Source organism: Variovorax paradoxus (genome assembly GCF_024734665.1).
Classification (GTDB): Bacteria; Pseudomonadota; Gammaproteobacteria; order Burkholderiales; family Burkholderiaceae_C; genus Variovorax.
The window spans coordinates 6985721-7041097 of the sequence record NZ_CP102931.1; the positions used below are offsets into that span (position 1 = coordinate 6985721).

General features: G+C 68.0%; 57 protein-coding genes (2 of these 57 only partly in view). 38 read left to right on the forward strand and 19 right to left on the reverse strand.

Annotated elements, in window-relative coordinates:
- The 3 genes in view from NWF24_RS32665 to NWF24_RS32675 are tightly spaced (at most 39 nt apart) and all read left to right on the forward strand, a layout consistent with a single transcriptional unit that may run on beyond the window.
- Positions 1–713, forward strand: the 3' portion of a protein-coding gene (locus NWF24_RS32665; protein ID WP_258352143.1) for a flavin-containing monooxygenase. It extends 592 nt beyond the left edge of the window; only the last 713 of its 1305 coding nucleotides appear in the window; the start codon falls outside the window, past its left edge; its stop codon occupies positions 711–713.
- Between the two features lie 39 nt (positions 714–752).
- Entirely contained in the window at positions 753–1169 is a 417-nt protein-coding gene (locus NWF24_RS32670; RefSeq protein ID WP_258352144.1) for a RidA family protein, read from the forward strand.
- Between the two features lie 13 nt (positions 1170–1182).
- On the forward strand, positions 1183–1860 hold the full coding sequence (locus NWF24_RS32675) for a DUF1028 domain-containing protein (protein WP_258352145.1): 678 nt from the start codon (positions 1183–1185) through the stop codon (positions 1858–1860).
- 125 nt (positions 1861–1985) lie between these two features.
- Here NWF24_RS32675 and NWF24_RS32680 read toward each other — a convergent pair whose 3' ends face one another.
- Positions 1986–2894, reverse strand: coding sequence for a LysR substrate-binding domain-containing protein (locus NWF24_RS32680; RefSeq protein ID WP_258352146.1), 909 nt, complete (start codon positions 2892–2894; stop codon positions 1986–1988).
- Between the two features lie 230 nt (positions 2895–3124).
- Here NWF24_RS32680 and NWF24_RS32685 point away from each other — a divergent pair, with 230 nt between their 5' ends.
- The 3 genes from NWF24_RS32685 to NWF24_RS32695 all read left to right on the forward strand — a co-directional run bounded on the left by NWF24_RS32685 (position 3125) and on the right by NWF24_RS32695 (position 7101).
- Positions 3125–4315 carry a M24 family metallopeptidase gene (locus tag NWF24_RS32685; RefSeq protein ID WP_258352147.1) on the forward strand — a complete coding sequence of 397 codons (1191 nt, stop codon included), beginning with the start codon at positions 3125–3127 and terminating at the stop codon, positions 4313–4315.
- 79 nt (positions 4316–4394) lie between these two features.
- Positions 4395–5351 (forward strand): Bug family tripartite tricarboxylate transporter substrate binding protein, encoded by a 957-nt coding sequence (locus NWF24_RS32690; protein WP_258352148.1) that lies wholly within the window; start codon positions 4395–4397, stop codon positions 5349–5351.
- A gap of 169 nt (positions 5352–5520) precedes the next feature.
- Positions 5521–7101, forward strand: a complete 1581-nt coding sequence (locus NWF24_RS32695) for a CYTH and CHAD domain-containing protein (RefSeq protein WP_258352149.1) — start codon at positions 5521–5523, stop codon at positions 7099–7101.
- A 27-nt stretch (positions 7102–7128) separates the two neighbouring features.
- On the opposite strand, the gene NWF24_RS32700 is transcribed toward NWF24_RS32695, so the two are convergent.
- Together NWF24_RS32700 and NWF24_RS32705 are read right to left on the reverse strand one after the other, a co-directional pair.
- Positions 7129–7605, reverse strand: coding sequence for an FKBP-type peptidyl-prolyl cis-trans isomerase (locus NWF24_RS32700; protein WP_093055094.1), 477 nt, complete (start codon positions 7603–7605; stop codon positions 7129–7131).
- Between the two features lie 39 nt (positions 7606–7644).
- A complete protein-coding gene (locus NWF24_RS32705) occupies positions 7645–8577 on the reverse strand; it encodes a LysR family transcriptional regulator (RefSeq protein WP_258352150.1) in 933 nt (310 codons plus the stop codon).
- Between the two features lie 87 nt (positions 8578–8664).
- Here NWF24_RS32705 and NWF24_RS32710 point away from each other — a divergent pair, with 87 nt between their 5' ends.
- The 26 genes from NWF24_RS32710 (at position 8665) to NWF24_RS32835 (ending at position 35005) form a co-directional block, all read left to right on the forward strand.
- Positions 8665–9051: a DoxX family protein gene (locus NWF24_RS32710; protein ID WP_258352151.1), complete on the forward strand. Its 387-nt coding sequence runs from the start codon at positions 8665–8667 to the stop codon at positions 9049–9051.
- 36 nt (positions 9052–9087) lie between these two features.
- Positions 9088–9672 (forward strand): NADPH-dependent FMN reductase, encoded by a 585-nt coding sequence (locus NWF24_RS32715; protein WP_258352152.1) that lies wholly within the window; start codon positions 9088–9090, stop codon positions 9670–9672.
- Positions 9669–10538, forward strand: a complete 870-nt coding sequence (locus tag NWF24_RS32720; RefSeq protein ID WP_258352153.1) for a pirin family protein — start codon at positions 9669–9671, stop codon at positions 10536–10538. The genes NWF24_RS32715 and NWF24_RS32720 overlap by 4 nt, the downstream gene beginning before the upstream one ends.
- Positions 10539–10804: 266 nt before the next feature.
- Positions 10805–11596, forward strand: coding sequence for a class II aldolase/adducin family protein (locus NWF24_RS32725; RefSeq protein WP_093055102.1), 792 nt, complete (start codon positions 10805–10807; stop codon positions 11594–11596).
- Positions 11597–11674: 78 nt separating this feature from the next.
- Positions 11675–13243, forward strand: coding sequence for an ABC transporter substrate-binding protein (locus NWF24_RS32730; protein ID WP_258352154.1), 1569 nt, complete (start codon positions 11675–11677; stop codon positions 13241–13243).
- Positions 13244–13262: 19 nt separating this feature from the next.
- Positions 13263–14237, forward strand: a complete 975-nt coding sequence (locus NWF24_RS32735) for an ABC transporter permease (protein WP_093076361.1) — start codon at positions 13263–13265, stop codon at positions 14235–14237.
- Positions 14234–15088, forward strand: coding sequence for an ABC transporter permease (locus tag NWF24_RS32740; protein ID WP_258352155.1), 855 nt, complete (start codon positions 14234–14236; stop codon positions 15086–15088). The genes NWF24_RS32735 and NWF24_RS32740 overlap by 4 nt, the downstream gene beginning before the upstream one ends.
- Before the next feature lie 3 nt (positions 15089–15091).
- Positions 15092–16744, forward strand: coding sequence for an ABC transporter ATP-binding protein (locus tag NWF24_RS32745; protein ID WP_093076357.1), 1653 nt, complete (start codon positions 15092–15094; stop codon positions 16742–16744).
- A complete protein-coding gene (locus NWF24_RS32750; protein ID WP_258352156.1) occupies positions 16744–17682 on the forward strand; it encodes a 2-hydroxyacid dehydrogenase in 939 nt (312 codons plus the stop codon). Before NWF24_RS32745 ends, NWF24_RS32750 begins: the two co-directional genes overlap by 1 nt.
- A 54-nt stretch (positions 17683–17736) precedes the next feature.
- Complete coding sequence (locus NWF24_RS32755; RefSeq protein ID WP_258352157.1) at positions 17737–19131, forward strand: aspartate aminotransferase family protein; 1395 nt, start codon at positions 17737–17739, stop codon at positions 19129–19131.
- Positions 19128–20042, forward strand: coding sequence for a DMT family transporter (locus NWF24_RS32760; protein ID WP_258352158.1), 915 nt, complete (start codon positions 19128–19130; stop codon positions 20040–20042). The genes NWF24_RS32755 and NWF24_RS32760 overlap by 4 nt, the downstream gene beginning before the upstream one ends.
- A gap of 13 nt (positions 20043–20055) precedes the next feature.
- A complete protein-coding gene (locus NWF24_RS32765; protein ID WP_258352159.1) occupies positions 20056–20796 on the forward strand; it encodes a GntR family transcriptional regulator in 741 nt (246 codons plus the stop codon).
- Positions 20793–21821 carry a histone deacetylase family protein gene (locus tag NWF24_RS32770; RefSeq protein WP_258352160.1) on the forward strand — a complete coding sequence of 343 codons (1029 nt, stop codon included), beginning with the start codon at positions 20793–20795 and terminating at the stop codon, positions 21819–21821. The genes NWF24_RS32765 and NWF24_RS32770 overlap by 4 nt, the downstream gene beginning before the upstream one ends.
- Entirely contained in the window at positions 21818–22897 is a 1080-nt protein-coding gene (locus NWF24_RS32775) for a phosphotransferase (protein WP_258352161.1), read from the forward strand. Before NWF24_RS32770 ends, NWF24_RS32775 begins: the two co-directional genes overlap by 4 nt.
- Positions 22890–24161: an aspartate aminotransferase family protein gene (locus NWF24_RS32780; RefSeq protein ID WP_258352162.1), complete on the forward strand. Its 1272-nt coding sequence runs from the start codon at positions 22890–22892 to the stop codon at positions 24159–24161. The genes NWF24_RS32775 and NWF24_RS32780 overlap by 8 nt, the downstream gene beginning before the upstream one ends.
- A gap of 71 nt (positions 24162–24232) precedes the next feature.
- A complete protein-coding gene (locus NWF24_RS32785) occupies positions 24233–25438 on the forward strand; it encodes a M20 aminoacylase family protein (RefSeq protein ID WP_258352163.1) in 1206 nt (401 codons plus the stop codon).
- A gap of 17 nt (positions 25439–25455) precedes the next feature.
- Entirely contained in the window at positions 25456–26454 is a 999-nt protein-coding gene (locus tag NWF24_RS32790; RefSeq protein WP_258352164.1) for a tripartite tricarboxylate transporter substrate-binding protein, read from the forward strand.
- 268 nt (positions 26455–26722) lie between these two features.
- Positions 26723–27448, forward strand: coding sequence for a glycine zipper 2TM domain-containing protein (locus tag NWF24_RS34240; RefSeq protein WP_309148851.1), 726 nt, complete (start codon positions 26723–26725; stop codon positions 27446–27448).
- Positions 27449–27595: 147 nt separating this feature from the next.
- On the forward strand, positions 27596–28510 hold the full coding sequence (locus tag NWF24_RS32800; protein WP_258352165.1) for a dihydrodipicolinate synthase family protein: 915 nt from the start codon (positions 27596–27598) through the stop codon (positions 28508–28510).
- Between the two features lie 49 nt (positions 28511–28559).
- Positions 28560–29693: a branched-chain amino acid ABC transporter substrate-binding protein gene (locus tag NWF24_RS32805; protein WP_258352166.1), complete on the forward strand. Its 1134-nt coding sequence runs from the start codon at positions 28560–28562 to the stop codon at positions 29691–29693.
- Positions 29694–29711: 18 nt separating this feature from the next.
- Positions 29712–30647, forward strand: a complete 936-nt coding sequence (locus tag NWF24_RS32810) for a 4-hydroxyproline epimerase (RefSeq protein ID WP_258352167.1) — start codon at positions 29712–29714, stop codon at positions 30645–30647.
- A gap of 11 nt (positions 30648–30658) precedes the next feature.
- The gene (locus tag NWF24_RS32815) at positions 30659–31762 is read left to right on the forward strand and encodes an NAD(P)/FAD-dependent oxidoreductase (protein ID WP_258352168.1); all 1104 of its coding nucleotides are present in this window, start codon (positions 30659–30661) and stop codon (positions 31760–31762) included.
- The gene (locus NWF24_RS32820; protein WP_258352169.1) at positions 31759–32007 is read left to right on the forward strand and encodes a (2Fe-2S)-binding protein; all 249 of its coding nucleotides are present in this window, start codon (positions 31759–31761) and stop codon (positions 32005–32007) included. The genes NWF24_RS32815 and NWF24_RS32820 overlap by 4 nt, the downstream gene beginning before the upstream one ends.
- Positions 32004–33287, forward strand: coding sequence for an NAD(P)/FAD-dependent oxidoreductase (locus tag NWF24_RS32825; RefSeq protein WP_258352170.1), 1284 nt, complete (start codon positions 32004–32006; stop codon positions 33285–33287). The genes NWF24_RS32820 and NWF24_RS32825 overlap by 4 nt, the downstream gene beginning before the upstream one ends.
- Before the next feature lie 29 nt (positions 33288–33316).
- Positions 33317–34003, forward strand: a complete 687-nt coding sequence (locus tag NWF24_RS32830) for a GntR family transcriptional regulator (RefSeq protein WP_093055148.1) — start codon at positions 33317–33319, stop codon at positions 34001–34003.
- A gap of 72 nt (positions 34004–34075) precedes the next feature.
- A complete protein-coding gene (locus NWF24_RS32835; protein ID WP_258352171.1) occupies positions 34076–35005 on the forward strand; it encodes a fatty acid desaturase family protein in 930 nt (309 codons plus the stop codon).
- Here the strand turns inward: NWF24_RS32835 and NWF24_RS32840 are convergent.
- Entirely contained in the window at positions 35002–35889 is an 888-nt protein-coding gene (locus tag NWF24_RS32840) for a DMT family transporter (RefSeq protein WP_258352172.1), read from the reverse strand. The two genes, NWF24_RS32835 and NWF24_RS32840, sit on opposite strands and share 4 nt — an antisense overlap.
- A gap of 81 nt (positions 35890–35970) precedes the next feature.
- On the opposite strand from NWF24_RS32840, the gene NWF24_RS32845 reads away from it, so the two are divergent.
- Positions 35971–36858: a LysR family transcriptional regulator gene (locus NWF24_RS32845; protein WP_258352173.1), complete on the forward strand. Its 888-nt coding sequence runs from the start codon at positions 35971–35973 to the stop codon at positions 36856–36858.
- Here NWF24_RS32845 and NWF24_RS32850 read toward each other — a convergent pair.
- From NWF24_RS32850 to NWF24_RS32865, 4 genes are all read right to left on the reverse strand, one after another.
- Entirely contained in the window at positions 36795–38009 is a 1215-nt protein-coding gene (locus NWF24_RS32850) for an acyltransferase family protein (RefSeq protein ID WP_258352174.1), read from the reverse strand. The two genes, NWF24_RS32845 and NWF24_RS32850, sit on opposite strands and share 64 nt — an antisense overlap.
- A gap of 33 nt (positions 38010–38042) precedes the next feature.
- Positions 38043–39077 (reverse strand): MerR family transcriptional regulator, encoded by a 1035-nt coding sequence (locus NWF24_RS32855; protein WP_258352175.1) that lies wholly within the window; start codon positions 39075–39077, stop codon positions 38043–38045.
- 20 nt (positions 39078–39097) lie between these two features.
- Positions 39098–39418, reverse strand: a complete 321-nt coding sequence (locus NWF24_RS32860) for a hypothetical protein (RefSeq protein WP_093055160.1) — start codon at positions 39416–39418, stop codon at positions 39098–39100.
- An 86-nt stretch (positions 39419–39504) separates the two neighbouring features.
- On the reverse strand, positions 39505–39675 hold the full coding sequence (locus NWF24_RS32865; protein ID WP_176928792.1) for a hypothetical protein: 171 nt from the start codon (positions 39673–39675) through the stop codon (positions 39505–39507).
- A gap of 58 nt (positions 39676–39733) precedes the next feature.
- Between NWF24_RS32865 and NWF24_RS32870 the strand changes: the two genes are divergently transcribed.
- Positions 39734–41203 carry an MATE family efflux transporter gene (locus NWF24_RS32870; protein ID WP_258352176.1) on the forward strand — a complete coding sequence of 490 codons (1470 nt, stop codon included), beginning with the start codon at positions 39734–39736 and terminating at the stop codon, positions 41201–41203.
- Here the strand turns inward: NWF24_RS32870 and dbpA are convergent.
- The 4 genes from dbpA to NWF24_RS32890 form a co-directional block, all read right to left on the reverse strand.
- Positions 41169–42620 carry an ATP-dependent RNA helicase DbpA gene (dbpA, locus tag NWF24_RS32875; protein ID WP_093076324.1) on the reverse strand — a complete coding sequence of 484 codons (1452 nt, stop codon included), beginning with the start codon at positions 42618–42620 and terminating at the stop codon, positions 41169–41171. The genes NWF24_RS32870 and dbpA overlap by 35 nt on opposite strands.
- 87 nt (positions 42621–42707) lie before the next feature.
- Complete coding sequence (infA, locus tag NWF24_RS32880) at positions 42708–42980, reverse strand: translation initiation factor IF-1 (protein ID WP_015867950.1); 273 nt, start codon at positions 42978–42980, stop codon at positions 42708–42710.
- Between the two features lie 58 nt (positions 42981–43038).
- A complete protein-coding gene (locus NWF24_RS32885) occupies positions 43039–43299 on the reverse strand; it encodes a hypothetical protein (RefSeq protein WP_258352177.1) in 261 nt (86 codons plus the stop codon).
- A 390-nt stretch (positions 43300–43689) separates the two neighbouring features.
- Positions 43690–44949 (reverse strand): MFS transporter, encoded by a 1260-nt coding sequence (locus NWF24_RS32890; protein WP_258352178.1) that lies wholly within the window; start codon positions 44947–44949, stop codon positions 43690–43692.
- Positions 44950–45033: 84 nt separating this feature from the next.
- On the opposite strand from NWF24_RS32890, the gene pdxR reads away from it, so the two are divergent.
- Complete coding sequence (pdxR, locus tag NWF24_RS32895; RefSeq protein WP_258352179.1) at positions 45034–46491, forward strand: MocR-like pyridoxine biosynthesis transcription factor PdxR; 1458 nt, start codon at positions 45034–45036, stop codon at positions 46489–46491.
- Positions 46492–46498: 7 nt separating this feature from the next.
- Here the strand turns inward: pdxR and NWF24_RS32900 are convergent, their stop codons facing one another.
- On the reverse strand, positions 46499–47554 hold the full coding sequence (locus NWF24_RS32900) for a sugar phosphate isomerase/epimerase family protein (protein WP_093055176.1): 1056 nt from the start codon (positions 47552–47554) through the stop codon (positions 46499–46501).
- A gap of 140 nt (positions 47555–47694) precedes the next feature.
- On the opposite strand from NWF24_RS32900, the gene NWF24_RS32905 reads away from it, so the two are divergent.
- The gene (locus tag NWF24_RS32905; RefSeq protein WP_258352180.1) at positions 47695–48576 is read left to right on the forward strand and encodes a gamma-glutamyl-gamma-aminobutyrate hydrolase family protein; all 882 of its coding nucleotides are present in this window, start codon (positions 47695–47697) and stop codon (positions 48574–48576) included.
- A gap of 18 nt (positions 48577–48594) precedes the next feature.
- Here the strand turns inward: NWF24_RS32905 and NWF24_RS32910 are convergent, their stop codons facing one another.
- Together NWF24_RS32910 and NWF24_RS32915 are read right to left on the reverse strand one after the other, a co-directional pair.
- A complete protein-coding gene (locus tag NWF24_RS32910; protein ID WP_258352181.1) occupies positions 48595–48783 on the reverse strand; it encodes a hypothetical protein in 189 nt (62 codons plus the stop codon).
- A 45-nt stretch (positions 48784–48828) separates the two neighbouring features.
- Entirely contained in the window at positions 48829–49770 is a 942-nt protein-coding gene (locus NWF24_RS32915) for a LysR family transcriptional regulator (RefSeq protein ID WP_258352182.1), read from the reverse strand.
- A gap of 128 nt (positions 49771–49898) precedes the next feature.
- Here NWF24_RS32915 and NWF24_RS32920 point away from each other — a divergent pair, with 128 nt between their 5' ends.
- A complete protein-coding gene (locus NWF24_RS32920) occupies positions 49899–50756 on the forward strand; it encodes an oxidoreductase (protein ID WP_258352183.1) in 858 nt (285 codons plus the stop codon).
- 15 nt (positions 50757–50771) lie between these two features.
- Here NWF24_RS32920 and NWF24_RS32925 read toward each other — a convergent pair whose 3' ends face one another.
- Together NWF24_RS32925 and NWF24_RS32930 are read right to left on the reverse strand one after the other, a co-directional pair.
- A complete protein-coding gene (locus NWF24_RS32925; RefSeq protein WP_258352184.1) occupies positions 50772–51644 on the reverse strand; it encodes an N-formylglutamate amidohydrolase in 873 nt (290 codons plus the stop codon).
- Positions 51645–51657: 13 nt separating this feature from the next.
- Entirely contained in the window at positions 51658–52620 is a 963-nt protein-coding gene (locus tag NWF24_RS32930; RefSeq protein ID WP_258352185.1) for a tripartite tricarboxylate transporter substrate binding protein BugE, read from the reverse strand.
- Positions 52621–52744: 124 nt separating this feature from the next.
- Between NWF24_RS32930 and NWF24_RS32935 the strand changes: the two genes are divergently transcribed.
- Positions 52745–53665, forward strand: coding sequence for a LysR substrate-binding domain-containing protein (locus tag NWF24_RS32935; RefSeq protein WP_258352186.1), 921 nt, complete (start codon positions 52745–52747; stop codon positions 53663–53665).
- A 29-nt stretch (positions 53666–53694) separates the two neighbouring features.
- On the opposite strand, the gene NWF24_RS32940 is transcribed toward NWF24_RS32935, so the two are convergent.
- Entirely contained in the window at positions 53695–54681 is a 987-nt protein-coding gene (locus NWF24_RS32940; RefSeq protein WP_258352187.1) for a tripartite tricarboxylate transporter substrate binding protein, read from the reverse strand.
- A 3-nt stretch (positions 54682–54684) separates the two neighbouring features.
- Positions 54685–55377, reverse strand: the end of a protein-coding gene (locus NWF24_RS32945) for a DNA topoisomerase III (RefSeq protein ID WP_258352188.1). 2271 nt of this gene lie beyond the right edge of the window; only the last 693 of its 2964 coding nucleotides appear in the window; its start codon lies beyond the right edge, outside the window; the stop codon is at positions 54685–54687.

Here is a 55377-nt window from a genome sequence, read left to right on the forward strand (position 1 = left end):
GCCCTCACGAGCGGCCCCCCCGCACATACCGTGAGCGCGATTTCTGCTGGTGGCTGGGCGTGCTCGGCCTTTGGGATTCCGAATCCGTGCAGCCCGGTCGGGAGCACGTCACCATTGCCGTGAGTGGCGCCAGTGGCGGCCACACGATCGATTTCAGGCGCCTGGCGCAGTCCGGCATCACGCTGGTCGGGCAGACCGAGGCGTTCGCGGATGGCAAGGTCACGTTCAAGTCCGATCTGGCCGAGAACCTTCAGCGAGGCGACGACAGCTATCTGTCTCTCCTGGATGCCGCCGATGCCTATGTCGAGCGCAACGGACTCGTGTTGCCGCTGGAGCCGCAGGCGCGGGAGCGCGTGGCAGATGCGGCCTGCATCACCGAGCCCCTGCAAGCGCTGGATCTGCAAAAGGCCAATGTCACGTCGATCATCTGGGCAACGGGCTATGCGGCGGACTACAGCTGGCTGCAGGTCGACACTTTGCAGGCCAATGGCAAGCCACGCCACCAGCGCGGCGTGGGCGCGGAGCCGGGCGTTTATTTCGTTGGCCTGCCTTGGTTGTCGCGCCGCGGTTCCGCGTTCATCTGGGGGGTGTGGCACGACGCAAAGCATGTGGCAGATCACATCGCGATCCAGCGCCAATACCAACAGCATCACGCCAGCCGGCAACAGACTCCGAACGCCAGTGGGGCCGACTCCCGCGAAGCTGTGGTCTGACGCTCACTGCACACGCCAACTTTTCACCATCGATCCAGAATGACAACGCCAACGCACACCCGAATCCGCATGTTCAACACGCGGGAGACCTACCCCAATCAGAGCCTGGACAACGATCTGTGCCAGGCTGTACGCGCCGGCAACACCGTTTATGTGCGCGGCCAGGTCGGCACGGATTTCGATGGAAATCTTGTGGGCCTGGGCGATCCCCGTGCACAAGCGGAGCAGGCGATGAAGAACGTGAAGCAGCTCCTGGAAGAGGCCGGCAGCGACATGTCGCACATCGTCAAGACCACCACCTACCTCACCGACCCGCGCTATCGCGAAGCCGTGTATCAGGAAGTGGGCAAGTGGCTGAAGGGTGTGTTTCCCATCTCCACGGGTCTGGTTGTCGTGGCGCTCGGTCAGCCTCAGTGGCTGATGGAGATCGACGTCATTGCAGTCATTCCAGATTGAAAGGAGCACCCACATGACGCTATCCATCGTTGGCCGCTGCGCCGAAACGGGTCAGCTGGGAGTCGCCATCAGTTCTTCCAGCATCGCCGTAGGCGCGCGCTGCCCTTGGCTGCGAAGCAGTGTTGGCGCGGTGTCTTCACAGAACATTACGTTGCCGGCTTTGGGCCCGGAAACTCTGGGTCTGCTGGAGAAGGGACTGTCGCCAGACGACGCGCTGAATGAAGCGCTCGCGACTGACAGTCACAGCCAATACCGCCAGCTGATCGCTATCGACTCCCGAGGTCGCACGGCGCATTTCAGCGGAGGCAAGACGCTGGGGGTGTACAAGGCGATGTCCGGCGATCAGTGCGCCGCCGCCGGCAACATGCTGGCCAGCCCGTCGGTGATAGACGCCATGGTGGAGGCCTTCGCTGCTTCATCGGGACACTTGGCCGATCGCCTGATCGCAGCCATGCAGGCGGGTCTCGCGGAAGGCGGCGAAGCGGGCCCGCTGCATTCGTCGGCGCTGATGGTGATCGATGATTTCGTATGGCCGATCGTCAACCTGCGAGTCGATTGGGTGGATGAAGATCCCATCGGAGAGCTTGAAAGGCTCTGGCAAGCTTACAAACCGCAGATGCAGGACTACATCGACCGAGCCCTGGAGCCAGCCCGGGCTCCCGGATATGGCGTTCCCGGAGACGATAGGTAGGTTGCAGTCGCCGGGTCAGAGGTCGGTGGAATCCAGCATGTCGGCATTCGATCTGACGAACGGGGGTGCGGCGTAAAACCTGGACTGGTCAAGCAACGAATCCAAGGTGCGGTCGGAGCCCTCGCTCAGTGGGCACCGACGTGAGCGCGCTTGAGGCCCGACAGCCACTGCAGGAATGCCTGCAGCCCGGGGCTCACAGGCCGACCCAGCGGGTATGCGACGTGGTAGGCCAAATGGCCCGGCAACGTGTGCCGGCAGACGATGACCAGACGCCCGTCTGCCAGCTCGTTCTCGATCAATTGACGAGCAACAAGGGCCACGCCCAGGCCCGACACAGCGGCACTGGCGAGCAAGGAAAACATCTCGTAGCGCGGTCCGTTGACGGCGGACAGATCGCCATCCATGCCGGTTGCCTGGAACCACTCGCGCCATGCATCCACGCGCGTCGCGAGGTGCAGCAATGGCATGCGTGCGACCTGCTCGGGCCGCAGCGAACGCCGCGCACCGAGAAGGCTCGGCGCGCATACCGGTGCCAGATCGCCTTCGGGCAGCAGTTCAAACCCTTGCACGCCTGGCCACTGCATCGCCCCGAAATGGATCGCCGCATCGAACGGCTCTTCTTCGAACAGGAATCTTCGGTTCCGGATTGCCAGGTTGATGGTGATATCCGGGTGCAGGACGCGGAACTGCGGTAGCCGCGGGATCAGCCACGAACTCGCAAGCGTCGGCGTGACCGCCACTTCCAGCGTCTGGCCGCGCCCGCCCCTGGCCATCAGTTCGAGCGTGTCACGCTCGATGCGGTCCAGGCTTTCGTGAATGCGCGCCGCATAGCGCTTGCCATGCTCTGTCAGCAGGAGGCGCTGCTTGCTACGCACGAACAAAGGAACACCGACACGGTCTTCCAGTGCCGCCACCTGCCGGCTCACCGCGCTGTGCGTAATGGACAGTTCCTCGGCAGCGCGCGCAAAGCTCTGGTGCCGCGCCGAGGACTCGAACATCTCCAGAGTGACCAGGCTCGGAATGCGTCTGCGCATGGGATCCCTTCCAAAAACGAACGAAGTACGACCGCGTCCGCAACGAGGTACCTGAGCGAACACGGTGGATCGTCATCGGTGTAGCGATTTCCGGGCCAATTCGCAAGGCACGCTGCTGACCACGCATCGGTCACTTCGTTCCTCAGGAGAACGAAGTGCTTCCGCAATATCAATTGCACGTTGCCAGACGCGATCACACACTTTGCGCAGACGAATCTCCGGAGATCCTGATGAGTTTTCTTTCGACCGAAGTGCGATCGCACCGCCTTGCCAAACTGCAGCACGTGATGGACGCGGCCCGGCTCGACGCCCTCGCGCTCAGCGGCGTCGAGTGGTTCGAGTTCGCCACCAACCACAACATCACGGTGGGGGGATGGGAACGGCCCTACGTCGTGGTCCTTACGCGCGACGGCCGCTGCGTCGCGCTGATGCACGACCTGTCCTCCGTCCGCGCCAACCACGCGCTGCACAGCGGCCGCATGTGGTTGGACCAGGCGCACTACTACGCCGAGGTTCCGCACGTGACGCAGCGCCGCCCGTTGCTGCCGTTGTGGGCCGAGACGCTCGCCGCGCTGTTGCAGCAACTGGGACTGGCGGCCGCACGCATCGGCGTGGATGCAATCCCGGCACCCATGCAGCGGCTCGGGCAGATGCTGCCGGAACTCAAGCTGTTGCCGGCGGGCCGCTGGCTGCGGGATGCGCGCCTGGTCAAGCATGCCGAGGAACTCGCGCTGCTGCGCGCGGCTGCTTCCTTGTCGGACTGGGCGATGGCACGCTATCGGTCCGAGATCCGTCCAGGGCGCAACCTGCAGGAACTGGATCACACGGTCGCGGCACAGACCTGCGTCGAGGCCGGCCGCCGATTCCCCGGGGAAGACTTCCAGATCCTGCGCTTCATGTCGCTCAGCGGCCCGGCCTCGGCCGCTGCACACGGCGACGCGAGCCAGTCCGGCGCCACGGTGCTCGCAGACAAGGCAACGGTGACGATCTGCAATGTGCGGCTGAACGGCATGAGCATGGAGAACCAGCGCACCTTCGCCGTCGGATGCGTCGACGAGACCACGCGCCAACTGATGCGCGTTGCGCTCGAATCCAACGAGGCCGGCTTGCGCGCAGCGTGCACCGGCGCGCCGCTGGCAGGCATCGACGAGGCATCGCTCGATGTGATCAGCCGCGCCGGATACGGCCAGCACGTGCTGCACCGCACTGGCCACGGCATCGGCGTAGGCACGCACGAGTACCCCGAGGACATGGCCTTCAACACGCGCCCCCTGCTGGAGCACGAAGCCATCATCGTCGAGCCTGGCATCTACGTCCCGGGTCTTGGAGGCTTCCGATATGTCGATGGCGTGATCGTCGGCGCCGAGCCCGAGCGCGTGACCCATGCACCCAAGGATTTCGCCAGCATGTGCATTGCCTGAGCTCCTTGAGCTCCCTGAGGGCACCGCGCGACAGCCCTTTGCTCACCTTTTCCCCTCTCTTCCATGCCCCGAGGACACCATGCTCAAGTTCGCTCTACTTCTCTGCAGCTTTTTGACCGCTGGCACCGTACTGGCGCAGAGCTATCCATCTCGACCCATCACGATGGTCCTGCCCTACCCACCGGGCGGTACCACCGACGCGGTCGGACGGCTGACCGCGAAGCGACTCGAAGCCGCGCTTGGAACCCCGGTCGTGATCGAGAACAAGAGCGGGGCTTCCGGCACCATCGGCAGTGACTTCGTGCGTCGCGCTGCACCCGATGGCTACACGCTGTTGTTCAACGCCAGCATCTTCGTCATCGGCAAAAGTGTGCTGAAGGCCGTGCCATATGACCCCGTCACCGACTTCACGCCACTGGCGCGTGTGGGCCACACGCCGCTGGTGCTGCTGGTCAACCCCGGGGTGCCGGCGGGCAACCTCAAGGAACTCCTCGCCGCCGCCAAGGCCAGGCCTTCGGATTTCAACTTTGCCAATTCCGCCGCTGGATCAGCCGGGCACCTGGCCACCATCGAGTTCAACCACGAGAGCGGCCTCGCGCTGCCGATCGTGACCTATCGCGGCTCGGCGCAGGCGCTCACCGACCTGATCGGCGGTCATGTGCAACTGATGATCGATCCACCGGCCATTGCGCTGCCGCATGTCAAGGCCGGCAAGCTCAAGGCGCTGGCGGTCACGTCGGCGACGCGACTGAACAACGCACCAGACGTTCCAACCGCGGCGGAGGCTGGTATGCCGGGGCTGATCCGCTCGTCGTGGTACGGCGTCTGGGGCCCGCAGCGCTTGCCGGAAGCCGTGCTCAAGCGCCTGGACATCGCGTTCGCCGTGCTCGACCGGGATGAGGAGTTCAAGCGCCAGTTGGCGGTAATCGGTGTCGAGCCCCTCCATGAAGGACGCAAGGATTTCAACTCCTTTGTCGCCGTCGACGCGGCGCGCAACGACGCGCTGCTTAAAAGCATTGGCGTGCTGCCCGAATGAGAGCGCGCAAGCACGCGGCTGCAGGATGTTGAACGGTAGACCGATCAACCAATGCATTGCCGCCCAGGACAGCAGGTCGAGATAGCGCACCGAGGCCTGCGGGGTCGTGGTCGTGCCCCGGAGTGCTCGATGTTGCCCGCATTGCGGGGAACGAAAAAGACGGGGCATCATGGCCACCATGGAAATCGAGTTCAAGTTCTGCATTCCCGCCGGCCGTCTTAAGGCCGTCGAAGCCGCCCTGAAGCGCGGCACCGTCGTGCGCACCCGCCTGCAGGCCCGCTATTTCGACACCGCCGACCAGCGGCTCGCTGCCGACGGCATGGTGCTGCGGCTGCGCAAGGAAGGCCGGCGCTGGGTGCAGACCGTGAAGGCCACCGGCGACAACGCGCTGCACCGGCTGGAGCACAACGTCGACCTGGGTACGGCGGCTGCGGCGCCGCAGATCGATCCGCAGCGCCATCAGGGCACGCCCGTGGGCGACCGGCTTTCGAAGCTGCTGGCCGAGGGCGGCGGCGCGCCGCTGGTCGAGCGGCAATCGACCGACATCGTGCGGCTCACGCGCGACGTGCGCGTCACCGGGCCCGCCGGCGCGGTGGTGGAGATGGCGCTCGACATCGGCAAGGTCGTCGCGCACGCGGGCACCCCCGAGCAGCGCGAATCACCGGTGTGTGAGCTGGAGCTCGAACTCAAGCGCGGCGACGTGCAGGGCCTGGTGTCGCTCGCGCGGCGCTGGTCGCAGCAGCATGGGCTGTGGTTCAGCACCGTGTCGAAGGCGGAACGCGGCGCGCGCCTGCTGGCGGCGCAGCAGACCGTGGAAGCCGTGAAGGCCGAAGCGCCACGCTTCGCAACGCAGCACCCCGACGGGCGGGCCGTGCAGCAGGCCGTGGTGGCATCGTGCCTGGCGCAGATGCTGCCCAATACCAGCGAGATCGCTGCGGGGAGTACAGATGAAGAGCAGATCCACCAGCTGCGCATCGGCATCCGCCGGCTGCGCACGGCGTTGCGCGAGCTGCCGGAGCTGGGCCTGTTCGACGCGGCCGAATGGGAGCCGCCGCTCGTCGACGCCTTCCGCGCATTGGGCGCATTGCGCGACCGCGAACAGGTTGTGAAGCTGGCGCAGCCCCGGCTGCGCGAGGCCGGCGCGCCGGACTTCGATCCGCTGGCCGGCGACGACACGGCGGCCCACACGCCCTCGCCCGGTGACATCGTGCGCGCCCCGGCGTTCCAGAACGTGCTCGTTTCGCTGATCGGCTTTACCGCTGCGAAGCCTGTGGAAGCCGCACCGGCGACCGTCGCCACTGAAGACGGCCCGGCAGTTCCTTCAGCACCCGCGCCCATCAACGCCAATGCCGTGCGCCGCCTGCTGCGCAAACGCCTGCAGCGCCTGCACAAACAGGTGCTGCGCGACGGCGAGCGCTTCGAGTCTCTCGACACCGAAAGCCAGCATCGCGTGCGCAAGCGGCTCAAGCGCCTGCGCTACCTCGCCGAATTCGTGGCGCCGCTGTTCGAGAAGGAAGACGGCAGCGCCGCCGCGCGCTACCTGAAGGCACTGCGCCCCGCGCAGGACGCGCTGGGCGAGTTCAACGACGAGGCCGTCGCGCTCGCGCTGTACCGCGAGGCCGTCGAGCGCGATGCGCGTGCGTGGTTTGCGGTGGGATGGTTCACCGCGCGGCATGCAGCCGGCGCGAAGGCCTGCCACAAGGCGCTGGCGAAGATCGAGGATGCGCCGCGGTTCTGGAAGAAGAACTGACCGGCGGCCGGGGCGCCCCTCGGGGTGTCAGTGATGGTGCCCGTGCGCCCCATGCACATGCCGGTGCTCGATCTCCACCGGCAGCGCCGCACGCACGTCCGTCACCTGCAGGCTGAAGCGCAGTGCCTTGCCGGCCCACGGATGGTTGCCGTCGAGCAGCACGACCGGGCCCTTGATCTTCATCACGGTGAACACATGCTCGGTGCCGTCGTCGAGCCGGCCCTGCAACTGGCCGCCCACCTTCACGCCCGGCGGAAAGTCGGTCTTGGGAATGCTGCGCACCAGGGTCTCGTCGCGTTGGCCGAAGGCATCTTCGGGCGCGAGGTTCAGCACGGTCTGGTAGCCCTTTTCCTTGCCATCGAGCGCTTCCTCGATCTTGGGCAGCGTGTTCTCGTAGCCGCCATGCAGGTAGGCCATCGGCTCGGGGCTCGCCTCGATGAGCTTGCCCTGGGCGTCGGAGACCTTGTACTTGATGGTGACGACGGTGTCTTTTTCGATTTTCATGGGGTGGCATTTTCAGTGGAAACGAAAAGGCGCTGGTGACTAGGCCTTCCCGGAAGAGGAAAGCGACGGCTCCTGCAGCATGTCCATGTGGTCGAGCTTGCTCATCACCAGGTCGATGAACGCCGACACCGCCAGCGGCAGATGCTTGCGGCTGGGATACACCACGCTGAGCCCCCGGCCGGTGTACTCGTACTGCGGCAGCACCCGCACCAGCCGCCCTTCCTGTTCGTCGCGCGTCGCCATCGCCGGCGGCAACTGCGCAATGCCCAGCCCGGCCAGCGCCGCCTTGCGCAGTGCCTGCGCGGTGTTGCCGGTGAACCGGCCGGTGACCTGCACTTCTTCTTCCACGCCCCCGGGGCCCGTGAGGCGCCAGGTGGTGTGGCCGGCCGGGTGCGGTGGCGTCACGCAATCGTGGTCCGCCAGCTCCTGCAATGTTGCGGGTTCCCCGCGTTGCGCGATGTAGGCGGGGCTTGCGAGCAGGCCGCCGCTGCGGGTGGCCAGTCGCCGGCCGATGTAGCCTGAATCACGCAGCACGCCGCCGCGGAAGGCCACGTCGATCTGCTCCGCGATGAGGTCGGCGGCCGCGTCGCTGAGCACGAAGTCGAGCTTGACCAGCGGATGCGCGGCCAGGAAGTCGGACACCCATTCCATCGGGAAGAAATCGAAAAAATCCGCCGGCGCCGCCACCCGCACGAGGCCGCTGGGCTCCTGGCCTCCGGCCACCAGCGCCTGCCCGGCGGCCGCCAGCCCGTCGACCAGCCCCGCGCATCGGTCATGAAAATCCTGCCCGGCGCTGGTCAGCGTGAGCTTGCGTGTCGAGCGCTGCATCAGCCGCGTGCCCAGTTGCGCTTCGAGCTGCTGGATGCGCCGGCTCACGGTGTTGGGCGGCAGGCCCAGCCGCCGGGCCGCCTCGGCAAAGCTGCCGTGGCGCACCACCTGCACGAACATGGCGACGTCGTTGAGGTCGAACATGGCGGGTTGATTCCTTCGGTTTGTGGACGAGTGCAATCCGACTCTACCGTCTAGTCGATCAATGGGTGCGTGCCTAACCTTATGCCCATGACTTCTTCATCTACTTCCTCTCCCATGCAGCGCCGCATCGTCTGGGGCGTTCGCATCCTGCTCGCGCTGGCTTTCGGCGCCGCCGGCGCTTCCAAGCTGGCGGGCGTGCCGCAGATGGTCCAGGTGTTCGACGCGATCGGCTTCGGCCAGTGGTTCCGCTACGTGACGGGCCTGGTCGAGGTCGGCGGCGCGCTGCTGCTGCTCGTGCCCGCAACCGGCTTCTTCGGCGGCCTGCTGCTGGCCGCGACCATGGTCTGCGGCGTGGCCACGCACCTGGTGCTGATCGGTGGCAACCCCGCGCCGGCAATGGTGCTGGCGCTGCTGTCGGGCTTCGTCGCGTGGCGCCTGCGGCCCGAGTCCCTGCTTGCCGGCAAGGCCGCCTGACCCCTCTTTTCTTCATTCCTTCTTCCGGAGTACCCCATGACTCAGCAACAACCCCGCATCGGCATCATCCTCGGCTCTACCCGCGAAGGCCGCTTCGGTGAAAAGCCCGCGCAATGGATCCACGAGATCGCGAAGCAGCGCGCCGACCTCGCCTTCGAGCTGGTCGACCTGCGCGACCATCCGTTGCCCTTCTTCAACGAGGCGGGCGCGCCGGCCTGGGGACCGGTGAAGAACGAGGCCGCGCAGCGCTGGCAAGCCAAGCTGGCCACCTTCGACGGCCTGGTCGTCGTCACGCCCGAATACAACCACGGCCCGAGCGCGGTGTTGAAGAACGCGATCGACTGGGCCTACAAGGAATTCATCCGCAAGCCGATCGGCTTCGTGGGCTACGGAGGCGTGGGCGCGGCACGGGCCGTGGAGCAGCTGCGGCTGGTCGCGGTCGAGATGCAGATGGCGCCAGTGCGCAACGCCGTGCACATCGGCATGGTCGAGTTCCTCGGCATCTGGCAGCAGGGCAAGAGCTTCGACGACTTCCCGCACCTCGCGCAGTCAGCCACTGGCATGCTCGACGACATCGCATGGTGGGCCAAGGCGCTGAAGACGGCGAGGGAGGCTGTATGACCACCACCGCTGTAGAAACGCTGGCCCGCGCGATCATCTACCGCACGCGCGGTTCGCAGCATGGCGGAATCGTGCGGCTGATGAGCCCCGGCGACCTGGGCGAGTTTCTCAAGCCCTTCGTGTTCCTCGACCTCTTCGGCTTCGACATCACGGGCGGCCACAAGGGCTTCGGCCTGCACCCTCACTCGGGCATCGCCACGCTCACTTATCTGATCGAGGGCGACACGCTCTATGAGGACACGACCGGCGAACAAGGCACGCTGCTTGGCGGCGGCGTGGAGTGGATGCGCGCCGGCAACGGCGTGTGGCACACCGGCGGACCCGCGCCGGGCGTGAAGCGCGTGCGCGGCTTCCAGCTGTGGGTGGCTCTGCCCGCCTCGGAAGAGAACGCACCGGCGCAAAGCATGTACCTCGCGCCCTCGCAGGTGCCGCAGGAAGGCCCGGCGCGCGTGCTGCTCGGGCGCTACGGCGCGGCGCAGAGCGCCATTGCGGCGCCGGCTCCGATCAACTACCTGGCCGTGCAACTGGAAGACGGCGAGCGCTGGAGCTACGTGCCGCCCGCCGGCCACACGGTGGGCTGGGTTGCGGTCAACGAAGGCGCGCTCGAAACAGGCGACCAAACAGGCGATCAAACAGGCGGCCCCATCGGCGCCGGCGAACTCGCGGTGTTCGAGGAGTCGAGCGCGGTCATCGACTTCGTGGCCCGCGGCGACACGTCCTTCGTGCTGGGCTCGGCTGTGAAGCACCCGCACGAGCTGGTGATGGGCCACTACTCGGTGCACACCAGCCGGGCGACGCTCGACCAGGGCGAGGCCGAAATCCGGCGCATCGGCGCACGGCTGCGTCAGGAAGGCCGCCTGCCCTAGCACCCCATCGGTGCGCCCGGGCGCACGAACGACAGCCTTCAACCACGCCGGTGGCGCGCATTTTCGGGTGCGCGCCGCCGGCGTTTTTGCGTTCTGCCCTCTGAGCGGCACCGGTCTGGAGGGCCACCCAAGGGCTTACCCCATCACGCGGGCCCGCATATTGCTTAAGACTGTCGCTGGTTGACTGTCGACAGCTCGCAGTCAATCCGACGAACCCACCAACAAGGCAAGGCCCGCCCGGCCGGGCCTGTGAAAAGGAACGCGATATGCAACTGCACGCAGTGGACCGAAAGGCCCCGCCCGTCTCAGACGCCGAGCGCCAGGTCCGACAAGACCTGGCCGCGGCCTACCGGCTGGTGGCGCACTACGGCATGGACGACAGCATCTACACGCACATCTCCGCGCGTGTGCCGGGAACCGAAGACCAGTTCCTGATCAACCCCTTCGGCATGCTGTTTCGCGACATCACGGCCTCGTCGCTGGTCAAGATCGACCTGGAAGGCCGCATCCTCGACGACTCGCCCTACGACGTGAACCCGGCCGGCTTCACCATTCACAGCGCGGTGCACGCGGCGCGCCACGACGCGGCCTGCGTGCTGCACACCCACACCGTGGCGGGCGTGGCGGTGTCGTCGCTGGCCGGCGGGCTGCAGCCCTGCAACCAGTGGGCGCTGCAGTTCTATCAGCGCGTGGTCTATCACGACTTCGAGGGCATCGCGCTCGACCCCGAGGAGCGCGAGCGCCTCGTGGCCGACCTGGGCCCGACGGCGCGTGCGCTCATCCTGCGCAACCACGGCCTGGTGACGCTGGGCCGCACGGTGTCGGAAGCCTTCATCCTGATGCTGAACCTGGAGCGTGCCTGCCGCGTGCAGGTGGCCATCCAGTCGAGCGGCCTGCCGGTGTACCCGGTGCCGGCCGAGGTCTGCGAAAAGACCGCGCAGCAGTACGAGGCCGGCGGCGGCAGCTACCTGCCCGGCCAATCCGACCCGAACGCGCGCGAATGGCGCGCGATGCTGCAGCGCATCGAGCCCGCACCGGCCACGTCGTTCCGCGACTGAGCCGCCCCGCTTTCCTTTCCCCTCCCGTCCCCCTGACCCTGTCCACCACCTCGAAAGAGCCAGAAGGAGTTCGCCCTCATGAAACGTCGCAACCTCATCCAGATGGGTGCCGCTGCCACCGCCGGCCTGACGCTGGCCGGCGTTCCCCTGCATCTTCTGGCCGCGGGCAGGAAGGGCGGCGTGATCAACGCCGTCGTCCAGCCGGAGCCGCCGGGGCTGATGCTGGGCATCACGCAGAACGGCCCCACGCAGATGATCTCCGGCAACATCTACGAAGGCCTGCTGCGCTACGACGAGAAGATCACGCCGCTGCCCTCGCTGGCCACCGCGTGGACCGTCAACAAGGAAGGCACGCTCTACACCTTCAAGCTCAAGCCCGGCGTCACCTGGCATGACGGCAAGCCCTTCACCTCGGCCGACGTGGTGTTCTCGGCCGACGTGTTCCTGCGCAAGACGCATGCGCGCCTGCGGGCCAACCTGGCTGCGGTGGAAAGCATCCGCGCGGTCGATCCGCTCACGGTCGAGTTCAAGCTCAAGTACCCCTTCGGCCCCTTCATCGGCATCTTCGAGGTCGGCAGCATGCCGATGATCCCGAAGCACATCTACGAAGGCACCGACTTCGCGACCAACCCCGCCAATGCCACGCCCATCGGCACCGGGCCGTTCAAGTTCAAGGAATGGGTCAAGGGCTCGTACATCCAGCTCGTGGCCAACGACAAGTACCACGTCAAAGATGTGCCGTTGGTCGACAGCGTCTACTTCCACGTGATTCCCGACGCGGCCTCGCGCGCCGCGGCCTTCGAATCAGGCAAGGTCGACCTGGTGCCCGGCGGCGCGGTCGAGTACTTCGACGTGCAGCGCCTGTCCAAGCTGCCGGGCGTCGCGGTCACCACCAAGGGCTGGGAGTTCTTCGCGCCGCATTCGTGGCTGTGGCTGAACAACCGCAAGGCGCCGATGGACAACATCAAGTTCCGCCAGGCCGTGATGTTCGCCATCGACCGCGAGGCCATGGCCAAGATCGCATGGCAGGGCTTCGCCAAGCCCGCCACCGGCCCCTTCAACAGCAACATCAAGTTCTACAGCACCGACGTTGCCAAGTACCCGCGCAACGTGGAAACGGCCAAGAAGCTGCTCGCCGAATCGGGCTACAAGGGCGAGACGCTGCGGCTGCTGCCGCTGCCCTACGGCGAGACCTGGTCGCGGCAGGCCGAGATCCTCAAGCAGAACCTGGCCCAGGCCGGCATCAAGGTCGAGATGACCGCCACCGACGTGGCCGGCTGGAACCAGCGCCTGAACGACTGGGACTACGACCTCGCCTTCACCTACGTCTACCAGTACGGTGACCCGGCGCTGGGCGTGGCGCGCAACTACACCACCGCCAACATCGCCAAGGGCTCGCCCTTCAACAACGTCGAAGGCTATTCCAACCCGAAGATCGACGAGCTGTTCGATTCCGGCGCGCGCGAGACCGACCCCGAGAAGCGCAAGGCCATCTACCTGCAGGCGCAGAAGATCCTGCTCGACGAGGTGCCCGTGGCCTGGCTGTTGGAGCTCAACTTCCCGACGCTCTACCGCACCAAGCTCAGCAACATCGTGAGCTCGGGCATCGGCCTCAACGACAGCCTCGGCAACGCAAGCGTCGGCTGACGCACGGAGTGACGACCGAATGAAACGTACGCAGTTCATGTTGACCCGCGTGCTGCAGGGCCTGGTGGCGATCCTGCTGATTGCGACGGTCAACTTCATGCTGGTGCGCGCCGCGCCGGGCGATCCGGTGTCGGTGCTGGCCGGCGAGGCCGGCGCGTCCGACCCGCAGTTCGTGGCGCAGCTGCGCGCGCAGTTCGGGCTCGACCAGCCGCTGTCGACGCAGCTCGCCACCTACGTCGGCAAGGTGGTGCGGCTCGACCTTGGCTACTCGTACCGCCAGCAGCAGCCGGTGTTGAAGCTCATCATGGACCGGCTGCCCGCCACGCTGCTGCTCACCGGCACGGCCTTCGCGCTCTCGCTGCTCTTCGGCATCACGCTGGGTGCGCTCTCGGCGCGGCGCGCGGGCACATGGGTCGACAGCGCCATCACTGTGGTGGCGCTGCTGTTCTATGCCACGCCGCTGTACTGGCTCGCGCTGATGGCGGTGCTGGTGTTCACGGTGCAGCTCGAATGGCTGCCGGGCTTCGGCCTCATGACCGTGGGCTCGGGCCACACCGGCTTTGCGCTGGCGCTCGACGTGGCAAAGCACCTGGTGCTGCCGGCGCTCACGCTCGCGCTGTTCTACATGGCCGTCTACGCACGCATGACGCGCGCCGCGATGCTCGAGGTGGCGCAGATGGACTTCGTGAAGACCGCGCGCGCCAAGGGCGTGAAGCCCGGCCGCATCCTGCGCGCGCACGTGCTGCGCAACGCGCTGCTGCCGGTGGTCACGCTGGCGGGCATCCAGGCCGGCGGGATGATCGGCGGCGCCGTGCTCACCGAGACCGTGTTCGCCTGGCCCGGCATCGGCCGCCTGATGTTCGACGCGCTGCTGCAGCGCGACTACAGCCTGCTGCTCGGAGCCTTCCTGGTGACGGCGGCGATGGCCGTGCTCTTCAATCTCATCACCGACCTGGTCTACACCCTGGTCGACCCGCGGATCGAGCTGACATGACGACGACGATGCAAAGCGATTTCTGGCGGCGCTTTCGCCGCAACAAGGGCGCCGTGGCCGGCATGGTCGTGCTGCTGATCGTGGCAGCGGTCGCATTGCTCGGGCCCTGGCTCGCCACCAACGACCCGTGGGCCATGGTCGAGCAGCCTTTCGTGCGACCGTGGACCGAGCCCGGCTTCCTGCTGGGCACCGACACGCTCGGGCGCGACATCCTTGCGGGCCTGGTCTACGGCGCGCGCATCTCGCTGCTGATCGGCGTGGTGTCCACCATCGTGGCGCTGCTGATCGGCGTTACCTTCGGCGCAATCGCGGGCTACTTCGGCGGCTGGATCGATGCGGCGCTGATGCGCTTCACCGAGCTGTTCCAGGCGGTGCCCAGCTTCGCGCTGGCCATCGTGCTGGTGGCGATCTTCGAGCCTTCGATCAAGTCCATCGTCGTGGCCATTGCCATCGTTTCGTGGCCGCCGGTGGCGCGCCTGGTGCGCAGCGAGTTCCTCACACTGCGCCAGCGCGACTTCGTGCAGGCCGCGCTGCTGGCGGGGCAGTCGACTCCGCGCATCATCCTCACGCAGATATTGCCCAACGCCATGTCGCCCATCATCGTGATGGCCTCGCTGATGGTGGCCACCGCCATCCTGCTCGAGAGCAGCCTGAGCTTTCTGGGCCTGGGCGACCCGAACCAGATGAGCTGGGGCTACATGGTCGGCGCCGCGCGCACCGTGCTGCGCCAGGCCTGGTGGATGGCGCTGTTCCCGGGGCTTGCCATCGTGCTGACGGTGCTCGCGCTCAACCTCGTGGGCGAAGGCCTGAGCGACGGGCTCAACACGCGGCTGCACGGAAAGGGCAAGTAAAAAATGAACGCCACCGTGACGCCCATGAAACCCCTGCACCCCGTGCTCGACATCGTCGACCTGAGCATCTCGCTGCCCTCGGGCGCCGACCGCGCGCTGGCCGTCGAGGGCGCCACGCTCTCCGTGCTGCCGGGCCAGACGCTGTGCGTGGTCGGCGAGTCCGGCTCGGGCAAGTCGATGATCGCCAACGCCGTCATGGGCCTGTTGCCGCGCCCGCATGTGGCGCCTGTGGCCGGCCGCATCATGTTCGAAGGCCACGACCTGCTGCAGCTCACCGAGCCGCAGATGCGCGAGCTGCGCGGCCGCCGCATCGGCATGGTGTTCCAGGAGCCGATGACCGCGCTGAACCCGGTGATGCGCATCGGCGAGCAGATCGGCGAAGTGTTCGACGCGCACGGCAGCGTGCCCGCGGCCGAGAAGCGCCGCCGCATCCTCGCGGCGCTGGCCGACGTGGGCCTGCCCGACCCGGAGCTGCTGATCGACGCCTACCCCTTCCGCCTCTCGGGCGGCCAGCGCCAGCGCGTGATGATCGCCTGCGCGCTGGTGCTGGAGCCCGTGCTGCTGATCGCCGACGAGCCCACCACCGCGCTCGACGTGACCACCCAGGCGCAGATCCTCGCGCTGATCCGCGAGCTGCAGCAACGCCGCGGCACGGCGGTGCTCTTCATCACGCACGACTTCGGCGTGGTCAGCGAAATCGCCGACCACGTGGTGGTCATGCAGACCGGCCACGTGGTCGAAAGCGGCCCGGCCGCGCAGGTGCTCGGCGCGCCGCAGCATCCCTACACGCGCAAGCTCATCGCAGCCATTCCCGACGGCCAGGCGCAGACCGTGCCGCACGACGATCTCACGCGCGTGCTGCAGGTGCAGGACCTGTGCAAGACCTACCGTTCGAGCGGCGGCCTGTTCAAGCGCGGCCGCGCGGTGCAGGCGGCAAAGGACATCAGCTTCGAGCTGCACCGCGGCGAAACGCTGGGGCTCGTGGGCGAATCGGGCTCGGGCAAGTCGAGCGTGGGGCGCTGCCTGGTGGGGCTCGCGCCTTTCGACAGCGGCCGCATCATCTTCAAGGGCCGCAACCTTGCGCAGGGCCGCAACTTCCGCAGCGCGGCGGCCGGCAAGATCCAGATGGTGTTCCAGGACCCATATGCCTCGCTCAATCCACGCCACCGCGTGGGTGCAGCCATCGCGGGCGGGCCCATCGCACAGGGCGTGGGCAAGGCTGAGGCAATGGCGCGCGCCATGGAGCTGCTGCAACTCGTCGGCCTGGGCGCCGATGCGGCGCAGCGCTATCCGCACGAGTTCTCGGGCGGGCAGCGCCAGCGCATCGGCATTGCCCGCGCGCTCGCGATGCAGCCCGAGCTGCTTGTGGCCGACGAGCCCGTGTCGGCGCTCGACGTATCGGTGCAGGCGCAGGTGCTGGAGCTCTTCGCGCAGGTGCGCGCGCAGTTCCAGCTCGCGATGGTCTTCATCACGCACGACCTGCGCGTGGCCGGGCAGATGTGCGACCGCATCGCGGTGATGCAGCGCGGCGAGGTCGTGGAGTACGGCGAGACGCAGAAGGTGCTCAACGATCCGCAGCACGCCTACACGCGCAAGCTGATCGACGCGGTGCCGCGCCTCGCGCCGCAGGCCGACATGTCTGCGAAGGTGGCCTGATGCCTTGCGTTGCGCTCCTGAGCGATGTGCTCGACATGCACTACCTCGCGCCCGCTTTTCGCGAGCATTGCCCCGACATCGATTTGCGCCTTGGGTCCGATCTTGGTCCGCTCGACCAGATCGATGCGGCCGTCTGCTGGTTTCCGCCGCATGGCCTGCTGGCGAGCCTGCCGCAGCTGCGGCTGGTGCAGTCGTTGGCAGCGGGCGTCGACCACATCACGGCCGACCCCCGGTTGCCGCGTGCGCTGCCGCTGTGCCGCATCGTCGATCCGGAGATGGCCACGGGCATGAAGGCATACGTGTGTTGGGCCGTGGTCCAGCATCAGCGGCAGATGCCTGCCTACCTTGCGAGCGCGGCCCGGCGCGTGTGGGAAGAACAACCGATGAGCCCACCCGGGCGCCATCGTGTCGGCATCGCAGGGCTTGGCACCCTGGGGCTCGCTTGCGCAGAGGCATTGGCCGCCATCGGCTATGCGGTGCGCGGCTGGAGCCGCAGCGCCAAGGCCGAACTGCCAGCCGGTGTCACGGGCTTTCACGGCGATGCGCAGCTCGACGAATTCCTCTCGGGCTGCGACACGCTGGTGTGCCTGCTGCCGCTCACGCCGCAGACGCAGGGCTTTCTGGATGCGGACCTGTTCGCGCGGCTGCCGCGCGGCGCACACCTCGTCAACGTAGGGCGAGGCGCGCATCTGGTCGAAGCCGACCTGCTGCGCGCGCTGGACCTCGGCCAGCTTTCGGCTGCCACGCTCGACGCCTTCACGCAGGAGCCGCTGCCGGCCGACCACGCCTTCTGGGCTGACCCGCGCATCCTGGTCACGCCGCACATCGCAACGCGCACTGACACCTCTGTGATCGCGCGGCAGACACTTCACAACCTCGCGCTCGTGCAGCGCGGCGAGCGGCCCCACACGGCCGTCGACCTCGACCGGGGCTACTGAGCCGCGAGGTTTCTTCTCTATCGCAATTCAAGCAAGAAAAACGGAGCAGGCCCCATGAACGCATCGATTCCAAACGCCGCCCTGCAATCGGCGCACGCCGAGCGCGCGGCGAACGACATCGCGGCCCATCTGCACCCCTTCACCAACCTCGCGGCGCATCCGCAGGTCGACCCGCTCGTGATCGAGCGCGGCGACGGCATCTACGTGCAGGACGACCAGGGCCGCCGCTACCTGGAGGCCATGTCGGGCCTGTGGTGCGTCTCGCTGGGCTTCAGCAACGCGCGCCTGGCCACGGCCGGCAGCGAGGCGCTGCACACGCTGCCCTGCTATCACACCTTCAACCACCGCTCGAACGCAGCCGCCATCGCGCTGGCCGAGAAGTTGATTGCGATGGCACCGGTGCCCATGTCCAAGGTGTTCTTCGCCAACTCGGGTTCGGAGGCGAACGACACTGCCGTCAAGCTCGTTTGGTACTACCACAACGCCATCGGCAAGCCGGCCAAGAAGAAGATCATCGCGCGCCGCAATGCGTACCACGGCGTCACCGTGGCGGCGGCCAGCCTCAGCGGGCTTGTTCCCAACCACCGCGACTTCGACCTGCCGATCGACCGCATCCTGCATGTCGACTGCCCGCACCACTACCGCTATGCCGAGCCCGGCGAAACCGAAGAGGCCTTCGCCACGCGGCTGGCCGATGCGCTGGAGCAGCGCATCCTGGCCGAAGGGCCCGACACCGTGGGCGCCTTCATCGCGGAGCCGGTGATGGGCGCGGGTGGCGTGCTGGTGCCGCCGGCCACCTACTTCGAGAAGGTGCAGGCCGTGCTGCGCAAGTACGAGGTGCTGCTGATCGCCGACGAGGTGATCTGCGGCTTCTGCCGCACCGGCGAGATGTTCGGCTCCACCACCTTCGGCCTGCGGCCCGACATCCTCACTGCTGCCAAGGCCCTGTCGTCGGGCTATGTGCCGATCTCGGCCGTCATGGTGTCCGAGCAGGTGCATGCGGCCGTGGCCGCCAACAGCGGAAAGATCGGCACCTTCGGCCACGGCTTCACCTACTCGGGCCATCCGGTGACCGCCGCGGTGGCGCTCGAAACACTGCGCATCTACGAAGACGAAAAGGTGCTCGCGCATGTGCAGTCGCTGGCGCCGAAATTCCAGGCCGGCCTGCGCCGCTACACCGGCCATCCGCATGTGGGCGAGGTGCGCGGTGTGGGGCTGATCGGCGCGATCGAACTCGCTGCCGACCCTGCTACTCGCATGCCCTTCGATCCGGCGATGAAGGCCGGCGCACGGCTGGCCGAGCTCGCGTTGCAGGAGGGCCTGATCGTGCGCGCCATGGGCGATGCCGTGGCCTTCTGCCCGCCGCTGATCATCACGCCCGCGCAGATCGACGAGATGTTCGAACGCTTCGACCGCGCGATGGTCCGCTTCGGGGCTTCGCTGGCGTGAACACCGCGAGCACCGCAGTGCTGCTGCGACCGCCGGGCTCCAGGAGCACCGGCGTTGCGCTGTTCTTCTGCGCGCTGATGGCCTTTGCGAGCTACGACGCCTTCTGCAAGCACATGCTGCAGTTCTACCCGGCGCCGTTCATCAACCTGATGCGCTACCTGTCGGTGATCTGCATCGCCTTTGCCATGCTGCTGCGCCACGGAGACCTGCGCATCTGGCGCGCGCCGCAGAAGAAGCTGCTGCTGTTGCGCGGCACGATGCTCGCGACGGTGGCCACCTGCTTCATGACGGCGCTGATCTGGATGCCGCTGGCAGAAGCCACCGCGATCTACTTCACCGCGCCGCTGCTCATGGTGGCGCTGTCGCCCTGGCTGGTCGGCGAACAGGTGCAGCGCAGCCGTTGGGTGGCGGTGAGCGTGGGCTTCGCGGGCATGCTGCTGATCGTGCGGCCCGGCGGCAATCTGCCCTGGGTGGGCACGGTGCTGATGGCGGTGTCGGCCGTCTGCTATGCGATTTTCCAGCTGCTCACGCGCCGCCTCGCGGGGCTCGTTGAAAGCCCGGTGCAGTACGCGTACACGGCGCTCGTGTGCCTTGTGGTCACGGCCGTGCCGGCACCCTTCTTCCTGCCGGCCGAGCGGCCTGCCGCCGGCGCCGTGTTGCTGTTGCTCGCGGGCGGCGCGTGCAGCGGGCTCGCGCAATGGCTGCTGCTGGCTGCCTTCGAGCGCGTCGAGGCCGCGACGCTGGCGCCGCTCAACTACTTTCAGCTGCTGCTGGCGGTGGCCTTCAGCACCTTCTGGTTCCACAGGCCGCCCGATGCGCTGGCGATGGCGGGCATTGCGCTGATCATGGCGGCGGGCGTGTACCTGGCACGGCGGCCGATCAAGAATAAGAACCCGATCCCTCTCACATGACGAGACAAACACCATGGCTTTTTCTTCTTCCACTGCCGACAGCGCCGGCTTCGAGTCCGTCGAGGCGCAAGACCTCGTCGGGCTGGTCGAAGCGCAGCTGACTCGCGCGATCGTCGAGGGGCGCCTTGCGCCCGGCAGCCGCATCGTCGAGGCCGAGATCGCGCGCCGCATGGGCGTGAGCCGCGCCCCGGTGCGCGAGGCCGCGCGCCGGCTCGAACGCCAGGGCGTGCTGGTCGCGCGGCCGCGCCACGGCTTCGCGGTGCGCACCATCAGCGTCCAGGAGATCGACGACCTGTTCGAAGTGCGCATCAGCCTGGAAATGACATCCGTCGAACTGGCCTGCCGCAAGGCCGACGACGCGGGGCTGCAGCGCCTGCGCGCGCTGGTCGACGGCATGGTGCGCGAGGCGCCCACGCAGCCGCAGCACGTGCGCATCGCGACCGACCTGGCCTTTCACACGCTGATCTGCGAGCTCTCGGGCAACGCGCACCTGCACCGCATCTTCTCGAACACGCAGACCGAGATGCAGATGATCATCGCGCTGATCGACGCGGTCTACCACGACCCCGAGACCATGGCCAACACGCACTACCCGATCGTCGATGCGCTGATGAGCCGCGATGTCGATGCTTCGCGCCTGGCCATGCGCGAGCACCTCGACGACGCCTGGCAGCAGGTGCGCGCGCTGTTCGTGAAGCAGCACGGCACGGTTTCTCCATCTACCCCGACTCCAACGCAAGGACCCGCGCGATGAAGATCGTCTACAGCGACGCCCACAAGGACCACGACCCACAGCTCTTCATGGTGCGCGGGCGCCTCAAGCGCAGCAACGAACAGCCCGAGCGCGCCTTCCGCCTGCTGTCGGCGGTCGAACATGACGGCCACGAGGTCATCGGGGCTGAAGACTTCGGCGCAGGCCCGCGTGCCGCGATCCACACGCCCGAGTACCTGCGCTTCCTCGAGACGGCCTATGCGCGCTGGCGGCTGCTGGACGACCCCTCCGACGAGGTCATGCCCAACATCCACCCCTTTCCGGGAGAGCCCTGCACCTACCCGGAGAGCGTGGTCGGGCAGGCCGGCTACCACATGGGCGACAACGCCTGCTCCATCGGCCCGCACACCTGGGCCGCGGCCGTGGGCTCGGCCCACGTGGCCACGCATGCGGCGCAACTGGTGCTGCAGGGCGAGCGCGCAGCCTATGCGCTGTGCCGCCCGCCGGGCCATCACGCGTACGCAGACCGGGCCAACGGCTTCTGCTACCTGAACAACACGGCCATCGCCGCGCAGCAGCTGCGCGCGGCGCACGACCGCGTGGCAGTCCTCGACATCGACGTGCACCACGGCAACGGCACGCAGGGCATCTTTTACCGCCGCGCCGACGTGCTGACGATTTCGCTGCACGGCGATCCGCGCAACTTCACGCCCTTCTTCACCGGCTACGCGCACGAGCGCGGCGAGGGCGCGGGCCTGGGCTACAACATCAACAAGCCGCTCGCGTTGGGCACCGACATCGATGGCTACCTGCCCGCGCTGCGCGATGCCTGCGAGAGCATTCGCGCCTTCGCGCCCGGCGCGCTGGTGGTGGCGCTGGGCCTGGACACGCACGAGCGCGATCCCTACAAGGGAATGAAGATCACCACGCCGGGCTTCGCGCAGCTGCTCGCCGAGATCGCGCGCCTGGGCTTGCCGACCGTGCTGGTGCAGGAGGGCGGCTACCTCTCCGACGACCTGGGCCCCAACCTCGCCAGCGCGCTGCGCGGCTTCGCGGGCGCCGCATGACGGCAGCGGACGGGTTCGACGACGCGGAAGTCCTGAGCGAAGGCTCGCCCGAACTCGACGCCGAATGGGTGCGCGCGTTCGCGCTGCGCCACTACGGCATCGAGGGCGAGATGCGGCCGCTGACCGGCGAGCGCGACCGCAACTACCGCCTTGAATCGGCACTGACCGGTGAGCGCTTCATGCTGAAGATCTCGCACCCGAGCGAAACACCGCTGGTGGCGGACTTCCAGACCCAGGCGCTGCTGCACATCGCGGCTGCCGACGCGGGGCTGCCTGTGCAGCGCATCGTGCCCACGAGCGAGGGCCAGCCCTCGCTGCTGTGCGATCCGGGCGACGGCCTGCCGCGCGTGGCACGGCTCTTCAGCTACCTGCCGGGCCTGCCCTTGCCCGAAGCACCGCGCACCGCCGCGCAGCAATTGAACCTTGCGCGCACGCTGGCCCGGCTCGACCTCGCGCTGCGCGACTTCGACCATCCGGCCGGCGCGCTCGCGCTGCCCTGGGACATCCAGCGCGCCGACAGCGTGCGCGGCCTGCTCGCGCACATCGACGATCCGCAGCGGCGCGCGCTGGCCGGGCGCTCGCTCGACCGCTTCGAGCGCGATGCCAAGCCTGTGCTGGGGGGCCTGCGCACGCAGCCCATCCACAACGACTTCAACATCTACAACGTGCTGGTCGACCCCGCCGATACCGACCGCATTGCCGGCATCCTCGATTTCGGCGACATGGTGCGCGCGCCGCTGATCGACGATCTGGCAGTGGCCGCGGCCTACCAGCTCGATCCGGCGGGTGATGCGCTGGCCGGCATCGTGCCCTTCATTGCCGCGTACAACGACGTGCTGCCTCTGACGCGTGAAGAAGTCGACGTGCTGTTCACGCTCATCACCGCGCGGCTCGTGATGGTGGTGGCCATCAGCGGCTGGCGCGCCGCGCGCCATCCCGACAACGCGGCTTACCTGCTGCGCAACAACGCACTTTCGTGGGCCCGCCTGCAGGCCTGCGAACACATCGGCAACGACGCCGCGAGCGCCGCCTTCCGGCGCGCCTGCGGCATGAACGAGAGTCACGCAAATGCCTGAAGAATCGCTCCTGGAGCGCCGCGCGCGGCTGCTCGGCCCGGCCTACCGCCTGTTCTACGAAGCGCCGCTGCACCCGGTGCGCGGCCAGGGCGTGTGGCTCGACGACGCCGACGGCAAGCGCTATCTCGATGCGTACAACAACGTCGCGTCGGTGGGGCATTGCCATCCGCATGTGGTGGAGGCCATCGCGCGGCAGGCCGGCGTGCTCAACACCCACACGCGCTACCTGCACGAGGGCGTGCTCGACTATGCCGAGCGGCTGCTCGCCACCATGCCGCGCGAACTCGGCCATGCGATGTTCACCTGCACCGGCAGCGAGGCCAACGACCTTGCCATGCGCATCGCCAAGGCCCACACCAAGGCAGAAGGGCTGATCGTCACGCGCTTCGCGTACCACGGCGTGACCGAGTCAATTGCGCAGGCCTCGCCTTCGCTCGGGCGCTTCGTGCAGCTCGGCCGTGCGGTGCGCACCGTGCCGGCGCCGGACAGCTATCGCGTGCCGGCCGGGGAGCAAGGCGCGGCGTTTGCGGCCGGTGTGCGTGCAGCGATTGCCGACCTGCAGGCTCATGGCATTCGGCCTGCCGCGTTGATGGTCGACACGGTGTTCTCGAGCGACGGCATCTTCACCGACCCGGCGGGCTTTCTCTCTGAAGCAGTGGCCGCGATCCGCGAAGCCGGCGGCATCTTCATCGCCGACGAAGTGCAGCCGGGCCTGGGCCGCACCGGCGATGCCTTCTGGGGCTTCCTGCGCCACGAGGACCTGGTGCCCGACATCGTGACCATGGGCAAGCCGCTGGGCAACGGCCACCCGCTGGCCGGGTTGGCGGTGCGCCCCGAGGTGCTGGCCGCGTTCGGCCGCGAGTGCCGCTACTTCAACACCTTTGGCGGCAACCCGGTGTCGATGGCTGCCGGCATGGCCGTGCTCGACGTGATCGAGCGCGAGGGCCTGATGGCCAATGCGCAGCGTGTCGGCCGGCATCTGCGCGCGGGGCTCTCAAAGCTCGCCGAGCGTCACGAGTTGATCGGTGATGTGCGCGGCGCGGGGCTGTTCGTGGGCCTGGAGCTCGTGACGGACCGTCGCGCGCGCACGCCTGCAACCGCGGAGACCGTGCGCGTCGTCAACGGCCTGCGGCAGCGGCAGGTGCTGCTGAGCGCTACCGGTGAACATGCCAACACGCTGAAGATCCGCCCGCCGCTGGTGTTCTCCGAAGCCAATGCCGATTTGCTGATCGACACGCTGGACGAAGTGCTGGCCGGGCTTTGACCCGCTGCCATGGCGGCAAACGCCGCCTTGCGCCAGAATCGTCCGCCTCCCACGACAGCGCCCTTGCCGCCATGAACATCGCCGATTCCTTCCTCGCCAACGCCGCCCGTTTCGTCGAGATCCGACGCGACATCCACGCCCACCCCGAACTCGGTTTCGAGGAGCACCGCACCTCCGAGAAGGTCGCGAACCTGCTGACCGGATGGGGCATCGAGGTGCACCGAGGCATCGCCGGCACGGGACTCGTCGGCGTGCTGCGCAAGGGCACGGGCTCGCGCACCATCGGCCTGCGCGCCGACATGGACGCGCTGCCATTGCACGAAGCCAACGAGTTCGCCCACAAGTCGACCAACCCCGGCCGCATGCACGCCTGCGGCCACGACGGCCACACCACGATGCTGCTGGCCGCCGCGTGGCACCTGTCGCAGCAGGGCCCCGGCGACTTCGACGGCACGGTGCATTTCATCTTCCAGCCCGCCGAGGAGATGGGCAAGGCCGGCGCGAAGAAGATGATCGACGAGGGCCTGTTCGAGCGCTTTCCGTGCGACGCGGTCTTCGGGTTGCACAACTTTCCGGTGGGCGACGTGGGCCGCTTCGCGCTCAATGAGGGCGCGCTGATGGCGTCGAGCAACACGTACAAGATCACCTTACGTGGGCGCGGCACGCACGCGTCGATGCCGCACACGGGCATCGACCCGGTGGCGGCGGTGGTCACGCTCGCGCAGCAGCTGCAGACCATCGTGGCGCGCACCATTCCGAGCACCGAGCGTGCGCTGCTTGCGGTCACGCAGCTGCAGGGCTCCGATGCGCCCAACGTGATTCCCGATGTGGCGACAGTGGGCGGAACCATCCGCACCTTCTCCATCGAGGCCATCGACAAGATCGAGGCCCGCCTGCGCGAAGTGGCCGCGGGCGTGGCGGCGGCACATGGCTGCACGGCCGAGGTGTATTTCAACCGCTCGTCGCCGCCGACAGTGAACCACCCGGCCGAAGCGCGCTTTGCCGCCGGCGTGATGCGCGAAGTGGTGGGCGACGACATGGTCACCGACAACTTCCCGGCCGTGATGGGCGCCGAAGACTTCGCGCACATGCTGCTCGCGCGGCCGGGCTGCTATGCCTTCCTGGGCAATGGCGACGGCGACCATCGGCTGGACGGCCATGGGCCCGGCCCTTGCATCATCCACAACACCTCGTTCGACTTCAACGACGAGATCATCCCGATCGGTGCCAGCTACTTCGTGAAGCTGGTGCAGCGCTGGCTGCCGTCGGGCGTTTGAATTTTTCACTGTCGACGATGACGAAGAAAGTGGCCACCCAGATGACCTCCACCCCGCTCACCCGACGTTCATTGACCGCGCTTGCAGCCGCGGCGGTGCTCTGTGCCGTTGCACCGGTGCATGCGCAACAGCGCGTGATCCACATCGTCGTGCCCTTCGCCACCGGCGCGGTGCAGGACACGGTGGCGCGCGCCTTCAACAACGAACTGGGCGCGGCGCTGAATGCCAGTGCGATCGTCGAAAACCGCGCGGGCGCGGGCGGCACGGTGGGCGCGGCCCTGGTGGCACGCGCGCCGGCCGACGGCAACACGCTGATCCTGGCGGCCGCGAGCCACAACATCGCGGGCTTTCTCTACAACAAGCTGAGCTATGACCCGCTGAAGGATTTCGTCGGCGTGGCCAACGTCGGCAATGCGGGCTATGTGCTGGCGGTGGCGAGCGGCATGAATGTGTCGAGCACGGCCGACTTCATCAAGGAGGTCAAGGTCAACCCAGGCAAGTACAACTACGCCTCGGCGGGCAATGGCAGTGCCACGCACCTCGCGATGGCGTCGTTTCTCGCGAAGGCCGGGCTGCAGATGACGCACATCCCGACCAAGTCGACCGGCGAGGCTGTCAACGAGGTGCTCGCTGGCCGCGTGCAGGCGGTGATCTCGTCGAGCATCGGCGTGATCGGGTTCCAGGACGACGCGCGCATGAAGCTGCTGGCCTCCACCGGGCAGTCGCGCAGCCCCTTCCTGCCGAAGCTGCCGACGGTGGCCGAGAGCGGGCTGCCGGGCTACGCCTTCGATTCGTGGATCGGTCTGCTCGCGCCGGCCGCTACGCCCAAGGCAGAGGTCGAGCGCCTGAACGCCGCGGCCAACAAGGTGCTGGCCGACCCGGCGATCCAGGAGCGCTTCAAGCGGCTGGGTGTGGAGCCGCGCAGCCAGAGCGCGGAGGAATTCCAGAAGCTGCTGCGTTCGGATTGGGATGCGATGGGGGTTGTGGTTAAGGCTTCGGGGGCGAAGATCGATTGAGGGTGTTCAGGGTGGGTGCACAGAGCGCCGGGTACTCCCCTCCGCGAATGTCCCCCGGCCTTCGGCCTCCTCCTTTATTTCGCTGCGGGGAGCACCCGGCGCTCTGTGCACGAGGGCACGTCGCTGCTGTGCGGCCGATCAACCAGCGCCCCGAACAAGGCAAACGCGCTCCATGTAGGACGCCGGTCAATTGACAACGCGCCGCCCGCGTTCATGCTTCCTGATGGGTTCCGGGGCATTCCGCTTCGGACCGTAAAAGGGGCTTTTCATGGATCCGACGTCGCCATTCAACCCGCCTCCGGGCCAGCCGGCGGGCAAGTCGCCCAAGGCGCTGTGGGCCGTGATCGGCGCATTGAGCGTGGCCGTGGTGGCGCTTGGCGGGGTGTTGCTTCACCGGCAGGAGCCGGTCGCGAGTGCGAGTGCACCGCCGCCAGTCGTTGCCGCAGCATCACCCACTGCACCGGACGATTTCAAGCCTGAAGCCATGCCACCGGCGCCTGCCGTGCCACCTACGGCGACGGGCCCGGCGCCACAAGCGAGGGCGGCTGCACCGATGCCCGCCCCCATGCCAGCCCCGGCTATCGAGCCCGGACCGGCGCCAGGCGTGATGAACGCACCACAGGTCGCTGCCGCGCCTCCCGCCCCGCCACCTTGCGCGGTCTGCGGCCATGTCGAATCGGTTCGCCCGGTTCAGAAGCGCATCCAGAACACCTCGGGCGTGGGGGCCGTGGCTGGTGGCGTGGTGGGTGGCCTCGTGGGCAACCAGTTCGGCCATGGCAATGGGCGCGTCGCGACCACCGTGCTCGGCGCAGTGGGTGGCGGCTTCGCGGGGAACGAGATCGAGAAGCACGTGCGCACGGTCACGGTCTACGAGGTGGGCGTGCGCATGGACAACGGCACGCTGCGCACGGTCGAGACGAAGACCGCGCCGCCCATCGGCAAGCCGGTGACGCTCAAGCGGGGCCTGCTGCGCCCCGCGGACGGTCGCAAGTAGCGCGACCTACCCCGCCTTCGCTCCCGGATATCACAGAAAAACCGGGCGCGGAAGAGTGCACGCCCCAAAGATATCTTGACCATATATCCTTAATATATTTAAAGTGCGACGCTTCCACACCACCGCACATCCACAAGGAGCGATCAAGTGAGCAATCCCCGCTGGCAAGGCATCTTCCCCGCCGTCACCACCAAGTTCCACGCCGACGAGAGCATCGATGCAGAGGGCACGGCCCGTCATATCGACTTCCAGATCCGCAACGGCATCCACGGCCTCGTCACCTGCGGCTCGCTCGGCGAAGCCAGCACGCTGACGCTGGAAGAAAAGCTGCAGGTCGCGAAGATCGCGCTGGAAGCCGCCGACGGCCGCATCCCGGTGCTGGCCAACGTGTCCGAAACCAGCACGCGCGAAGCGCTGCGCTACGTGGACGGCGCCAACAAGCTCGGCGTGGCCGGCTTCATGGTGATGCCCTCGGTGATCTACGTGGCCGATGCGCGCGAGGCGATGCTCAATGTGCGCACCATCGCCAACGCCGCGCAGAAACCCATCATGGTCTACAACAACCCGGTGGCCTACCGCGTCGACCTGAAGCCGCAGCACATGGTCGAGCTGGCCGACTGCGAATGGATCGCGGCTATCAAGGAAAGCACCGACGACATCCGCCGCATCACCGACCTGCGCAACACCGTGGGCGACCGCTACCAGCTGTTCCTGGGCGTTGACGACCTCGCCTACGAAGGCCTGGCGCTCGGCTGCGACGGCCTGCTGGCCGGTGTCGGTTGTGCGTTCCCGCGCGAGACCGTGGCGCTGTACGACCTGATGAAGGCCGGCAAATTCGCCGAAGCGCTCAAGCTCTATCAGTGGATGACGCCCATGCTGCACCTCGACGTGTCGACCAAGCTGGTGCAGAACCTCAAGCTCATCGACATGCTGGTGGGTGTGGGCAGCGAGCACATGCGCCGTCCGCGTCTTCCGTTGATCGGCGAGGAGCGCGCCTTCATCGAAGCGATCGTCAAGAAGGCGCTCGCGACGCGGCCCACTCAGTACCAGTCGGTCATGTAGTCGCACACAACGAACGTCCTTTCTCATCGTCCCCAACCTAGGAAGAAGCATGAAGACAAAAGCAGGCATGGTTCCGTTTCTAAGCCTCGCGGCACTCGCCCTTGCAGGCCAGGCGTACGCGCAGGAGCAGGTGGTCAAGATCGGTCACAGCGGTCCGCTGTCGGGCCCCAATGCCTTCGCGGGCAAGGACAATGAAAACGGCGTGCGCCTCGCCGTCGAGGAGCTCAACGCGAAGAAGCTCGTGGTCGGCGGCAAGACGCTGAAGTTCGAGATGGTGTCGGAAGACGACCAGTGCGACGCCAAGACCGGCGTGAGCGTGGCGCAGAAGTTCGTGGACGACGGCGTCAAGTACGTCATGGGCCCGTACTGCTCGGGCGTGGCCATCCCGGCTTCGCGCATCTACAGCGAAGGCGGCACCATGGTCTCCACCGTGGGCACCAACCCGAAGGTCACGCAGGGCGGCTACAAGAACCTCTACCGCATCATCGCGAGCGACAACCAGATCGGCTCCAGCATGGCCGTGTACGCGGCCAAGGAGCTGAAGGTGAAGAAGGTCGGCGTGATCGACGACCGCACCGCCTTCGGCCAGGGGCTCGCCGAAGAGTTCACCAAGGAAGCGAAGAAGCAGGGCCTGACCGTGGTCGGCCAGGAGTTCACCACCGACAAGGCCGTGGACTTCACCGCCATCCTGACCAACATGAAGGCCAAGGCGCCAGAGGCCATCTTCTTCGGCGGCTATGCACCGCAGGCCGCGCCCATGGCGCGCCAGATGAAGCAGCTGGCCGTGCCCGGCAAGCTGCTTGGCGGCGACACCGTGTGCAGTCCGGCCACTGGCAAGCTCGGCGGCGACGCGGTCAACGACCTGGTGTTCTGCGCGCAGGGCGGCTCCATCCTCGAGAAGGCGCAGAGCGGCCCGGCGTTCAAGGAAAAATTCAAGAAGCGCTTCAACGCCGACCCAGATGCCTACGCGGCTTCGTACTACGACCAGGTGCTGTTCATCGGCGAGTCGATGAAGAAGGCCAACTCCATCGATCCAGACAAGGTGGGCGCGGAGCTCTACAAGGCAACGTACAAGGGCGTAGCCGCAACCTATGCCTACGACGACAAGGGCAACATGAAGCAGGCGCCCATCACTGTGTTCACCTTCAAGAACGCGGCCCCGGTGCCCATTGCCAGCTACTGAACGAACGGACGACGCCACATGCAACGCATCCAGGTCATCGACTCGCACACGGGCGGCGAGCCCACGCGCCTTGTGATCGGCGGCTTTCCTGATCTGGGCGGCGGCAGCATGGCCGAGCGCCGCGCGCTGCTGGCCGACCAGCACGACAAATGGCGCGCGGCCGCCGTGCTGGAGCCGCGCGGCAGCGATGTGGTGGTGGGCGCGCTGCTGTGCGAACCGGTGTCGCCGGATGCGGCTGCCGGCGTGGTCTTCTTCAACAACGCCGGCTACCTCGGCATGTGCGGCCACGGCACCATCGGGCTGGTTGCGAGCCTTGCGCACATGGGGCGCATCGGCGTGGGCGAGCACCGCATCGAAACGCCCGTGGGCACGGTCACGACCACGCTGCATGAAGACGGCTCGGTGAGCGTGCGCAACGTGCCCGCGTACCGGCATCTGCACCAGGTGGCGGTCGAGCTGCCGGGCCACGGCACCGTGCGCGGGGATGTGGCCTGGGGCGGCAATTGGTTCTTCCTGGTGAGCGAACACGGCCAGCGCGTGGCGAGCGACAACCTCGCGGCGCTGACCGACTACACCACTGCGTTGCGCAAGGCACTCTCGGCCCAGGGCATCACCGGCGCGGACGGCGCGGAGATCGACCACATCGAGCTCTTCGCTGCAGATGACGAAGGCGCCGACAGCCGCAACTTCGTGCTGTGCCCCGGCAACGCCTACGACCGCTCGCCATGCGGCACCGGCACCAGCGCCAAGATCGCCTGCCTCGCGGCCGACGGCAAGCTCGCGCCCGGCGAGGTGTGGAAGCAGGCCAGCGTGATCGGCAGCGTCTTCGAGGCCAGCTATGCGATGGACGGCGACAAGGTCATTCCCACGCTGCGTGGCCGCGCGTACATCAGCGCGGAAGCCACGCTGCTGATCGACGACGAAGACCCGTTCGGCTGGGGCATCCGGCTCTGACGCCGCGCGGCATGGACGCGGATGTCATCGTCATCGGCGCCGGCATCGTCGGCGCGGCTTGCGCGCAAGCGCTTGCACAGGCGGGCCGCCGCGTGCTGGTGCTCGATGCGCGCATCGGCGGCGCTACCGGCGCGGGCATGGGCCACCTCGTGGTGATGGACGACAACGCGGCCGAACTCGAATTGAGCCGCCATTCGGTCGCGCAATGGCGCGAGCTTGCGCCGCGCATGAGCGAAGACTGCGCGTACAGCGCCTGCGGCACGCTGTGGATTGCCGCCAACGACGAAGAGATGGCCGAGGCCGAACGCAAGCAGCAGCGGCTGCGCGCGCACGGCATCGACAGCCGGCTGCTCGATGCGCGCGAACTGGCGAACGCCGAGCCCGCCTTGCGCAAGGGTTTGGCGGGCGCGCTCGAAGTACCGGGCGACGGCATCCTCTATGCGCCGAATGCGGCGCGCTGGCTGCTTGCGCAGGCCACTGACTCGGTGCGCGTGGAGCACGCGAAGGTCGAGGCCATCGAAGACGACGGCGCGCTGAGTCTCGCGGACGGCAGCCACCGCACCGCGCCGCAGATCGTGCTCGCCAACGGCATCCAGGCGACGACGCTGTGCCCCGAACTTCCGATACGCCCGAAGAAGGGCCACCTGCTCATTACCGACCGCTATCCGGGCACGGTGCATCACCAGCTGGTCGAGCTCGGCTATGTGACCAGCGCGCACCACAGCGACGGCGACTCGGTCGCCTTCAACGTGCAGCCGCGCCCCACGGGGCAGCTGCTGGTCGGCTCGTCGCGCCAGTTCGACACCACCGATCCGGCGGTCGAAGCGCCGATGCTGGCGCGCATGCTCCAGCGCACGCTCGATTACCTGCCGGGGCTCGCGAATCTCAATGCGGTGCGTTCGTGGACCGGTATGCGTGCGGCATCGCCCGATGGGTTGCCGCTGCTGGGTAAGCACCCTTGGCGCGAGAAGCTCTGGCTTGCCGTCGGGCATGAAGGCCTGGGCGTAACCACGGCGCCGGGCAGCGCGCACTTGCTCGCGGCATTGATGACCGACGCCACTCCCGACTTCGACGCGACGCCGTATGCACCGCGCGGATTGCGGGAGACAGCATGAGCGCCCACACCCTGTTGAACATCGACGGCCACCTGGTCCGCGTAAAGGCGGGCAGCTCAGTCGCCGCCGCGCTGCGTGTGGCTGGTGGCATGGGCGTGGCGCGTACGTCAGTCACCGGCCAGAAACGCGCGCCGTTCTGCGGCATGGGCGTGTGCCAGGAGTGCCGTGTGCTGATCGATGGTCGCCGCAGGCTCGCATGCCAGACGGTCTGCGCCGAAGGCATGCGCGTGGAGACGACGGGATGAGCATGGAACATTGCGATGTGCTGATCGTCGGCGCGGGCCCGGCCGGCATGGCCGCTGCGGTGGCTGCCGCGCCGAGCGGCGCATCGATCGTCGTCATCGACGACAACCCTGCCCCCGGCGGACAGATATGGCGCGACGGCCCCGGCGCGACGCTGCCGCCAGCAGCACGCAAATGGCGCGACGCACTCGAGCGCCACGCCAACATCCGCGTGCGCAGCGGCACCCGCGTCGTCTCCGCGCCTTCGCCCAACGAGCTGCTGCTCGAAGACGCGGAGCGCACCACGCGCATGCAATGGCGCAAGCTCATCCTCTGCACCGGCGCGCGCGAGCTGTTGCTGCCCTTCCCCGGCTGGACGCTGCCCGGAGTGACCGGCGCGGGCGGCCTGCAGGCGCTCATCAAGGCCGGCATGCCGGTCGAGGGCGAGCGCATCGTCATCGCGGGGAGCGGCCCCCTGCTGCTCGCCGCCGCCGCAACGGCACGTGCCGCGGGCGCGAAGGTGCTGCGCATCGCCGAACAGGCTTCGTTCGCCTCGGTCGCGCGCTTCGGCGCCAGCCTTGCGCGCTGGCCGGGCAAGGCCGCGCAGGCAGTGACGCTCGCCGATCCGCAGTACCGCACTTCGTCGCGCATCGTCTCGGCACAGGGAGCGACGCAGGTCGAATCGGTTCGTCTTCGGCAAGGCAGCGGCAGCGAAGTCGAGATCGCCTGCGACCGCATCGCCTGCAGCTTCGGCCTCACGCCCAACACGCAGCTGGGGCAACTGCTCGGCTGTGCCCTCACGCCCACGGGCCCAGGTGCGCAGGCCCTGGCGGTCGATGCCTTGCAGGCCACCAGCGTCGCCGGCGTCTATGCAGCGGGCGAGTGCACCGGCTTCGGCGGAAGCGAACGCGCGCTGGCACAGGGCACCATCGCCGGCCACGCCGCCGTCGGCAACGAGCGCGCGGCAAAAGCGCACGAGGGCGAACGCGCCCGCTGGAACGCCTTCGCCGCCCAGCTGCATCGCAGCTTCGCGCTGGCCGCCGACATCAAGGCCATGCCGCAGCCCGACACGCTCGTGTGCCGCTGCGAAGACGTGCCCTTCTCCGCGCTGGCAGGCTGCAGCGGCTGGACCGACGCCAAGCTGCATCGCCGCTGCGGCATGGGCGCGTGCCAGGGGCGCGTCTGCGGCGATGCGGCGCAGCTTCTCTTCGGATGGACGCCGCCTGTGCCGCGCCCACCGCTGTCGCCAGTCCGCATAGCGACACTCGCGGGTCTGGTGAACGACGGCGACACCCGACAATGACGCCGCCGCATTCGCGGAAAAAGAAAACCATGGCCGCCCCGAAGAAGACTGCTCCAAAGAAGACAAGCTTGCGCCCGCCGCCCAAGCGCCGCGCCGCCGACATGGCCTACGACGCCATCGAGACACTGCTGTCGACCATGCTGCTGAAACCCGGCAGCCAGGTCGTCGAGGCCGAGCTTGCCGAGCGCACGGGGCTGGGCCGCACGCCGGTGCGCGAGGCGCTGATGCGCATGGTGTCCATCGGCCTCATCGTGCAGCAGCCGCGCCGCGGGCTGCTGGTGTCGGCCATCGACCTGGCCGACCATCTCGACGTGATCCAGACCCGGCGCGTGCTCGAACTGCTGATTGCCGCCTGCTCCGCGCGCCGGGCCACCGCGCAGCAGCGCAAGGAAATCGTGCATTGCGCCGAGATGATGGTCGAGGCCGCAGGCCGCGGCGACCTCAACGACTACATGCAGGCCGACCGCGCGCTGGACCTCGTCAACCACCAGGCGAGCCACAACGATTCAGCGGTGAAGGCGGTGGTGCCGCTGATCGTGCAATGCCGGCGCTTCTGGTACGCGTACCAGCATGAAGGCGAGATCGTCGAGGGCGCGAATGCGCACCTCGAACTGGCCCAGGGCATCGCGACGGGCGACGAGGCTGCGGCCATCGCGGGTGCCAACCGGTTGATGGACTATCTCGAAGTCTTCGCCCGCAAGATCATCGACAAGTAGGCCGAAGGGCCTCGCCCGGCACCCGGGGAATTCCGCGTGTTCCACAGCGGCTCGCAGCGCCATACTGGCCTCATGGCCGCCGCCCCCCGTGCCCAACCCGAAGACTTCTTCACCACCGACGAGTGGCAGTCGCTCACTGCGCGCTCGTCGTGGAAGGGCCTGTGGCTGGTGCTGCACTGCTGGGGCGTGATCGGTGCCGCCATGCTGGTGGGCATCGTGTGGCCGTGGACCATTCCGCTGGTGGTGCCCATCGTCGGCGCGCGGCAACTGGGCCTGTTCATCCTCATGCACGACGCGGCGCATGCGGGGTTGCATCGCAATCGCAAGGTCAACGACTGGGTGGGCTACTGGCTGTGCTCGTCGACGTTGCGCGACTACCGGCCGTACCACCTGCAGCACCACCGCTTCGTGCAGCAGACCGAAGACCCTGACCTCGTGCTGTCGGCGCCCTTCCCGATCACGCGGGCCTCGATGTGGCGCAAGGTTGTGCGCGACATGAGCGGGCAGACTTTCTACAAGCAGCGCTTCGGGCACATCGCCGAGGGCATTCGCAATCGCGCTGCGGGCGAATCGGTCTTGAAGGTGCTGGGCCGGGAGCTTGCGAAAGACCGCCGCTTTCTCATCGCCAACGGCCTCGGCTTCCTGGCCTTTGCCGTGGCCGGCTACTGGTGGGCATGGCTGCTGATGTGGCTGCTGCCGATGGCGACGTGGCTGCCGCTCGTGAGCCGCGTACGCAACATCGCCGAACACGCGCTCGTCGCGCAGAACGAGGCCGATCCGCTGCGGCAGGCCCGCACCACGCACGCCGGCTGGCTCGAACGCATCCTGGTGGCGCCCTACTGGGTCAACTACCACTGCGAGCACCACATGTTCACCAACCTGCCCTGCTGGGCCTTGCCAGAGGCGCATCGCCTGCTGCAGCGGCAGGGCGCGATCGTGCGAATGGAAGTGCAGCCCGGCTACCTGAGCCTGCTGAAGCGCGCCACGGCGCTTGCCGCCTAGCGGATCGCCGGCGCGGGCCGCACCAACGGCTGTGCGCCGCGCTGCGCATGCTGGCTGAGCCAGATGCTCGCGATCACGATGCCGATGCCCGCCACCTGCCACGCCGACAAGCTCTGCCCCAGCAGCGCCCAGCCAAGGATCACTGCCGTCACCGGGCTCAGGAAGGCCAGCGGCGCGATCGCCGATGGCTCAAGCTTGGCCACACCACGGAACCACACGATGTAGGTCAGCGCAGCGCCCACGAGGCCGAGCCAGCCGAAGCCGATCCAGTTCTGCGCCGTGAGCGCGGGCAGCGGCGGTTCCAGCAGCAGCGCCACCGGCAACAGCAGCAGGCCGCCCGCGGTGAGCTGCCAGGCGGTGAACGTCAGCGCGGACACCGGCGGCTGCCAGCGGCGGCTCAGCACCGTGCCGAAGGCCATCGACACTGCCGCGGCGATGGCTGCGGCAATGCCGATGGCATCGAGCGCCGCATTCGGCGTGAGCACCAGCAGTGCGACCCCGCCGATGCCGACCACTGCCGCCGCCACCGACAGCGCGCGCACCGGCGAGCCCAGGAAAACGCTCGCGAGAAACACCACGAGCAGCGGCTGCACCGAAGTGATCGTCGCCGCGACGCCGCCCGGCAGTCGATACGCCGCGAGAAACAGCATGGCCCAGAGGATCGAGAAGTTCAGCGCCCCGAGTACGAAGATGCGACCCCACCAGGCACGTTCGGGCAACTGCCGCACGATCGCAAGCAGCAGCAGACCGGCGGGCAGCGCGCGCAGCAGGGCAACTGTCAGCGGGTAGTTCGCCGGCAGCAGCTCGGTGGTCACGATGTAGGTGCTGCCCCAGATGGCGGGCGCGGTCGCGGTGAGGAGAACGTCGGTGGTGCGGCTGGTCATGCCTCGAATCTAGTGAGTTGACCCTTGGTTGTGAATGCTCGAATAATGAATTGATTCTTTACTGTCGGTCGTCAATCCAGCATGGACCATCTCACGGCTCTCAAGGTCTTCCGCACCACCGCCGCCGCGGGCAGCTTTGCCGGCGCCGCGCGGCAAATGGGGCTCTCGGCCGCGGCCATCAGCAAGAACATCGCGGAGCTGGAGGCGCATTTGAAGGTGCGGCTCATCAACCGCACCACTCGGCAGATGAGCCTGACCGAAGCGGGCGCTGCGTACTTCGAGCGCCTGTCGCGCATCCTCGACGAACTCACCGAGGCCGATGCCGCGCTCGCGCCCATAGGCAGCAGCCCCGGCGGCGTGCTGCGCGTGAGCGCGCCGCTGACCTTCGCGCTCACTTCGCTGTCGCCGGCCATTCCCGAATTCATGAAGCGCTACCCGAACCTGCGGCTCGAACTGAACCTGCAGGACAGCCGCTCGGACATCATCGGCGAGGGCTACGACCTCGCCATCCGCGGCAGCGACCGGCTGGAGGATTCGAGCCTCGTCGCGCGCAAGCTGATGACCATGACGCACGTGCTGTGCGGCGCGCCCGGCTATTTCGCCACCTTCGGCCGGCCCGCGCAGCCCGAAGACCTGAAGGCCCACGAGTGCGTGCAGTTCACGCTGTCGGGCCACGCAAACAAGTGGACCTTCAGCCGCGCCGGCCGCAGCGTGGTGGTGCCCATCGACGGGCGCTACAAGGTCAGCTCCAGCATCGCCGTGCGCGACGCGCTGCTTGCGGGCTTCGGCCTGAGCCTGATCCCGCGCATCTACGTCGAGAGCGAACTGGCTTCAGGCCGTTTGCAAGCCGTGCTCGAAGACTGGGAGGCCGACCGGACGCCGATCTACGCCGTCTACCCCTCGCGTCACTTGGCGGCCAAGACCCGCGCCTTCGTCGACTTCCTGGTCGAGCGCTTTTCCGCGCGCTGACCGTTCAGCAGCGTGCCGAGGCGGGTGTGGCGCACCAGCAGCTGGTAGCTGGCGAGCGCCACCAGCGACGTGGCCGCGATGTTCAGGCCCATCTTCGCGACCGCGTCGAAGGGCGCGTTGAACAGCAGGATGCCGAAGCCGATGGTGCCGAGCATGTGCACCAGGTACACCCAGTACGAGCTTTGCGACAGGTAGGCCAGCACGGCGTTCTGGCGCGGCAGGTAGCGCACGAAGCCGCCGATCAGGGCCAGGCTCCAGAGCCATGCGGTCGCGTTGTAGACGAAGGCGATCCAGAACTCGGGGTGCGGCAGTGACTGGAGACGGTTGCCGCGCAATGCCCCCAGCAACACCACCGTCGCCACAAGGAATGCGAGGCCGGCCACCGCATGGCCCTTGCAGCGCGACGCGAACAGCGCCAGCAGCCGCTCCTGCTGGCCGTGCACGTACCAGCCGACCACGAAGAAGAGCCCGCTCTGCACCCATTCGGCCAGCGGCGGCAGGAACGAGCCGCTCTCCGTGACCATGCCGGACGGATAGAAAGAGCCGACGAGTGCCAGTGGCAGCGCCAGCACCGCGAAGCCCCAGCGCCGTTCGGCCAGCGTCACGAACCCGTGGGCCAGCGTCTCGCGCAGCCGCACCGGCACGAAGCGCTGCAGCCGCACGCCGGCCCAGGCCATCACGCTGAACCAGAACAGCTGGTACAGGAACCACAGGTGCATGGTGTTGAAAGGCGAGCCGCCGGGCTGCCGCGCGGGCGTCAGCGCAGGGTCGATACCAAGCACGCCGCGCGCCGTCAGGTGGATGTAGACCATCGCCAGCACGGTGGTCGCCACGAACAGCGGCGGCCAGAAAATCGCGAAGGGCAGCGCCAGCCGCAGCGCGCGGTTTCGCAGCATGCCGCCGGCACCGCGCCGTGCAACCAGCAGCGCGACGAAGAAGCCGGCCAGCACGAAGAACACCGGCATGCGGAAGCTGTGGATGAAGAGCAAAAGCAGGTCGGCGACCGGCGACGTCTTCGGGTCGCGCCATGGCAGCGGCGAATTGATGGTGAGGTGGTTGATCGCCACGTGCAGCACGATGCCGAGCCACATCATCAGGGCGCGGAGGTTGTCGAGCGCGTGGAGCCGTTGGGGCGTGGTTGGGTTGTTCATGCGGCCACTGTCGGGCCTCACGCAACGTCAGGGTCAAGCGCTGCTGGTGGGCGGCAGCGAATTTTTCTGCTGCAGCACGGCCATGGCGCGCAGCAGGTAGTCGCGCACTTCGGGCGTGGTCACGGCGGCGGCCTGCAGCACCGGCTCTGCATTCATCGCCCGCATCAGGCGGGCTGCCAGGCCGGGGTCGTGGTTGGTGAAGGCGGCGAACAGGCGCGCCCACTCGCGCGCGATGGCCTGCACCGACTCGTCTTCAGGAGGGACGGCGCGCGCCCGCAGCACGGCGAGTTCGCCCGCCAGGCGCCGCCATTCGTCCTCGGGCGGGTGGCTCAGGTGCGCGAGATCGTCGGTGCTCAGGTGGCGCAGCAGCGCGGCCATGCGCATGCCGATGGCTTCGCCGATGTACTCCACCAGTTCGGCCGGCGGCCCGTCGTCGCTGCGCGCCACGGCCTCGCGCCGGTACATCTCGCCCCAGCGTGTGATGAGGTCGAAGCTGCCGTCCATCCACTGGCCCATCAGCGTCATCCAGCGGGCGGCCAGCGGCTGCACCTCGGGGGCGCTGGCCGGCACGCCGCGCGACATCAGCGTGGCAACCTCGGCCACCAGCGGCGGCCACCTGTCGGCCACGTCCTTCCAGTTGGCCATGAACGACCTGATCTCGGCGGGGCTGAAGTAGCGCCCATAGGTGGTCATCTTCTCGAGCGTGTCCAGCCAGTCCTTCATGTCGGGCTGGGCGCCTTCGTCCAGGCGCTGCTGCAGCAGGCCGAGGCGTTCACGCAAGGCCGTGGCCTGTGCGATCTGCTGGTCGAGCGATTCGATCTGCCGCGCGATGATGGTGGGCAGCGAACTGCTCTCCGCACCCAGCAAGGCGCCGATCTCCGCCAGCGGCAGGCCCAGCAGCCGCAGTGCCTGGATCGCGTGCAGGCGGGCGATGTCGGCCGCGTTGTAGAGCCGATAGCCGGCCTCGGAGCGTGCCGAGGGCGCGAGCAGGCCGATGGCGTCGTAGTGGTGCAGCGTGCGCACCGTGAGGCCGGTGTGCCGGGCGAGTTCTCCGACCTTGAGCAGCATGAGGGCGCTCCGGCAGGGGCTCAGTCCGCTTCGGGCGCCGGCTCTGGGCCCTGCCAGCCCAGCAGCTCGGCCAGCCGCTGCACGATCCAGCCCGCCTCGGCCGCTGATACGCCGGATTCAGGCGTTGCCAGCCCGGCGTGGATGCGCCGCAGGATCTCGCTTTCGACCGGCACCTCGGTGTGGTGCTGGATCTGCGCGTGGCCCACGAGGTGGCTGGCGAGGTCTTCGCAGATCTCGTAGCGCTCGCGCACCACGCCGATCGGCTCGCTCAGGCGCTGGCGCGCATCGGTGTACACCGCGAAGAACGAGGGCGGGATGAGGATCTGGTTGTCGTCGGACATTGCGATTTATAGCTGCCCCAATGACAAAACGCGCCCTGGGGCGCGTCTGTCGTGGCTCAGGTGGGAGCCAGGCGGGGGCTGATGGATCAGCCGCCCTTCTTGGCGCGCTTGCCAGGGTTCTTCTTGCTGCGCGTTGCGGTGCCGCGTTCCAGGCTGACCTTCTGGCCGCCACCGGAGCGAGGCGCCGTGTAGCCGGGCAGGGGCGTCGGCTTCGGGGTGGCAACGCGGTCGGCTTCGGTACGAATTTTCTTGGGCATGAAAAGCTCGGGTAAAAGTAATGTTCGAGCCGCAATTAGGCCACATCGAGAATTTCACATGCCAATAGCCGAAACAACCGGCGGTGTCGAGCGTGCACGCTTCGTTTCGGGGTCGCTGCTGCGGCATGTCTGCGTGATGGCGGGCACGGGCGCCATCGGGCTGATCGCAGTGTTCGCGGTCGACCTGATCAACCTGTTCTACATCTCGCTGCTCGGGGAGAAGGCGACGGCCGCGGCGGTTGGCTTCGCGGGCGTGGTGGGCTTCTTTCATGCGTCGCTGTGCATCGGGTTGACCATCGGCATCGCGGCTGTGGTGTCGCGCACGGTGGGCGCCGGACGCATCGAGGACGCGCGCCGCATCGGCACCTCGAGCCTCGTGCTGATGACGGCGGTGTCGGTGGTGGTGGGCACGGGCACGGCCTTCTTTTTGCACCCCGCGCTGCAGGCGCTCGGCGCCGAGGGCGAGACGGCGCGGCTTGCGCAGCGGTATCTCTCGGTGACTGTGCACACGCTGCCTCTGCTGGGCATCGGCATGGCAACTTCGGCGCTGCTGCGTTCGATCGGCGATGCACGCCGCGCGATGACGGTGACGCTCGCGGCCGCCTTCGTGACGGCGGTGCTCGACCCGATATTGATCTTCGGCTTCGGGCTGGGGCTCGACGGCGCGGCCATCAGCGCGGTGGTCTCGCGCATGGTGCTGGCGGCCATCGGGCTGCATGGCGTGATGGTGAAGCACCGGATGCTCGGGCGCTTCGATGCACAGCGGCTGGCCGGCGATGCACGCGCGCTCGGCACTGTGGCCGGGCCGGCTGTGTTGACCAATCTTGCGACGCCAGTGGGCGCGGCCTTCGTCACGCATGCGGTCGCGCAGTTCGGGCCGTCGGCGGTGGCGGGCGCGGCCACCATCGACCGGCTGACGCCAGTGGCCTTCGGGCTGGTCTATGCGCTCAGCGGTGCGGTCGGGCCGATCCTTGCGCAGAACCTGGGCGCGGGGCAGTACCGGCGCGTGCAGGAGGGGCTGCGCGACAGCCTGCTGTTCATGGTGGCGTCGGTGGCCGTGGCGTGGCTGGTGCTGGCACTGGGACAGGGCGTGCTGATTCGCGCGTTCTCGGCCGACGGGCTGGCGGCGGAGCTGATCTCGCTGTTCTGCAGCTGGCTGGCCGCGAGCTTCTTCTTCGCGGGCGGGTTGTTCGTGGCGAATGCGTCGTTCAACAACCTCGGGCATCCGCTGCTGTCGACGACGTTCAACTGGGGGCGCGCCACGCTGGGCACGATTCCGTTCGCCTGGTGGGGCTCGCACTACGGCGCGGCCGGCGTGCTGATCGGGCAGGCCGTGGGCTCGTCGATCTTCGGCTTGCTGGCGGTGGTGGTGGCGTTCCGGCTGGCCGCGAAGCTGGCGCGGCAGGAGGCGCCCGATGCGGCGCCGGCACCGGTGCTCGATGCACCGGTGGCGCCGACTTCGGCGCTCGTCACGCCGCAGCCAGCAGGGGCTGCTACAGGTCCTGCAGCGTCAGCAGCCGCACCTTGACCGACTTGCCCTTCACGCGGCCGCTGGACAGCTTGCGCGCCGCCTCTTCGGCGATGGCGCGGTCGACCGCCACGTAGGTCGAGAACTCGTTGACGTTGATCTTGCCGACCTGGTCCTTCGCGTAGCCGCAATCGCCCGTGAGCGCGCCCAGCACGTCGCCGGCCCGGATCTTTTCCTTGCGCCCGCCGACGATCTGCAGCGTGGCCATCGGCGGCTGCAGCGGCGCGCCCTTGCCCGGCGTGAGCTCGGCCAGTTCGTGCCATTCGGACTCGCGGCCCTGCAGCTGCTCGATCTTTCCGACGCTGCCCATCTCGTTCATGCTGGCCAGGTTCAGCGCCAGGCCCTCGGCGTCACCCGACTGGCCCACGCGGCCGGTGCGACCGATGCGGTGGATGTGGATTTCGGAATCGGGCGTCACGTCGACGTTGATCACCGCTTCGAGCTGCGCAATGTCGAGCCCGCGCGCCGCCACGTCGGTTGCCACCAGCACCGAGCAGCTGCGGTTGGAAAACTGCACCAGCACCTGGTCGCGCTCGCGCTGCTCCAGTTCGCCGAACAGCGCCAGCGCGCTGAAGCCCTGGGCCTGCAGCACCTCGACGAGGTCGCGGCACTGCTGCTTGGTGTTGCAGAAGGCCAGCGTGCTGACGGGGCGGAAATGGTCGAGCAGCAGGCTCACGGTGTGCAGCCGCTCGCTGTCCTTCACCTGGTACCAGCGCTGGCGGATCTTGCTGCCTTCATGCTGCGCCTGCACCGTGATCTGCTCGGGGTTCTTCATGAACTGCTGCGCGAGCTTGGCGATGCCTTCGGGGTACGTGGCCGAGAACAGCAGCGTCTGGCGTTCCTTGGGGCACTGGCGCGCCACCTTCACGATGTCGTCGAAGAAGCCCATGTCCAGCATGCGGTCGGCTTCGTCGAGCACCAGCGTGTTGAGCGCCGAGAGGTCGAGGTTGCCGCGCTCCAGGTGGTCCATCAGGCGGCCTGGAGTGCCGACCACGATGTGGGCGCCATGCTCCAGGCTGGCGATCTGCCCGCGCAACGCGACGCCGCCGCAGAGCGTGACGACCTTGATGTTTTCCTCGGCGCGCGCGAGGCGGCGGATTTCGGTCGTGACCTGGTCGGCCAGCTCGCGCGTCGGGCACAGCACCATCGACTGCACCGCGAAGCGACGGGGGTTCAGGTTGGAGAGCAGCGCCAGGGCGAAGGCGGCGGTCTTGCCGCTGCCGGTCTTGGCCTGGGCGATCAGGTCCTTGCCGAGCAGCGCTGGCGGCAGGCTGGCCGCCTGGATCGGCGTCATCTGCGTGTAGCCGAGCTGCGTGAGGTTGGCCAGCATCTGGGGCGAGAGCGCCAGCGCGGCGAAGCCGTTGTCGGCAGGGGCCTGGGCTTGCGGGCCGCCGGCTGTGGGATTGGGTGTGGTCATCGTTCAGCAGCCGGACAGACGCACGAATGACAAAGGCCTTGCCGGCGCCCGTCGCGGGGCGCCGCAAGGCCTTTCGTCAGTCGCGGATCAGCGGCGGGGTGCGTTGTTGTTGCCGGAGTTGGTCGGCGGCGGGCCGCGACGTTCCAGGTGACGGAAGGTGATACGGCCCTTGGTCAGGTCGTAGGGCGAGAGTTCGAGCGACACCTTGTCACCCGCCAGGATGCGGATGTGGTGCTTGCGCATCTTGCCGCCGCTGTAGGCGATCAGCTGATGGCCGTTGTCCAGCGTGACGCGGTAGCGCGAGTCGGGCAGGACTTCGGTCACTGCGCCGTTCATTTCGATCAGTTCTTCCTTGGGCATGTGTGGTTACCTCTGAATCGTTCGATGTGTGTTGGAGATGGAATTGGGCGTAATTGTTTCAGCCCGCGCACGGAAGCGCGAGAGGGGCATTGCTGGGAGCGCGTTCGCGCACCCAGCCGAGGCCCTGGTCGATGGCGTAGCCGACGGCGGCTGCGTGGCTGGCAAAGCGCGGCGTGAAGCGCATCACGCGGTCGTGCATGCCGCTGCCGTGGCCGGAGCGGATCGAGACGGAAGCAGCGTAGTTGCCGTCGTCCTGGTGTCGAATGAGCGGGGAAACAAGGTACTTGCCCACCGCGATACTGTGTTGAATGATGTCCATGAAGCCTTGGCACGCCGCGCGGATACAGAGCGCGAAGTGCCTGAAAAATAATTGAAAACGGGCGTGGGCCGGCCGGAATGGCGCGGCGGACGCGCTATTCGCTTCAACAGGAACGAAGGCAGTGGTGGCAATCATGGGCGCCCGGTCTGGCGCTCCAACACACTGTGAAAGCCGGCTTGGGAGTGAGAGGCCTGAATAATCCAAGGACAGTGCAGGTCAGCCGGCGGTATTGACGAAATTCTTCGTCGTGGTATCGAAACGAACCCGACATTATAGCTTGCGGGGCATGACAATTGCCGGTCTTAAAAACAACGATCCCATGAAAAAGGCCCCGAAGGGCCGTGATTGGAGAGTTGTTTGCTATCAAAAAAATAGTAATTCGACAGGCGCTCAGGCCGCCGCAGCCGCCGCCAGCGTCGAACCGGCCGTCCGCGCCTTGTGCGCCGCGCGTAACAGCAGCATCAATCCCGCGAACTGGAAGGCCGCGCCCACCCAACCCACCGCGCTGACGCCGACCAGGTCGATCGCCGCGCCGCCGAACACCGAGCCCGCCGCAATGCCGAGGTAGATTGCCGAGGCGTTGAGCGACAGCGTCATCGGTGCGCGCTCCGGTGCCAGCCGGATCAGCCGCACCGCCTGCGCCGGCCCGAAGCCCCAGCCAGCGAAGGCCCACAGCGCCGACAGCCCCACGATCAGCGGCAGCGCCAGGCCGCGCGGCAGCATCTGCGCCGAGAACGACAGCCCGCCCAGGATCACCACCAGCATCAGCGCGAAGCCCTGCGCCGTGCGGTCGGCGCCGAGGCGGTCGGTGGCCCAGCCGCCGGCCGCGGTGCCGATGGCCGCCGCCACGCCGATGGCGAAGAACATCGCGCCTACGGCCTCGGTGCCGAAACCCAGCGTGCCCGAAAGGAACGTGGCGATGTAGGTGTAGAAGCTGAAGCCGCCCGTGGTCCACAGCATGGTGGTCAGCAGCGCAGGCAGCACGCCCGGTTCGCGGGCCACGGCGAACGCCGGTGTGCCCTTCGTGGCGGCGGCTGCGACGACCGGCGCCTGCGCCAGTTGGCGCGGCAGTCCAAGCGCGAGCCCCCATGTGGCGAGCGCCGCCACCGCCGCGATCAGCAGGTAGGCCGTGCGCCAGCCGCCCCAGCCCGCGATCCACGCGCCCAGCGGCACGCCGAGCGCGACCGCCACCGTACCCCCGCCGGTCACGATGGCCAGCGCCCGGCCGCGCAGCGCGGGCGACACCATCGCGGCCGCCACCGCGCTCGCGGTCGGCAGGAACACGCCGGCTACCAGCCCCAGCGCGACCCGCGCCAGCGCCAGCTGCGCAAAGCCGTGCGCCATCGACGCCGCCAGCGTCAGCGCCGAGAAGGCCGCGAGGCTGGCAATCAGCAGCGGCCGGCGCCCGAAGCGCGCCAGTAGCGCTGCCATCACCGGCGAGCCGATGGCGTAGCTCAGCGCGAACAGCAGCACCAGCTGCCCGGCCCGCGCGGCGCTGATCTGCAGATCGGCCGCCAGCACCGGCAGCAGGCCCACGACCATGAAGCTTTCGGTGCCGAGGGCGAAGGCGCCCAGCGCAAGCCAGCCCAGGCTCAGCGGCAGGCGTTCGGTTGCCGGTTGCTGCTGCGATGTCGAGAGATCCGTGTTCATGAGGGACTCCGTGGCAAGTGTGTTCAAGGCCTCCAGAATAGGTTTGCAATTGGTTCTTCAAAAGAACCACAATTGGCGAAGTTCATGGAGCCACTTTTCGAACTCGCCATCCGCCTGCCGGGCGCCGGCTCGCGCGACCTGCTGCGCGAGGTGCACCGCCAGCTGCGCAGCGCCATCCTCGACGGCCGGCTGCAGCCCGGCGCGCGCCTGCCTGCCACGCGCGCTCTGGCGCTGCGGCTGGGCGTGTCGCGCAACACCATGCTCGCGGCCTACGACCTGCTGCTGAGCGAGGGCTACCTGCTGGCGCGCCCCGGCGCCGGCACCTACGTGGCGGACACACTGCCGGCGTCCCGGCGCGGCCGCAGCACGAAGGCCTCGACGGCCAAGCGCGACCCCCGGCTGGCGCCGCTGAACGTCCCGGGCGCCGACCTCGCGCCCACCCTGCAGCCGCAGTCCGCGCGCGACGACTTCCGCGTCGGCCTGCCCGACGTGAGCGTCTTTCCCTTCGACATCTGGCGCCGCCTGAGCGACCGCGCGCTGCGTCGCGTCGCGCGGCAGACGGCCGACTACGCCGACCCGCAAGGCCAGGGCGCGTTGCGCGAGGCCATCGCGAAGCACGTGTCCTTCACCCGCGCGGTCGGCTGCACCGCCGACGACATCGTCGTCACCGCCGGCGCGCAGCAGGCCTTCGGGCTGCTCGCGCGCATCCTCGTCGTGCCGGGGCGCACGGTGGTTGCGGTCGAGCAGCTGTTCTATCCCTCGCTGCGCGAGGCCATGCTGGCCGCGGGTGCGAGAGTGATGACGGTGCCGACCGATGGCGAGGGCCTGTGCGTGGACCGCATCCCGCCCGAGGCGCGCGTGGTCTGCGTGACGCCCTCGCATCAGTTCCCCACCGGCGTCGCGATGTCGCCGCAGCGGCGCGCGGCCCTGTTGGCCTTCGCGCGGGCGCGCAACGCCGTCGTCATTGAGGACGACTACGACAGCGAATTCCGCTTCGCCGGCCGCCCTCTCGATGCGCTGCAGACGCTCGACCGTGCCGAGTCGGTCTTCTACGTCGGCACCTTTTCCAAGAGCCTGTTCCCCGCCTTGCGCCTGGGCTTCGTGGTGACGCCGCCGTGGGCGCGCGCGGCGCTGGTGCGGGCGCGCGAGCTGGCCGACTGGCACGGCCCGGTGCTCGGGCAGGAGGCGCTCGCCGCCTTCATCGCCGAAGGGCACCTGGCGCGGCACATCCGCAAGATGCGCAAGATCTACGGCGCGCGGCGAACCGTGTTGCTCGATGCGCTGGCACGCCACTGCGCGGGCAGGCTCGAAGCGATTCCATCCGACGCGGGCTTGCACCTGTCGGCCTGGCTGCACGGCGGCACGCGCGACCACACGGTGGTCGAACGCGCGGCCGCAGCTGGCATCACGCTGCCGCCGCTGTCGCGCTACGCGCTCGATCCGAACGCGCCTGGCACGCCCAACGGCCTTGCCTTCGGCTACGGCCTCATAGCCGCGCCGCAGATCGACGGCGCCATCCGGCGGCTGGTGGCGTTGCTCTGAGGATCGGTCAGCCGATCCCGAGCATCCGCTTGTTGGCCGCCACGTCGACGCCGCCCGCCGCGAAGTCGTCGAAGGCCCGGTCGGCCACGCGGATGATGTGGTCGGCGATGAACTTCGCGCCCTCGCGCGCGCCGTCTTCGGGGTGCTTGATGCAGCACTCCCACTCCAGCACCGCCCAGCCCGGGAAGTCGTACTGCGCCATCTTCGAGAAGATGGCCTTGAAATTCACCTGCCCGTCGCCCAGCGAACGGAAGCGCCCTGCCCGGTTGATCCAGCTCTGGAAGCCGCCGTACACGCCCTGCTTGCCGGTCGGGTTGAACTCGGCGTCCTTCACGTGGAAGATCTTGATGCGCTCGTGGTAGTGGTCGATGTAGGCCAGGTAGTCGAGCTGCTGCAGCATGAAGTGGCTCGGGTCGTACAGCAGGCAGGCGCGCGGGTGGTTGTTCACGCGCTCCAAAAACATCTCGTAGCTCACGCCGTCGTGCAGGTCTTCGCCGGGGTGGATCTCGTAGCCCACGTCCACGCCCACGGCGTCGAAGGCGTCGAGGATCGGCCGCCAGCGGCGCGCGAGTTCGTCGAAGGCTTCCTCGATCAGGCCCGGCGGACGCGGCGGCCACGAGTAGAGGTACGGCCAGGCCAGCGCGCCCGAGAAGGTCGCGTGCGCCGTGAGCCCCAGGTTGGCCGAGGCCTTTGCCGCAAAGTGCAATTGCTCGACGGCCCACTGCTGGCGCCGCACCGGGTCGCCGCGCACCTCGGGCGCCGCAAAGCCGTCGAAGCCCGCGTCGTAGGCCGGGTGCACCGCCACAAGCTGGCCCTGCAGGTGCGTCGAAAGCTCGGTGATCTCAAGGCCGTGCTTTGCCAGCGTGCCCTTCACCTCGTCGCAGTAGGTCTTGCTTTCGGCGGCGCGTTGAAGGTCGAACAGGCGGGCGTCCCAGCTCGGGATCTGCACGCCCTTGTAGCCCAGCCCGGCAGCCCAGCCGGCGATGCCGTCGAGCGTGTTGAACGGGGCGGTGTCTCCCGCGAACTGGGCCAGAAAGATGGCGGGGCCCTTGATCGTTTTCATCGGCTTGTCTTCCTTATTCGTTGGGGCAGCGTTGAAAGCATACTTGGCGTGTCGTCCGACCCCGTGCGAGAGGCCAACGAGCCAAAATGGACTTTCCTTTTCGCATCAATCGCCCGGTTCCCACCGACGACAGTCCCGCGATGACACAACCTGTTTCCGCTCGGCTCAAGATCGGCCTGTCCGCCTGCTTCTCGCACGCCGACCCGGCCCGCTCACTCTTCACCAACAAGACGCTGCAGTACGTCGAGCAATCGATCGCGCACTGGCTCATGTCCGCCGGCGCCATGGTCGTGATGGTGCCCTGCCCCACCGGCGAAACCGCGCGCGGCGACACCAAGCTGTCGCACTACGCCGAATGGCTCGATGGCGTGGTCATGCACGGCGGCGCCGACGTCTGGCCCGGCAGCTACGGCGAGGTGCCATTGAAGGACGCGTGGATCGGCGACCAGATCCGCGACCTCTACGACCTTGCGCTGGTCGAAGCCTTCGAGCAGGCCGGCAAACCCATCTTCGGCGTGTGCCGCGGGCTGCAGCTCATCAACGTGGCCTTTGGCGGCACGCTCTACCAGGACATCGAGGCCCAGCACGAGGGTGGCCTGCGCCACCGCGACCCGGTGACCTACGACCAGAACTTCCACGAGATCGAGCTGGTGCAGGGCACGCGGCTGTCGAAGCTCTATCCGCAGGTGGAGAAGGCGCGCGTCAACAGCATCCACCACCAGGGCATCAAGGGCCTCGCGCCGGGTTTCGAGATCGAGGCCTGGAGCCTGCCCGACCGTGTGCCCGAGGCCATCCGCCGCCGCCCCGACAAGGGCCGCAGCTACATCGCCGCGACCCAGTGGCACCCCGAGTTCCACAAGTACGGCAGCACCGAGACGGTCGACGACACGCCGATCCTGCATGACTTCCTGTGGGCCTGCGCTACCGCGAAGGTCGCGCCCAAGACGCCGCCGCGCTCCAGCTCCGGCAAGATCCGCGACCGCGCTGCGCGGGTGCTGCGCCAGGCGCTGCTGCGACGCTAGGTGGCGCGCACGGCCTGATCAGCGCGACGACTTGTTCGTCGTGCTGCTGACGCCGGCGTCGATCGTGCCGAACACCGTGACGCCGCTGCCGCCGGTCGCGCCCGATGTATTGGCGCCGCTGCTGGCCGGGGCCGGACCGGTGCCCGCGCAGCCTGACACCAGCGCGCCCATTGCGATCACGAACACGGCTGCAATGAATGGCTTCACTGGAAACTCCAAGAGATGGTTTGGTTGACGGTTGTTGCCGGCTCACTATAGGCCGCCGGCCCGCCCGCCCTGTAACAACACGCCCGATACCGGCAGGGTTGTTTCACGCAGCCAGTCGATCAGCGCGCGCAGTTTGGGCGGCACGCGCCTGCGGTCGGGGTAGTACAGCGTCAGGTCGGGCAGCGGCGTGGTCCAGTCGGCCAGCAGCTGCACCAGCCGGCCGTCGGCGACGTGGCGCTCGGTGTAGCTGCTGATCAGGTTGGCGATGCCGATGCCGTCGACCGCCGCGTCGAGCATCACGGCCACGTCGTTCATCACGAGGCGGCCGCTCACCGCGAGCGTCATGGACTCGCCGTTCTTCTCGAACTCCCACCGCTCCAGCAGGCCCGAGCTCTCGAAGCGAAAGCCGATGCAGTCGTGCGCCAGCAGCTCGCGCGGGTGCACCGGTGTGCCGCGCTCGGCCAGATAGCGCGGCGCGGCGACGATGCTGTTGGCCAGCGGGCCGCCGACCTTCACCGCCACCATGTCGCGCTCGACCATGCCACCGAAGCGGATGCCGGCGTCGAAGCCCCGGCCCACGATGTCGACCAGCGCGCTGTCGATCGACACCTCGACGTCGATCTGTGGATAGGCGCGCAGGAAGCCAGCCAGCGCCGGCTGCAGCACGAACAGGTAGGCCGCACGCGGCAGCGTGAGCCGCAGCAGGCCCGCGGGCCGCTCGGCGCTGTCGCTCAGTTCGTCGGAGGCCGAGGCCAGCTCCTGCACTGCCGGGCGGATGCGTTCCAGAAAACGGGCACCGGCTTCGGTGAGGTTCACGCTGCGCGTGGTGCGGTTGAACAGCGGCACGCCCACGCGCTTTTCGAGCAGCCGCACCGCCTGGCTCACGGCCGAGGGCGAGACACCCAGCCGCACCGCCGCGGCCGAAAAGCCGCGAGTTTCGGCCACGGCCACGAAGGTGACGAGTCCGTCGAGCTGGTCCTGGCGCATGGGTGCGTTCCGTTTGATCTTGAAGAAAACCTTCAAAGTGTTTCGTCGATTGGGCGGATTATCAAAGCGATGCCGCCCGCGCACAGTCAGGCCATCGGTTCTTCCATCCACCCTTCAAGGACATCGCCATGACGGTTTCTTCTTCTCCCAGGACCTGGTTCATCACCGGCGTCAGCAGCGGCTTCGGCCGAGCGCTCGCGCAGGAGGCGCTGGCCGCCGGCCACCGCGTGGTCGGCACGCTGCGCAACGAGGCCGCGCGCGCCGAATTCGATGCCCTGCAGCCCGGCCGCTCCTTCGGCCGCCTGCTCGACGTGACGCAGGGCGCCGAGGTCGCCCGCGTGGTGGCCGAGGTCGAAGCCTCGGTCGGCCCGATCGACGTGCTGGTCAACAACGCCGGCTACGGCCATGAAGGCACGGTCGAAGAATCGTCGCTCGACGAGCTGCGCCAGCAGTTCGAGGTGAACGTGTTCGGCGCAGTGGCCGTCGCCAAGGCGGTACTGCCCTTCATGCGGGCGCGCCGACGCGGCCACATCCTCAACATCACGTCGATGGGCGGCATCGTGACCTTCCCGGGGCTGGGCTACTACCACGGCAGCAAGTTCGCGCTCGAGGGCATCTCGGAGACGCTGGGCAAGGAAGTGGCGAGCTTCGGCATCCACGTGACTGCCGTGGAGCCCGGCGGCTTCCGCACCGACTGGGCGGGCCGATCGATGGTGCGTGCGCCGCAGACCATTGCCGACTACGCGCCGGTGATGGGCCCGGTGCGTGAGCGGCGGCTTGCGCGCAGCGGCAAGCAGGACGGCGATCCGGTGAAGGCGGCGCACGCCATGATCCAGATCACCGAAGCCGCGAACCCGCCGGCCCACCTGCTGCTCGGCCCCGACGCCGTGAAGGTGGTGCGCGAGAAGCTCGGCGCGCTGCAGGAGGAGATCAAGGCGTGGGAGGCGCTGTCGGTGTCGACCGACTTCACGCCCGCCGGCGCCTGACCGACTTGCGAAGGATCAGCGCGGATCCGTGGCCAGCAGCATTTCGACCATCGAGCGCAGATGGCCCTGCAGCCGCGCCGCGCCGGCTTCGTCGAGCGCCAGCGTGGCCTCGTCCATGTACAGCTTGCGGTTGATCTCGACCTGGATGCTGTGCCGGTGTTCGGCAGGCCTGCCGTGCCGGCGCACCAGTTCCACGCCCTTGTAGGGGTGGTTGTAGTCCACGCTGTAGCCGAAGGCGCGCAGGTGTTCGCAGATCTTTTGCGACAGCGCCGGGTCGGCCGTGCTGCCGTCGCGGTCGCCGATCACGAAGTCGGCATGTGCCAGGCCCGGGAAGTCCGTCGCGTGGCTGGCCGCGATGGCCGGCATCGAGTGGCAGTTGATGTGGATGCTGTAGCCGTGGCGCGCATGCGCCTCGTCCACTGCCTGCGCCACCGCCGCGTGGTACGGCCGCCAGCAGGTGTCGATGCGCTGGCGCACCTCGTCCACCAGAAGCTGGCGGTCGTAGATCGGCAGGCCTTCGTCGGTGAGCTTCCAGATCAGGCCCTTGCCCAGGCGCACCTTCGACAGCACGCGCGGGTCGGTGGAAACCGGATCGGTCCAGGCGCCGTCGAGCATCGTGGTGTCGATCTCGGTCGTGTCGCGATTGGCATCGAGATAGCTGCGCGGAAAGTGCGCCTCGATCCACGCCGCGCCCATGGCGGGCGCGAAGGCGTAGAGCTTCTCGACGTGCGTGTCCTCGGCGCGGCGCAGCGTGGCCAGGTCGCGCACTGTGCGGAAGTCTTTTGGGTAGACGGTGCCGCTGTGCGGAGAGTCGAGCACCAGCGGGGTATGCCCGGCGACGCTTGTCACCTGGGCGCGGGTTTGGATCAGTTTCAGAACAGGATGCATAGGCAGGGTTCGGTCAGTCCAATCGGATGCGGGCGAATTCGGCCACCTTCTTCATCTTCTCGATCTCGCCCGCGATCTGCTTGGCGAACTCGGCCGGCGTGGTGCCCGAGGCATATAACCCCTGCAGCGCCAGGCGCTCGCGCACCGCGTGATCTTTCAGCGCGGTGGCCACGGCCTGCTGCATGCGCAGCGCGATCTCGGGCGGCGTACCGGCGGGCGCGACCAGGCCGAACCACGAAGGGTCGTTGTTGACCGGGTAGCCCAGCTCGCCATACGTCGGCACCTCGGGCAGCACGTCGAGCCGGCCGCTCCAGGACACGGCCAGCGCCTTCAGCTTGCCCGACTTCACGTGCGGCAGCGACGAAGCCACCTGGTCGAAGTACACCGGCACCTGGCCCGCGAGCACGTCGTTGATGGCCGGGCCCGCACCGCGGTAGGGGATGTGCACCATCGAGGTTCCGGTGCTGCTCTTGAACAGCTCGCCCCACATGTGGCCGATGGTGCCGTTGCCCGGCGAGGCGTACGACACCTTGCCGGGGTTGGCCTTCAGGTACTTCACCAGCTCCGCGAAGCTGCCGACCGGCAGCACTGAGGGGTTGATGACGATCACGCCCGGCGCCTTCACCAGCTCGGTCACGGCGACGAAGCCCTTGATCGGGTCGTAGGGCAGCTTCTGGTACACGGCCGGGTTCACGCCGTGGGTGGACAGCGTGGCCACGCCGAAGGTCAGGCCGTCGGGCGTGGCGCGTGCCAGCTCGGCCATGCCGATGGAGCCGCCCGCGCCGGCGCGGTTGTCGATCACCACGGGCTGCTGGAGGATCTTGCCGAGGGGCTCGCCGAGCACGCGAGCCGTGATGTCGGTGGCGCCGCCGGGCGGGAATGGCACGACGAGGCGAATCGGCTTGCCCTGGGCAAAGGATATTCCTGGCACGACGGAAGCAGCAGCCAGGGTGGAAATGAAGTGACGACGTAGCATGGGTTTCTTCCAATGAAACAGAGAGTGATGGAGCGATTCGCTGCATTACCTGAAGCAAAGGATAGACCAGCTAACATTCCAGTCTGGAATGTTTTAATGGGCATCCCGCCATGTCACTCCGCTCATGTCACTGCGCCGTCTCAACCCGCCCCTGAACCTGCTGCGCGCCTTCTCGACCGTGGTGCGTTTCGGCGGCGTCTCGCGCGCGGCCGAGGCGCTGCACCTCACGCAGGGCGCGGTCAGCAAGCAGGTGCAGGAACTCGAACGCTGGATCGGCGCGCCGCTGTTCGAGCGCAGCCGCAAGCGCCTGGCACTCACGCCGGCCGGCGAGCGCTACGAGAAGGCGGTGCGCGCCACGCTCGCGCAGCTGGAGGCAGCCACGCTGGAGCTCATTACCAGCGGCGACGGCGGCGGCGCGCTGCACCTGTCCGCCCTGCCCACCTTCGGTGCCAAGTGGCTGATTCCGCGGCTGCCCGACTTTCAGCGCGCGCATCCGCAGATCACGCTGCATTTCGTGCCCTTCGTGCATGGCTATGACTTCGAGCGGCCCGAGCTCGACTGCGCCATTCTTTTCGGCGACGGCCACTGGCCCGGCGCCCGCTCGCACTACCTCGCCGGGCAGGACGTGGCGCTGATTGCCCCGCGCGCCGCGCAGGCCGAGGTGGCCATCCGCACGCCGCAGGACGTGGCGCGCTGCACGCTGCTGCGCCACGTGAGCGTGCCGCAGTCGTGGCTGCAGTGGAGCGAAACGCATGGCGTGCGAGGGCTCGATCCGCTGGCGGGCCCGCAGTTCGACCAGTTCCAGACCATGATCCGCGCGGTGATGGTCGGCATGGGCGTGGCGCTGGTGCCGCGCTGCCTGGTGCAGGACGAAATCGCGTCGGGGCTGGTGGACGAGCCCTTGCCCGGCGGCGGCTACCGCGGCAACGAGGGCTACTGGTTCTGCTACCCCGAAGGGCGCGGCCAGCTGGCCACGCTCGATCATTTCCGCAGCTGGCTGCTCGCGGAGGTGGACCGGGGCAAAGAGGCGCAGGCGCCTGCTTGATGCCTGCTTGATGCCTGCTTGATGCCCGCTTACTCGGGCTTCGCGCCCGAGGCCTTCACCGCCGCGCCCCACACCCCGATCTCGCTCGCCACAAAGCGGTCGAACTCGGCCGGTGTCGTGGGCGCGGGCTCGGAGCCGCGCTCGCGGATGAAGCGCGCCATCTGCTCGCTCTTCAGGATGTCCGTCACTTCGTGGTTGAGTCGCTCGACGATGTCGGCCGGCGTGCCGCGCGGCGCCATCAGACCGAGCCAGCCCACGGCCTCGAAATTCTTCGTGCCGGCCACGCCGCTTTCGCGCACGGTGGGCACATCGGGCAGTTGCGACGAGCGCGTGGCCGAGGTGACGGCCAGCGCCACCGCCCTGCCCGACTTGATGTGCGGCAGCGCGGCCGTCACCGAATCGACCATCAGTGGCACCTGGTTGCCCAGGAAGTCCGACTGCGCCGGCCCGCTGCCCCGGTACGGAATGTGCGTGATGAACACATGCGCCGCCGACTTGTACATCTCGCCCGACAGATGCTGCGTGCCGCCGATGCCGGCACTCGCGTAGCTCAGCCGGCCGGGCTCGGCCTTGGCGCGCGCCGTGAGTTCGGCCAGCGTGCGGATGCCGCTCTCGGGCGTGGCCAGGAACACCAGCGGCACCTTGGCGACCAGCGAGATGCCCACCAGGTCCTTGCGCGGGTCGAAGCCCGGCTTGGCGTAGAGCGTCTGGTTCACCGCCATCGCGCTGCCGGCCACCACCAGCGTGTAGCCGTCGGGCTGCGAGCGCACCACGAACTCGGTGCCGATGTTGCTGCCGGCACCGGCCTTGTTGTCGATGATCACCGGCTGGCCCAGCCGCTTGCCGAGCTGCTCGGCAAGCGCGCGGGCGAAGATGTCGGTGGCCTGCCCCGGCGGGAAGGGCACGACCAGCTTGACCGGCTTGTCAGGCCACGCGGCGGCGTGGGCCAGGCCCGCGCCGCCCAGCAGCGCGACGGCCATCGCAGCAACGCTTGCGCCGAAGTGTCTGCGCTGCATGGCTCAGGGCGCCGAGAGGTGCTTGCCCACGATGCCCGCGAGTTCGAACATCGTCACCTGGTCCTTGCCGAACACCGGCTTGAGCTTGGCATCGGCATTGATCGCGCGTTTGTTCGCCGCGTCCTGCAGGCCATTGGCCTTGATGTAGTCCCACAGCTTCTTGATGACCTCGGTGCGCGCCACCGGTTCGGCGCCGATCACCGCGGCCAGCGAGTCGCTGGGCTTCAGGCCCGCGCCGGGCTTGCGCGGTGCCGCGGCCTTCTTCGCTGCCGGTGCCTTCTTGGCGGCGGGCGTCTTCTTCGCAGCCACCTTCTTGGCCGCAGCCGTCTTGCCTGCGGGCGCGGCCTTGCCGAAGGTCTTGCGCGGCGGGAACTTGCTGCCGCCTTCGCGCGGCGCGAACTCGAAGGTCACCTTGCCCTCTTCGGCGTTCCACGTCAGGAAGGCCTTGAAGGCGCGGCGCGTGCGCATGCTCACGAACTTGTCGAGCAGGTCGGTCTTGCCGGTGGCGAGCAGCTTTTCCATCTGCGCGCGCTCCACCGGCTGCTGCAGGATGATCTTGCCGGTCTTGAAGGTGCAGCTCGGCGTCGGCTGCGCATTGGTCGGCACCGACTTCTCGCAGACGTAGTTGCTGCCATGCTCGAACACCGGCGCGCCGCACACAGGGCATGGGCCCACGGTGTCCTGCTTGCTGAAGTC

Coding starts and splice junctions, on each gene's coding strand:
- NWF24_RS32670 (WP_258352144.1), top strand. CDS start 753: ATGACAACGCCAACGCACACCCGAATCCGCATGTTCAACACGCGGGAG.
- NWF24_RS32675 (WP_258352145.1), top strand. CDS start 1,183: ATGACGCTATCCATCGTTGGCCGCTGCGCCGAAACGGGTCAGCTGGGA.
- NWF24_RS32680 (WP_258352146.1), bottom strand. CDS start 2,894: ATGCGCAGACGCATTCCGAGCCTGGTCACTCTGGAGATGTTCGAGTCC.
- NWF24_RS32685 (WP_258352147.1), top strand. CDS start 3,125: ATGAGTTTTCTTTCGACCGAAGTGCGATCGCACCGCCTTGCCAAACTG.
- NWF24_RS32690 (WP_258352148.1), top strand. CDS start 4,395: ATGCTCAAGTTCGCTCTACTTCTCTGCAGCTTTTTGACCGCTGGCACC.
- NWF24_RS32695 (WP_258352149.1), top strand. CDS start 5,521: ATGGCCACCATGGAAATCGAGTTCAAGTTCTGCATTCCCGCCGGCCGT.
- NWF24_RS32700 (WP_093055094.1), bottom strand. CDS start 7,605: ATGAAAATCGAAAAAGACACCGTCGTCACCATCAAGTACAAGGTCTCC.
- NWF24_RS32705 (WP_258352150.1), bottom strand. CDS start 8,577: ATGTTCGACCTCAACGACGTCGCCATGTTCGTGCAGGTGGTGCGCCAC.
- NWF24_RS32710 (WP_258352151.1), top strand. CDS start 8,665: ATGACTTCTTCATCTACTTCCTCTCCCATGCAGCGCCGCATCGTCTGG.
- NWF24_RS32715 (WP_258352152.1), top strand. CDS start 9,088: ATGACTCAGCAACAACCCCGCATCGGCATCATCCTCGGCTCTACCCGC.
- NWF24_RS32720 (WP_258352153.1), top strand. CDS start 9,669: ATGACCACCACCGCTGTAGAAACGCTGGCCCGCGCGATCATCTACCGC.
- NWF24_RS32725 (WP_093055102.1), top strand. CDS start 10,805: ATGCAACTGCACGCAGTGGACCGAAAGGCCCCGCCCGTCTCAGACGCC.
- NWF24_RS32730 (WP_258352154.1), top strand. CDS start 11,675: ATGAAACGTCGCAACCTCATCCAGATGGGTGCCGCTGCCACCGCCGGC.
- NWF24_RS32735 (WP_093076361.1), top strand. CDS start 13,263: ATGAAACGTACGCAGTTCATGTTGACCCGCGTGCTGCAGGGCCTGGTG.
- NWF24_RS32740 (WP_258352155.1), top strand. CDS start 14,234: ATGACGACGACGATGCAAAGCGATTTCTGGCGGCGCTTTCGCCGCAAC.
- NWF24_RS32745 (WP_093076357.1), top strand. CDS start 15,092: ATGAACGCCACCGTGACGCCCATGAAACCCCTGCACCCCGTGCTCGAC.
- NWF24_RS32750 (WP_258352156.1), top strand. CDS start 16,744: ATGCCTTGCGTTGCGCTCCTGAGCGATGTGCTCGACATGCACTACCTC.
- NWF24_RS32755 (WP_258352157.1), top strand. CDS start 17,737: ATGAACGCATCGATTCCAAACGCCGCCCTGCAATCGGCGCACGCCGAG.
- NWF24_RS32765 (WP_258352159.1), top strand. CDS start 20,056: ATGGCTTTTTCTTCTTCCACTGCCGACAGCGCCGGCTTCGAGTCCGTC.
- NWF24_RS32770 (WP_258352160.1), top strand. CDS start 20,793: ATGAAGATCGTCTACAGCGACGCCCACAAGGACCACGACCCACAGCTC.
- NWF24_RS32775 (WP_258352161.1), top strand. CDS start 21,818: ATGACGGCAGCGGACGGGTTCGACGACGCGGAAGTCCTGAGCGAAGGC.
- NWF24_RS32780 (WP_258352162.1), top strand. CDS start 22,890: ATGCCTGAAGAATCGCTCCTGGAGCGCCGCGCGCGGCTGCTCGGCCCG.
- NWF24_RS32785 (WP_258352163.1), top strand. CDS start 24,233: ATGAACATCGCCGATTCCTTCCTCGCCAACGCCGCCCGTTTCGTCGAG.
- NWF24_RS32790 (WP_258352164.1), top strand. CDS start 25,456: ATGACGAAGAAAGTGGCCACCCAGATGACCTCCACCCCGCTCACCCGA.
- NWF24_RS34240 (WP_309148851.1), top strand. CDS start 26,723: ATGGATCCGACGTCGCCATTCAACCCGCCTCCGGGCCAGCCGGCGGGC.
- NWF24_RS32805 (WP_258352166.1), top strand. CDS start 28,560: ATGAAGACAAAAGCAGGCATGGTTCCGTTTCTAAGCCTCGCGGCACTC.
- NWF24_RS32810 (WP_258352167.1), top strand. CDS start 29,712: ATGCAACGCATCCAGGTCATCGACTCGCACACGGGCGGCGAGCCCACG.
- NWF24_RS32815 (WP_258352168.1), top strand. CDS start 30,659: ATGGACGCGGATGTCATCGTCATCGGCGCCGGCATCGTCGGCGCGGCT.
- NWF24_RS32820 (WP_258352169.1), top strand. CDS start 31,759: ATGAGCGCCCACACCCTGTTGAACATCGACGGCCACCTGGTCCGCGTA.
- NWF24_RS32825 (WP_258352170.1), top strand. CDS start 32,004: ATGAGCATGGAACATTGCGATGTGCTGATCGTCGGCGCGGGCCCGGCC.
- NWF24_RS32830 (WP_093055148.1), top strand. CDS start 33,317: ATGGCCGCCCCGAAGAAGACTGCTCCAAAGAAGACAAGCTTGCGCCCG.
- NWF24_RS32835 (WP_258352171.1), top strand. CDS start 34,076: ATGGCCGCCGCCCCCCGTGCCCAACCCGAAGACTTCTTCACCACCGAC.
- NWF24_RS32840 (WP_258352172.1), bottom strand. CDS start 35,889: ATGACCAGCCGCACCACCGACGTTCTCCTCACCGCGACCGCGCCCGCC.
- NWF24_RS32845 (WP_258352173.1), top strand. CDS start 35,971: ATGGACCATCTCACGGCTCTCAAGGTCTTCCGCACCACCGCCGCCGCG.
- NWF24_RS32850 (WP_258352174.1), bottom strand. CDS start 38,009: ATGAACAACCCAACCACGCCCCAACGGCTCCACGCGCTCGACAACCTC.
- NWF24_RS32855 (WP_258352175.1), bottom strand. CDS start 39,077: ATGCTGCTCAAGGTCGGAGAACTCGCCCGGCACACCGGCCTCACGGTG.
- NWF24_RS32860 (WP_093055160.1), bottom strand. CDS start 39,418: ATGTCCGACGACAACCAGATCCTCATCCCGCCCTCGTTCTTCGCGGTG.
- NWF24_RS32865 (WP_176928792.1), bottom strand. CDS start 39,675: ATGCCCAAGAAAATTCGTACCGAAGCCGACCGCGTTGCCACCCCGAAG.
- NWF24_RS32870 (WP_258352176.1), top strand. CDS start 39,734: ATGCCAATAGCCGAAACAACCGGCGGTGTCGAGCGTGCACGCTTCGTT.
- dbpA (WP_093076324.1), bottom strand. CDS start 42,620: ATGACCACACCCAATCCCACAGCCGGCGGCCCGCAAGCCCAGGCCCCT.
- infA (WP_015867950.1), bottom strand. CDS start 42,980: ATGCCCAAGGAAGAACTGATCGAAATGAACGGCGCAGTGACCGAAGTC.
- NWF24_RS32885 (WP_258352177.1), bottom strand. CDS start 43,299: ATGGACATCATTCAACACAGTATCGCGGTGGGCAAGTACCTTGTTTCC.
- NWF24_RS32890 (WP_258352178.1), bottom strand. CDS start 44,949: ATGAACACGGATCTCTCGACATCGCAGCAGCAACCGGCAACCGAACGC.
- pdxR (WP_258352179.1), top strand. CDS start 45,034: ATGGAGCCACTTTTCGAACTCGCCATCCGCCTGCCGGGCGCCGGCTCG.
- NWF24_RS32900 (WP_093055176.1), bottom strand. CDS start 47,554: ATGAAAACGATCAAGGGCCCCGCCATCTTTCTGGCCCAGTTCGCGGGA.
- NWF24_RS32905 (WP_258352180.1), top strand. CDS start 47,695: ATGACACAACCTGTTTCCGCTCGGCTCAAGATCGGCCTGTCCGCCTGC.
- NWF24_RS32915 (WP_258352182.1), bottom strand. CDS start 49,770: ATGCGCCAGGACCAGCTCGACGGACTCGTCACCTTCGTGGCCGTGGCC.
- NWF24_RS32920 (WP_258352183.1), top strand. CDS start 49,899: ATGACGGTTTCTTCTTCTCCCAGGACCTGGTTCATCACCGGCGTCAGC.
- NWF24_RS32925 (WP_258352184.1), bottom strand. CDS start 51,644: ATGCATCCTGTTCTGAAACTGATCCAAACCCGCGCCCAGGTGACAAGC.
- NWF24_RS32930 (WP_258352185.1), bottom strand. CDS start 52,620: ATGCTACGTCGTCACTTCATTTCCACCCTGGCTGCTGCTTCCGTCGTG.
- NWF24_RS32935 (WP_258352186.1), top strand. CDS start 52,745: ATGTCACTGCGCCGTCTCAACCCGCCCCTGAACCTGCTGCGCGCCTTC.
- NWF24_RS32940 (WP_258352187.1), bottom strand. CDS start 54,681: ATGCAGCGCAGACACTTCGGCGCAAGCGTTGCTGCGATGGCCGTCGCG.